51 protein-coding genes are annotated in these 56,689 nt (G+C 68.5%); 14 read left to right on the top strand and 37 right to left on the bottom strand.

What is annotated here, in order from left to right; translation table 11 throughout:
• Positions 1-69 precede the first annotated feature (69 nt).
• Positions 70-1,089 (top strand): GlxA family transcriptional regulator, encoded by a 1,020-nt coding sequence (locus DA1_RS18395; RefSeq protein WP_034390437.1) that lies wholly within the window; start codon positions 70-72, stop codon positions 1,087-1,089.
• 526 nt (positions 1,090-1,615) lie between these two features.
• Positions 1,616-1,885, top strand: a complete 270-nt coding sequence (locus tag DA1_RS18390; RefSeq protein WP_034398162.1) for a hypothetical protein — start codon at positions 1,616-1,618, stop codon at positions 1,883-1,885.
• A 405-nt stretch (positions 1,886-2,290) separates the two neighbouring features.
• On the opposite strand, the gene DA1_RS18385 is transcribed toward DA1_RS18390, so the two are convergent.
• From DA1_RS18385 to DA1_RS18310, 16 genes are all read right to left on the bottom strand, one after another.
• Positions 2,291-3,286 (bottom strand): tripartite tricarboxylate transporter substrate binding protein, encoded by a 996-nt coding sequence (locus DA1_RS18385; RefSeq protein WP_034390435.1) that lies wholly within the window; start codon positions 3,284-3,286, stop codon positions 2,291-2,293.
• Positions 3,287-3,440: 154 nt separating this feature from the next.
• Positions 3,441-4,370, bottom strand: a complete 930-nt coding sequence (locus tag DA1_RS18380) for a 2-hydroxyacid dehydrogenase (protein ID WP_034390432.1) — start codon at positions 4,368-4,370, stop codon at positions 3,441-3,443.
• An 8-nt stretch (positions 4,371-4,378) separates the two neighbouring features.
• Positions 4,379-5,149: a class II aldolase/adducin family protein gene (locus tag DA1_RS18375; protein WP_012203336.1), complete on the bottom strand. Its 771-nt coding sequence runs from the start codon at positions 5,147-5,149 to the stop codon at positions 4,379-4,381.
• A gap of 59 nt (positions 5,150-5,208) precedes the next feature.
• The gene (locus DA1_RS18370) at positions 5,209-6,753 is read right to left on the bottom strand and encodes a class I adenylate-forming enzyme family protein (protein WP_034390429.1); all 1,545 of its coding nucleotides are present in this window, start codon (positions 6,751-6,753) and stop codon (positions 5,209-5,211) included.
• A gap of 86 nt (positions 6,754-6,839) precedes the next feature.
• Positions 6,840-7,826 carry a tripartite tricarboxylate transporter substrate binding protein gene (locus tag DA1_RS18365; RefSeq protein ID WP_012203334.1) on the bottom strand — a complete coding sequence of 329 codons (987 nt, stop codon included), beginning with the start codon at positions 7,824-7,826 and terminating at the stop codon, positions 6,840-6,842.
• Positions 7,827-7,951: 125 nt separating this feature from the next.
• Positions 7,952-8,884, bottom strand: a complete 933-nt coding sequence (locus DA1_RS18360) for an electron transfer flavoprotein subunit alpha/FixB family protein (protein ID WP_034390428.1) — start codon at positions 8,882-8,884, stop codon at positions 7,952-7,954.
• A gap of 14 nt (positions 8,885-8,898) precedes the next feature.
• Positions 8,899-9,648, bottom strand: a complete 750-nt coding sequence (locus tag DA1_RS18355; protein WP_012203332.1) for an electron transfer flavoprotein subunit beta/FixA family protein — start codon at positions 9,646-9,648, stop codon at positions 8,899-8,901.
• 122 nt (positions 9,649-9,770) lie between these two features.
• Positions 9,771-10,745, bottom strand: a complete 975-nt coding sequence (locus tag DA1_RS18350; protein ID WP_013804143.1) for an NAD(P)H-dependent flavin oxidoreductase — start codon at positions 10,743-10,745, stop codon at positions 9,771-9,773.
• Positions 10,746-10,752: 7 nt separating this feature from the next.
• Entirely contained in the window at positions 10,753-11,766 is a 1,014-nt protein-coding gene (locus DA1_RS18345; RefSeq protein ID WP_034390425.1) for a Bug family tripartite tricarboxylate transporter substrate binding protein, read from the bottom strand.
• A 214-nt stretch (positions 11,767-11,980) separates the two neighbouring features.
• A complete protein-coding gene (locus DA1_RS18340) occupies positions 11,981-13,000 on the bottom strand; it encodes a Bug family tripartite tricarboxylate transporter substrate binding protein (protein WP_017407912.1) in 1,020 nt (339 codons plus the stop codon).
• Between the two features lie 118 nt (positions 13,001-13,118).
• Positions 13,119-14,375 (bottom strand): CaiB/BaiF CoA transferase family protein, encoded by a 1,257-nt coding sequence (locus tag DA1_RS18335; RefSeq protein ID WP_034390422.1) that lies wholly within the window; start codon positions 14,373-14,375, stop codon positions 13,119-13,121.
• Positions 14,376-14,417: 42 nt separating this feature from the next.
• Positions 14,418-15,218, bottom strand: a complete 801-nt coding sequence (locus tag DA1_RS18330) for an oxepin-CoA hydrolase, alternative type (RefSeq protein WP_034390419.1) — start codon at positions 15,216-15,218, stop codon at positions 14,418-14,420.
• A gap of 16 nt (positions 15,219-15,234) precedes the next feature.
• The gene (locus DA1_RS18325) at positions 15,235-16,371 is read right to left on the bottom strand and encodes an acyl-CoA dehydrogenase family protein (protein ID WP_034390416.1); all 1,137 of its coding nucleotides are present in this window, start codon (positions 16,369-16,371) and stop codon (positions 15,235-15,237) included.
• 22 nt (positions 16,372-16,393) lie between these two features.
• Positions 16,394-17,590, bottom strand: a complete 1,197-nt coding sequence (locus DA1_RS18320) for an acyl-CoA dehydrogenase family protein (RefSeq protein WP_016451776.1) — start codon at positions 17,588-17,590, stop codon at positions 16,394-16,396.
• 166 nt (positions 17,591-17,756) lie between these two features.
• The gene (locus DA1_RS18315) at positions 17,757-18,938 is read right to left on the bottom strand and encodes an acetyl-CoA C-acyltransferase (protein WP_013804150.1); all 1,182 of its coding nucleotides are present in this window, start codon (positions 18,936-18,938) and stop codon (positions 17,757-17,759) included.
• Positions 18,939-19,046: 108 nt separating this feature from the next.
• Positions 19,047-21,164 (bottom strand): 3-hydroxyacyl-CoA dehydrogenase NAD-binding domain-containing protein, encoded by a 2,118-nt coding sequence (locus tag DA1_RS18310; RefSeq protein ID WP_034390412.1) that lies wholly within the window; start codon positions 21,162-21,164, stop codon positions 19,047-19,049.
• Positions 21,165-21,439: 275 nt separating this feature from the next.
• Between DA1_RS18310 and DA1_RS18305 the strand changes: the two genes are divergently transcribed.
• Positions 21,440-22,357 (top strand): LysR family transcriptional regulator, encoded by a 918-nt coding sequence (locus tag DA1_RS18305; protein ID WP_012203322.1) that lies wholly within the window; start codon positions 21,440-21,442, stop codon positions 22,355-22,357.
• Position 22,358: 1 nt separating this feature from the next.
• Here DA1_RS18305 and DA1_RS18300 read toward each other — a convergent pair whose 3' ends face one another.
• The 9 genes from DA1_RS18300 to DA1_RS18260 form a co-directional block, all read right to left on the bottom strand.
• Positions 22,359-22,718 carry a YXWGXW repeat-containing protein gene (locus tag DA1_RS18300; RefSeq protein WP_034398157.1) on the bottom strand — a complete coding sequence of 120 codons (360 nt, stop codon included), beginning with the start codon at positions 22,716-22,718 and terminating at the stop codon, positions 22,359-22,361.
• 127 nt (positions 22,719-22,845) lie between these two features.
• Positions 22,846-23,724, bottom strand: a complete 879-nt coding sequence (htpX, locus tag DA1_RS18295) for a protease HtpX (RefSeq protein ID WP_013804154.1) — start codon at positions 23,722-23,724, stop codon at positions 22,846-22,848.
• 82 nt (positions 23,725-23,806) lie between these two features.
• Positions 23,807-24,616 (bottom strand): DUF3025 domain-containing protein, encoded by an 810-nt coding sequence (locus tag DA1_RS18290; protein ID WP_034390409.1) that lies wholly within the window; start codon positions 24,614-24,616, stop codon positions 23,807-23,809.
• Positions 24,613-25,518 (bottom strand): NYN domain-containing protein, encoded by a 906-nt coding sequence (locus tag DA1_RS18285; protein ID WP_034390406.1) that lies wholly within the window; start codon positions 25,516-25,518, stop codon positions 24,613-24,615. Before DA1_RS18285 ends, DA1_RS18290 begins: the two co-directional genes overlap by 4 nt.
• 33 nt (positions 25,519-25,551) lie before the next feature.
• Entirely contained in the window at positions 25,552-26,592 is a 1,041-nt protein-coding gene (pyrC, locus tag DA1_RS18280) for a dihydroorotase (protein WP_034390403.1), read from the bottom strand.
• Between the two features lie 72 nt (positions 26,593-26,664).
• Entirely contained in the window at positions 26,665-27,900 is a 1,236-nt protein-coding gene (locus tag DA1_RS18275) for an alpha-hydroxy acid oxidase (protein WP_034390400.1), read from the bottom strand.
• 2 nt (positions 27,901-27,902) lie between these two features.
• Positions 27,903-28,886 (bottom strand): Bug family tripartite tricarboxylate transporter substrate binding protein, encoded by a 984-nt coding sequence (locus DA1_RS18270; protein WP_034390397.1) that lies wholly within the window; start codon positions 28,884-28,886, stop codon positions 27,903-27,905.
• Between the two features lie 61 nt (positions 28,887-28,947).
• On the bottom strand, positions 28,948-29,643 hold the full coding sequence (locus DA1_RS18265; RefSeq protein ID WP_012203312.1) for an RraA family protein: 696 nt from the start codon (positions 29,641-29,643) through the stop codon (positions 28,948-28,950).
• A 23-nt stretch (positions 29,644-29,666) separates the two neighbouring features.
• Positions 29,667-30,668 carry a hydroxyacid dehydrogenase gene (locus DA1_RS18260; RefSeq protein WP_034390393.1) on the bottom strand — a complete coding sequence of 334 codons (1,002 nt, stop codon included), beginning with the start codon at positions 30,666-30,668 and terminating at the stop codon, positions 29,667-29,669.
• A 100-nt stretch (positions 30,669-30,768) separates the two neighbouring features.
• Between DA1_RS18260 and DA1_RS18255 the strand changes: the two genes are divergently transcribed.
• Entirely contained in the window at positions 30,769-31,698 is a 930-nt protein-coding gene (locus DA1_RS18255; protein WP_013804160.1) for a LysR family transcriptional regulator, read from the top strand.
• Positions 31,699-31,714: 16 nt separating this feature from the next.
• Here DA1_RS18255 and DA1_RS18250 read toward each other — a convergent pair whose 3' ends face one another.
• Positions 31,715-32,452 (bottom strand): Crp/Fnr family transcriptional regulator, encoded by a 738-nt coding sequence (locus DA1_RS18250; protein WP_034390390.1) that lies wholly within the window; start codon positions 32,450-32,452, stop codon positions 31,715-31,717.
• Between the two features lie 153 nt (positions 32,453-32,605).
• On the opposite strand from DA1_RS18250, the gene DA1_RS18245 reads away from it, so the two are divergent.
• Genes DA1_RS18245 through DA1_RS18215 form a run of 7 tightly spaced genes read left to right on the top strand, consistent with a single transcriptional unit; the run spans position 32,606 to position 41,866 of the window.
• Positions 32,606-33,670 (top strand): porin, encoded by a 1,065-nt coding sequence (locus DA1_RS18245; RefSeq protein ID WP_034390387.1) that lies wholly within the window; start codon positions 32,606-32,608, stop codon positions 33,668-33,670.
• A gap of 9 nt (positions 33,671-33,679) precedes the next feature.
• Entirely contained in the window at positions 33,680-35,806 is a 2,127-nt protein-coding gene (locus tag DA1_RS18240; RefSeq protein ID WP_034390384.1) for an acetate--CoA ligase family protein, read from the top strand.
• Positions 35,803-36,825 carry a Bug family tripartite tricarboxylate transporter substrate binding protein gene (locus DA1_RS18235; protein ID WP_034390381.1) on the top strand — a complete coding sequence of 341 codons (1,023 nt, stop codon included), beginning with the start codon at positions 35,803-35,805 and terminating at the stop codon, positions 36,823-36,825. The genes DA1_RS18240 and DA1_RS18235 overlap by 4 nt, the downstream gene beginning before the upstream one ends.
• 24 nt (positions 36,826-36,849) lie before the next feature.
• Positions 36,850-38,235, top strand: coding sequence for a DUF1254 domain-containing protein (locus DA1_RS18230; RefSeq protein WP_034390379.1), 1,386 nt, complete (start codon positions 36,850-36,852; stop codon positions 38,233-38,235).
• 8 nt (positions 38,236-38,243) lie between these two features.
• Positions 38,244-39,575, top strand: coding sequence for a DUF1254 domain-containing protein (locus tag DA1_RS18225; protein WP_034390374.1), 1,332 nt, complete (start codon positions 38,244-38,246; stop codon positions 39,573-39,575).
• Positions 39,572-40,825: an alkyl sulfatase dimerization domain-containing protein gene (locus DA1_RS18220; protein WP_034390371.1), complete on the top strand. Its 1,254-nt coding sequence runs from the start codon at positions 39,572-39,574 to the stop codon at positions 40,823-40,825. The genes DA1_RS18225 and DA1_RS18220 overlap by 4 nt, the downstream gene beginning before the upstream one ends.
• 51 nt (positions 40,826-40,876) lie before the next feature.
• On the top strand, positions 40,877-41,866 hold the full coding sequence (locus tag DA1_RS18215) for a Bug family tripartite tricarboxylate transporter substrate binding protein (protein ID WP_034390368.1): 990 nt from the start codon (positions 40,877-40,879) through the stop codon (positions 41,864-41,866).
• Positions 41,867-41,890: 24 nt separating this feature from the next.
• Here the strand turns inward: DA1_RS18215 and DA1_RS18210 are convergent, their stop codons facing one another.
• The 3 genes from DA1_RS18210 to DA1_RS18200 all read right to left on the bottom strand — a co-directional run bounded on the left by DA1_RS18210 (position 41,891) and on the right by DA1_RS18200 (position 45,211).
• Complete coding sequence (locus DA1_RS18210; RefSeq protein WP_034390366.1) at positions 41,891-42,919, bottom strand: Bug family tripartite tricarboxylate transporter substrate binding protein; 1,029 nt, start codon at positions 42,917-42,919, stop codon at positions 41,891-41,893.
• A gap of 76 nt (positions 42,920-42,995) precedes the next feature.
• On the bottom strand, positions 42,996-44,012 hold the full coding sequence (locus DA1_RS18205) for a Bug family tripartite tricarboxylate transporter substrate binding protein (RefSeq protein ID WP_013804170.1): 1,017 nt from the start codon (positions 44,010-44,012) through the stop codon (positions 42,996-42,998).
• Positions 44,013-44,026: 14 nt separating this feature from the next.
• Complete coding sequence (locus DA1_RS18200) at positions 44,027-45,211, bottom strand: M20 family metallopeptidase (RefSeq protein ID WP_034390363.1); 1,185 nt, start codon at positions 45,209-45,211, stop codon at positions 44,027-44,029.
• A 77-nt stretch (positions 45,212-45,288) separates the two neighbouring features.
• Here DA1_RS18200 and DA1_RS18195 point away from each other — a divergent pair, with 77 nt between their 5' ends.
• Complete coding sequence (locus DA1_RS18195; RefSeq protein WP_034390360.1) at positions 45,289-46,236, top strand: MurR/RpiR family transcriptional regulator; 948 nt, start codon at positions 45,289-45,291, stop codon at positions 46,234-46,236.
• Here the strand turns inward: DA1_RS18195 and DA1_RS18190 are convergent.
• The 8 genes from DA1_RS18190 to DA1_RS18155 form a co-directional block, all read right to left on the bottom strand.
• A complete protein-coding gene (locus DA1_RS18190; RefSeq protein ID WP_034398155.1) occupies positions 46,229-48,637 on the bottom strand; it encodes a TonB-dependent siderophore receptor in 2,409 nt (802 codons plus the stop codon). The two genes, DA1_RS18195 and DA1_RS18190, sit on opposite strands and share 8 nt — an antisense overlap.
• A 359-nt stretch (positions 48,638-48,996) precedes the next feature.
• A complete protein-coding gene (locus DA1_RS18185; protein ID WP_034390353.1) occupies positions 48,997-50,043 on the bottom strand; it encodes a FecR family protein in 1,047 nt (348 codons plus the stop codon).
• A complete protein-coding gene (locus tag DA1_RS18180) occupies positions 50,040-50,651 on the bottom strand; it encodes an RNA polymerase sigma factor (RefSeq protein WP_228676818.1) in 612 nt (203 codons plus the stop codon). The genes DA1_RS18185 and DA1_RS18180 overlap by 4 nt, the downstream gene beginning before the upstream one ends.
• Positions 50,652-50,840: 189 nt before the next feature.
• Positions 50,841-51,578: an amino acid ABC transporter ATP-binding protein gene (locus DA1_RS18175; protein ID WP_012203297.1), complete on the bottom strand. Its 738-nt coding sequence runs from the start codon at positions 51,576-51,578 to the stop codon at positions 50,841-50,843.
• A gap of 150 nt (positions 51,579-51,728) precedes the next feature.
• The gene (locus tag DA1_RS18170) at positions 51,729-52,400 is read right to left on the bottom strand and encodes an amino acid ABC transporter permease (protein ID WP_012203296.1); all 672 of its coding nucleotides are present in this window, start codon (positions 52,398-52,400) and stop codon (positions 51,729-51,731) included.
• A 1-nt stretch (position 52,401) separates the two neighbouring features.
• A complete protein-coding gene (locus DA1_RS18165) occupies positions 52,402-53,154 on the bottom strand; it encodes an amino acid ABC transporter permease (RefSeq protein ID WP_013804176.1) in 753 nt (250 codons plus the stop codon).
• A 112-nt stretch (positions 53,155-53,266) separates the two neighbouring features.
• Positions 53,267-54,166, bottom strand: a complete 900-nt coding sequence (locus tag DA1_RS18160) for a transporter substrate-binding domain-containing protein (RefSeq protein WP_013804177.1) — start codon at positions 54,164-54,166, stop codon at positions 53,267-53,269.
• A 443-nt stretch (positions 54,167-54,609) separates the two neighbouring features.
• The gene (locus DA1_RS18155) at positions 54,610-55,545 is read right to left on the bottom strand and encodes a LysR substrate-binding domain-containing protein (protein ID WP_170962088.1); all 936 of its coding nucleotides are present in this window, start codon (positions 55,543-55,545) and stop codon (positions 54,610-54,612) included.
• A gap of 206 nt (positions 55,546-55,751) precedes the next feature.
• On the opposite strand from DA1_RS18155, the gene DA1_RS18150 reads away from it, so the two are divergent.
• Both DA1_RS18150 and DA1_RS18145 read left to right on the top strand, forming a co-directional pair.
• A complete protein-coding gene (locus DA1_RS18150; protein WP_013804178.1) occupies positions 55,752-56,297 on the top strand; it encodes a TRAP transporter small permease in 546 nt (181 codons plus the stop codon).
• The coding region (locus DA1_RS18145) for a TRAP transporter large permease subunit (RefSeq protein WP_155737656.1) at positions 56,294-56,689 on the top strand (396 nt) is incomplete at its 3' end. The genes DA1_RS18150 and DA1_RS18145, both read left to right, overlap by 4 nt.

Below are 56,689 nucleotides of genomic sequence, written 5' to 3'. Positions count from 1 at the left end.
CAGCCATGCTAAAAGTGAAGCACGTATGACGGGCACGTCAAAATCGCCATTCGAGGAGCCAGAACCGCCATGCCACGGACCTTCATCATCGAGCTGCCCTGCCTGGAGCACAGCGCCATCGGCCATGCCGCGCACCTGGTGGAGATGCTGCGCAGCGCCAACCTGGTCGCCAGCCTGCGCCTGGGCCGGCGTGCGCCACGCTTTGGCTGGCGCTGGGTCGATGGCCAGGGCCGGCCCCTGCCTGCCATGCCGCATGCGACCGAAGGCGCGGCAGCCGAGGGGCCCGCGCAGGCCGTCTTCGTGAGCGCGCTGCATTGCCCCGACATACCCTCCATCCGCGACATCGTCGCCGCGCATCCGGCCCTGGTGCGCCGCATCACCACGGCCTTCGACCAGGGCCTGGCCGTCTGCACGCTGGGCAGCGCCGCCTGGTTTGCGGCAGCGGGCGGCCGCTGCCAGGGCCGGCTTGTGGCCCTGCCCTGGTATTTCATGGGCGGCTTCGGCCTGGACTTCCCGGGCATCGAACTGGCCGAGGGCCAGCCCTTCGTGGACGACAGGCCCTGGCTCAGCGCCTCCCACCCCGAGGCCCTGGCACCCATGGCCGTCGCGCTCACACGCCATGCCTTCGGCGACGACCTGGCCGCAGCGCTGGCCGCCGTGCTGCAGCCCGATGCCCAGCGTGAACGCGCCACCCGCGCCGCCCTGCAGGACCGCCGCATTCCCGCCACGCGCAACAGCGTGCTGGCCCATGCCATCGCCTGGCTGGAGGCGCGCGTGGAGCAGCCCTATGACCTGCAGGCCCTCGCGCACGCGGCATCCACCAGCCCGCGCACCCTGCTGCGCCACTTCCAGCAGGAACTGGGCCACAGCCCGCTGGACCACCTGCACCGCCTGCGATGCGCGCGAGCCCGGGTGCTGCTGGAGATCACGCTCGAGAGCGTGCCGTCCGTGGCGCTGGCCTGCGGGTATGGGGATGCCTCTGCGTTTCGGCGGGTGTTCTTGCGGTATGTAGGGATGGCGCCTGCTGCCTATCGGGAAAGGCATGCGCTGAGGGCGCCCAGGAGGCGGTGGAGGGTGGGGGCTGCTTGATTGTTTTTGCCCCTGCCGGGGGGTTCTTTTCGAGGCTGGGTCTCGGCCCGGCAGCCGACTGCCCTTTCTTGATTCGCCAAGAAAGGTCAGATCAAAGAAGGCGACCCGAATGTCCGCGACCCTCCGCTTCGCTGCGGGCAACCTGCGTCGTGGCGGTCGCTGCGCTCGGCCTGGGACTTTGGCCTCGCTTTCATTCAAAGCCTCTATCATTCCGAGTGGCCCCCAGTACAGGGGCTGGTGCGTAAGAACACCTTTTCTCAAAGCGGTGCGGCCTCCCCGTTAACGAGGCCTTGTCACGTCTGCATTGCCGGATCGTGGGTGTACGCCCACGTCCCTACGGTTATGGACGGGATGGGGCTACCCGCAAGGGCGTCCGCACGGCTTTGAGCGTGTTCTTAACATCCCGTCCACCTGTCTGCGCGTAAGAACGCGGATTGGTGGTTTCAAGTCTCTCAAAGGAGCACGGAACCATGCATACAGCGCCGATGATTCAGAGCGCCCTCACATTCACATGGAGGGCCATGCCATGAAGCAGGAAGTCCGACCCAGCAGCGCCAGAACCACGCAACTGACCATGGCCGTCGCCGAGATGAACGGCATGGTTCAATCAGGCTGCAACGAGGTCTCTGCACTATCCCAGCTCGCGCAGTCATGGCTGCAGACGCCAGAAGGCCTGCGCGATCCGGATGTGGTGATCAGCGCCTTGCGCACCATCCAGCACAGCGCCGAACGGCTGGCCACCTCTATGGACGACGAAATCCACGTCCTGCGCAACACCGCCAGGCCCGAACCCTGACGCCGCACCAAACTCCATGAAAACAGCCGAGCGCACCAGTGCGCATCGGCTGTTTGTATTTCTGGCTGTTGGCTGTCCTTCAGCCTCCCCCTTCTGCCCACGCCTGCGTTGGGCGGGATGCGGGGTGGCAAGCCTGCCGAAGGACAGGCTTGCTTCGTTGTCTAGCTCGCCGTGATGTTTGAGTGAAGCGCGCAGCGCGCAACGAGTTTCACGGCGCACCCCGCATCCCGCCCAACGCAGGTCGCCCGCAGCGAAGCGAAGGGTCGTGGGCAGTTCGGGGCGCGCTTCTTTGCCCCGCTTTCTTGTCGCGCGACAAGAAAGCGGGTCGGCCGCCGGGCCGAAACCCGGCCTCGAAAAACAACCACCCGGCAGGGTCAAAAAAACAGACCCGAGAACAAGAAAGACTCAGTCCACCGTCACCTTCGCCTCCCGAATCACCCTCCCCCACTTCTCCGTCTCGGCAGCAATGAACCGATCGCACTCCTCAGGCGTGGACCCCTCCGCAAACGTCCCCATCACCTGCTCCAGCCGCTGCGACACCTCGGCACTGCGGATGATGCGCGACACCTCGGCGGACATGCGCTGCACGATCTCGCGCGGCACGCCGGCCGGCGCGATCATGGCTGCCCAGGTGCTGCCCAGCAGGCCGTCGTAGCCCTGCTCCACGAAGGTGGGCACGGCGGGCAGCGCGGCCAGGCGCTTGTCGCTGGCCACGCCGATGAGGCGGATGCGGCCGGCCTTGGCGGGCTGGATGAGGTTGGGCGGCGGGTCCAGGAACAGCGGGATCTGGCCGCCCATGAGGTCGGCCAGCGCAGGCGCCGCGCCCTTGTAGGGAACGTGGACCATGTCCGTCTTGGTGAGCAGCTTCATCAGCTCGGTGGTCAGGTGGGCGCTGGAGCCGCTGCCCGAGGAGCCGAAGCCCACCTTGCCGGGATTGGCCTTGGCATAGGCGATCAGCTCGGGCGTGGTCTTGAAGGGCGCGTTCATGGCCACGGCAGCGACCAGGGGCGAGACGCCCATCAGCGAGACGCCGACCAGGTCCTTCTTCGGGTTGTAGGGCAGCTTGGGATAGAGCGTGGTGTTGGCCGCATAGGCCGCGATGACCACGCCGAAGGTGTGCCCGTCCGGCGCGGCCTTGGCGATCTGGTCCACGCCGATGATGCTGTTGGCGCCAGGTTTGTTCTCCACGATGACGGGCTGGCCCAGGGCCTTTTGCAGGCCGACCTGCAGCAAGCGCGCCATCTGGTCGGTGAAGCCGCCTGCCGTGTACGGAACGATGATGCGGATGGGCTTGGAAGGCCAGGGGCTCTGGGCCCAGGCCGAGGGGGCCAGCACGGTGGTGGCTGCTGCAGCGGCGGCAGCGGTCGATTGCAAAAAGCCGCGGCGGGAAGTCGAAGGCATGGTGTCTCTGGGTTCTTCTCAGTTGAAAAATGGCCCCCACGCTACCCTTGCTGCGCAAGGTCCGCTGCCCCCAAGGGGGCCGCTTTTCATCTTGGGGCGGCCCGGCGATGAAAAAACGCCACGCAACAGCGCAGCGTCGGATGGAAAAAAGGGCTCAGTACCCCCGCGCCACATCCACAAGGTTGAGCAGCGGCTCGCCCGCGCGCAGACGGCGCAGGTTCTCCAGGCACTGGCGCGCCACGGTGTCGGCCGAGGCCTGGGCCGCGATGTGCGGCGTGACGAAGGCCTTGGGATGGCCCCAGACCTTGTTGCCGGGCTGGGGCGGCTCGTCGCGCAGCACGTCCAGCGCGGCGCCGGCCAGGTGGCCTTCGTCAAGCAGGGCCAGCAGGTCGTCTTCCACCACCTGCTCGCCGCGCCCCACGTTGATGAAGTAGGCGCCGCGCGGCAGCAGGGACAGGGTGCGGCGGTCCAGCAGGTCGCGCGTCTCGGGCGTGAGCGGCAAGGCGCAGACCAGGATGTCGCTGGCGGACAGCAGCTGCTTCAGACCTTCGGCACCGCTGTGCGTGGCCAGGCCTGCAATGCTCTTGGCGCTGCGGCTCCAGCCTGCGACGGGGTAGCCGATGGCCTGCATGGCGCCGGCCACGAAGCGGCCGACCTCGCCCAGGCCCAGGATGCCCACGCGGCAGTCTGCGCTGGCGCGCACGGGGCGGCGCAGCCAGTCGCCGGCATGCTGCTGGCGCGCGAACAGGTCCAGCTCCCGCGTGTGGCGCAGCGCGGTGCCGACCACGTACTGGGCGATCTCCACATGCTGCTGCGGATCGACGGTGCGCGCCACGGGCAGGCCGGCCGGCAGGTCGGGCACGGCCAGCAGCTTGTCCACGCCCGCGCTGGGTGCGCACAGCAGCTTCAGGCCCGGATAGGCCGGCAGCACGCCCGGCTTGAGGCTCCAGGCGAGCATGGCCTCGACCGCGTCGGCCGGTGCCTCCTCGCGGTGGCCCCAGACCTGCACGCCGGGCGCCAGCGCGCGCAGCGAGTCGACGATGGGCGCGCCCATGCTCGGGTGGATGTTGACCAGAATTCCCATGGTTTCCTTCAGTCCTTGTAAGAAGGGTCTATGCGGTCCAGGCGGCGCAGCAGGCCGGGCCAGGCCAGGCCTGCGCCCTTGCCCTTGGTGACCTGGCGCGACTGGTTGACCGCATCGGCAATGATGTCCTGCGGGATGCGCGTGAGCTCGCCGCCACCCGACTGCGCCAGGATCTGGATGCGGCAGGCCGACTCCAGCGTGTACATGGCCAGCACGGCCTCGGCCACGTTGCGGCCGCAGGTCAGCAGGCCGTGGTTGCGCAGGATGAGGAAGTTGCTGGCGCCCAGGTCATCGACCAGGCGCGGCTTCTCGTCGTCGCGCAGGGCCACGCCTTCGTAGTCGTGGTAGGCCAGGCGCGCCAGCGGGAAGATGGACTGCTGCGAGATGGGCAGCAGCCCCTCCTTCTGCGCCGAGACGGCCACGCCATAGCGCGTGTGCGTGTGCAGCACGCACTGCACCTCGGGGCGGCCGTCGTGGATGGCGCTGTGGATGACGAAGCCGGCCGGGTTGACGTCGTACTCGGTCTCCATCAGCGGCCGGCCCTCGTGATCGACCTTGACCAGGCTGGACGCAGTGATCTCGTCGAACAGCATGCCGTAGGGGTTGATCAGGAACTGGTCGGGCTGGCCCGGCACGCGCGCCGAGATGTGGGTGAAGATCAGGTCGTCCCAGCCGAAGTGGGCGACCAGCCGGTAGGCGGCGGCCAGCTCGATGCGGGTCTGCCATTCCTCGGCCGTCACCTGGCGGCGGACCTCGGACATCGTGGTGTCGTTGCTCATGGGGTGTACCTCTTGGTGGACATCGTGGTGGACATCGTTTGGAGAAAGCATCCGCCGGTTCAGCGCCCCGTCGCGTACTGGTCGCGCAGCTCGCGCTTGAGCACCTTGCCGATGGCGCTGCGCGGCAGCTCGGCAATGAAGCGCAGGTCCGCCAGGCGCTGGGTCTTGCCGGCCCGCTGGTTGTACCAGCCCATGATGTCCTCGGGCAGGGCCGGCTGCCCCGCGCGCGACACCACGTAGGCCACGGGCGTCTCGCCCCATTGCTCGGACGGCACGCCGACCACGGCCACGTCGTCCACGGCCGGGTGGGCGCGCAGCTGGGTTTCCAGGTCGCTGGGGTAGATGTTGAAGCCGCCGCTGATGATCATGTCCTTGCGGCGGTCGAACAGGGTGAGGAATCCATCGGCATCGAAGCGGCCCACGTCGCCCGTGCGGATGAAGCGCTTGCCCGTGGGGTCGAACCATTCGGCCTCGCGCGTCTTGGCAGGCTGACCGTGGTAGCCGGTCATCATGCTGGCCGAATGGCCCACGACCTCGCCATCCTCGCCCGGGGCGACCTCGCGGCCGTCCTCGTCGATGAGGCGGATGTCATGGCCCTCGGCGGGCTTGCCCACGGTGTGCAGCTTGTCCTGGTGCAGATGGGCTTCGAGGATGCAGGTGCCGCCGCCTTCGGTCATGCCGTAGAACTCGGTCAGGCTGCCGGGCCAGCGCGCCACCACGTCGGCCTTGAGCTCGGCCCGGAACGGCGCGCTGGTGCAGAACTTGGCGCGGAAGCTGGACAGGTCATGCTCGCCGAACTGCGGCAGCGCCATGATGCGCTGGTACTGCACGGGCACCAGCATGGTGTGGGTGACGCGGTGCTGCTGGGCCAGCTGCAGGTAGCGGGCCGCGTCGAATTTGGGCATCAGTACCACGCAGCCGCCGCTGCCCAGCGTGGGGAAGAACACCACCAGCGTGGTGTTGGAGTACAGCGGCGTGGCCAGCAGCGTCGTGCCCTCGGGGCCGTAGCCGTAGACGCTGCCCCGGTTGATGTGGGCCCAGCGCATGCCGTGCGACTGCACGATCCCCTTCGGAACCCCCGTGGTGCCCGAGGAATAGATGATGTTGAACGGCGCGGCCGGCTCCACGCTCACGGGCGCGGGCTGCGCGCCTTCGGGCGCCAGCCAGTCGTCAAAGGCCCGGCCGGGCGCGGCGCCGTCCAGCGAGATGCATTGCAGGGTGCCGTCGGCAGGCACCAGGTCCTGGGCCGCCTTGTCAAGGAACAGGTGGCGCGCCTGGGCATCGCGCAGCATGGAGGCCAGGCTGTCGGCCGTGGAGGACGGCGCCAGCGGCGCAACCACCACGCCCGCGCGCAAGGCGCCCAGGAACAGCGCGGCATAGCGCACCGAGTTCAACGCGCAGATGGCAATCGCCTGGCCAGGCTGCACGCCGTCGCGCTGCAGCGCGGCGGCCACGCGGTCCATGAGGGCGTCAAGCTGCGCGTAGCTCAGCGTCTGCTGGTCGTCGCGCAGCGCGGCATGGGCCGGCTGCTGGCGCGCGTGGCTGCGGATCAGTTCGGCCAGCGTGGTGAAGGGCGCATCGGGCGAAGGCAGGGAGACAGTCATGAGGGACTCCGTTTCACGAATTCACGAATCTCAAGCGGACTGCGCCCGCCAGCCCCCTGGCCCTGCGGGCGCATTGGAGGACAGGCCTACTTGGCGGCCAGGCCCAGGCGGTCGATCAGGACCTTGTCCTTGGCATAGGCCTCGCGCACCCACTGCGCATAGTCGGCGCCGGAGCGGTACCAGGCGTCCTGGTTCAGCTGCTTGAGCACCTCGATGTGGCGCGGGTCATCCATGGCCTTCTTGAAGGCGTCGTGCAGCTTGCGCACCACGGCCGGGTCCATGCCCTTGGGGCCGGCCAGTCCGTAGGGCGAGGTGGAGACCACGCCATAGCCCAGTTCCTTGGCCGTGGGCACGTCGGGCCAGCGCTGGGTGCGCTTTTCGCCGAAGGTCATGAGCAGGCGCATCTGGCCGCCATCCACATAGGTGTCCCAGCCCGAGGCATCGCTTTGCGCGGCCACGTGCCCGCCCAGCAGGGCCTGCTGCAGGTCGGCGTTGCCCTTGAAGGGCACGTGGTTGAGCGTGACCTTGGCGTTCTCGGCCAGCTCCTCCATCAGCAGGTGGGGCGAGGAGCCTATGCCGGTGGAGCCGTACTCGATCTTGCCGGGGCTCTTGCGCGCGGCGGCAATGTATTCGTTGAAGCTCTTGTAGGGCGAGTCCGAGCGCACCGTGAAGCCGAAGGTGTAGCCCGAGACGCCGATGATGTAGGTGAAGTCCGTGACCGGGTTCCAGGCCGTCTTCTGCATGTGCGCCATGCGCAGCATGGACATGGGGAACTGGGTGATGGTGTAGCCATCGGGCTTGGCCGTGCGGGACATGTTGCCCGGGCCCAGCGTGCCGCCCGCGCCGGGCTTGTTCTCCACGATGATGGTCTGGCCCAGCTGCTTGCCCGCGATGTCGGCCAGGGTGCGCATGTGGCGGTCGGTGGAGCCGCCTGCGGGGAAGGGCACGATCAGCGTGATCGGGCGCGTGGGAAAGTCGCTGGCCTGGGCCCATGCCGGTGCGCTGGCGCCCGTGGTGGCCACAAAGACAACAGCCGCAAGCGCAAGGCTGCGGCGGCCAATGGAAATCTGCATATCTGTCTCCTGCATCTCTGAACCAGGTGGGGCCGGGGCACATGCCTTGTGTGCCGCTCTGGCCAGGGCCCGGATACTTCACCCGGGCCCGTTGGCACCGCCTCCCGGTGCGGTGCCTTGCGTTCTTACAGCGACTGCACCAGCTCGGGCACGGCCTGGAACAGGTCGGCCTCCAGGCCGTAGTCGGCCACCGAGAAGATCGGTGCCTCGGGGTCCTTGTTGATCGCCACGATCACCTTGGAGTCCTTCATGCCGGCCAAGTGCTGGATGGCGCCGGAAATACCGGCCGCAATGTACAGCTGGGGCGCGACGATCTTGCCGGTCTGGCCGACCTGCAGGTCGTTGGGCGCATAGCCTGCGTCCACCGCAGCGCGGCTGGCGCCGATGGCGGCGCCCAGCTTGTCGGCCAGAGGGGTCATGACTTCGTTGAACTTCTCGCTGCTGCCCAGCGCGCGACCGCCGGAGACGATGATCTTGGCAGCCGTCAGTTCCGGGCGGTCGTTCTTGGTGACCTCGCGGCCCACGAAGCTGCTCTTGCCGTTGTCGCCAGCGGCGGCCAGCTGCTCCACCTGGGCGCTGCCGCCCGTGGTGGCCGCTGCGTCAAAGCCCGTGCCGCGCACGGTGATGACCTTGATCTTGTCGCTGCTTTGCACCGTGGCAATGGCGTTGCCTGCGTAGATGGGGCGCTCGAAGGTATCGGCGCTGTCCACCTTGGTGATGTCGCTGATCTGGGCCACGTCCAGCTTGGCGGCCACGCGCGGCGCGGCGTTCTTGCCGCTGGCGGTGGCGGGGAACAGGATGTGGCTGTAGTTCGAAGCAATCGCCAGCACTTGCGCTGCAATGTTCTCGGCCAGGCCGTCCTTCAGGCTGGCGCCGTCGGCGTGGATGACCTTGGACACGCCAGCGATCTGGGCAGCGGCCTGCGCAGCGGCGCCGGCATTCTCGCCCGCCACCAGCACGTGCACGTCGCCGCCGCAGGCCAGGGCCGCAGTGACGGTGTTGAGCGTGGCGCTCTTGATGGAAGCGTTGTCGTGTTCTGCAATAACGAGGGATGTCATGTCTGCGAATTCCTTTAGATGACCTTGGCTTCGTTCTTGAGCTTGCTGACCAGGGTCGCCACATCGGGCACCTTGACACCAGCGCCGCGCTTGGCGGGCTCGGCCACCTTGAGCGTCTTCAGGCGCGGGGCCACATCCACGCCCAGCTCTTCAGGCTTGACGGTGTCCAACTGCTTTTTCTTGGCCTTCATGATGTTGGGCAGCGTGACGTAGCGCGGCTCGTTCAGGCGCAGGTCGGTGGTGATGACGGCCGGCAGGCTCAGGGCCAGGGTTTCCAGGCCGCCGTCCACTTCACGCGTGACATTCACCTTGTCGCCAGCGACTTCGACCTTGGAGGCGAAGGTGGCTTGCGGCAGGTCGGCCAGGGCCGCCAGCATCTGGCCGGTCTGGTTGGCATCGTCGTCGATGGCCTGCTTGCCCAGGATGATCAGGCCGGGCTGTTCCTTGTCCACCAGGGCCTTGAGCAGCTTGGCGACGGCCAGGGGCTGCAGCTCCTCTGTGGTCTCCACCAGGATGCCGCGGTCGGCACCGATGGCCATGGCCGTGCGCAGGGTTTCCTGGCACTGGGCCACGCCGCAGGAGACGGCGATGACTTCGGTGGCCACGCCCTTTTCCTTGAGGCGAACGGCTTCTTCGACGGCAATTTCGTCAAAGGGGTTCATGCTCATCTTGACGTTGGCGATGTCCACGCCCGTGCCGTCCGACTTCACGCGGACCTTCACGTTGTAGTCCACGACACGTTTGACGGGTACAAGGATTTTCATGAGAAAGCTCTTTCCTGGTTTTTGAAGTACGACTTACGCAAGAAGGAACAAGGCAAGCGGCTTGCCATGGGGCGCAGCACGTTGTCGCATCCTGTTTGCGTAAGCCCTGTGAAGATGGGCGGTCAGCGGGCCAGGCCGGCCAACCGCTCGTTGATCAGTGCATGGGCCTGGTCCATGATGCCGGAGATCAGCTGCTGGACCGTGGGCACGTCGTGGATCAGGCCGGCCACCATGCCACAGGACCAGACGCCTGCGTCCATGTCGCCGTCATGCATGATGCGCGGATAGACGCCGGCCACCTCGGGCGCGATGTCGGCAAAGGTGATGGCCGCGCCCAGCTCGCGCTCCTTTTGCAGCAGGCGCTCGGTGGCCGGGTTGGTCAGCACGCGCTCGGTGTTGCGCAGCGGACGCATGACCAGGCGCGTATCCAGCTCGCTGGCCGCGACGATGGCCTGCTTGACGTTGTCGTGCACGGGCGCTTCCTGGGTGGCGATGAAGCGCGTGCCCATGTTGATGCCCTCGGCGCCCAGAGCCAGCGCAGCCACAAGCGAGCGGCCGTCGGCCATGCCGCCCGAGGCGACGAAGGGAATCTTCAGTTCTTCGGCCGCGCGCGGCAGCAGGATGAAATTGGGGATGTCGTCCTCGCCCGGATGGCCGCCGCATTCGAAGCCGTCCACGCTGATGGCGTCGCAGCCGATGGCCTCGGCCTTGAGCGCATGGCGCACCGAGGTGCACTTGTGGATGACCTTGATGCCGGCTTCCTTGAGCGCGGGCAGCCATTTCTGCGGGTTGTTGCCCGCCGTCTCCACGACCTTGACGCCGCCTTCGATGATGGCCTTGACGTAGCCGGGGTAGTCGGGCGGGTTGACCGAGGGCAGGAAGGTCAGGTTGACGCCGAAGGGCTTGTCCGTCATCTCTCGGCAGCGCGCGATCTCGCGCGCCAGCAGTTCGGGCGTGCGCTGGGTCAGGCCCGTGATCAGCCCCAGGCCGCCCGCGTTGGAGACGGCGGCGGCCAGTTCGGCCAGGCCCACATGGTGCATGCCGCCCTGGATGATGGGGTGCTCGATGCCAAAGAGTTCGGTGATGCGTGTCTTCATGTCGATGTCACTCCACTGCAATGCCCTTGTCGCGGATCAGCTGGCCCCAGCGCGTGTAGTCCTGCTGGATGCGCTGGCCCAGCTGGGCGGGGTTCTGGTAGGCGGCGATGGCGCCTGCGTTGAGCAGCTTTTCCTGGATGTCCTTGTCGGCCAGGATCTGCTGCACTTCGCTGGCGATGCGGTCGACCACGGCCTTGGGCGTGCCCTTGGGCGCCAGCAGGCCGCCCCAGGAGACGGCGTCGTAGCCCTTGATGCCCTGCTCGGCAATGGTCTTGGTGTCGGGCAACATGGCCACGCGCTGGGGCGACCCCACGGCGATGGCGCGCAGCTTGCCGGCCTGGATGTGGGGCAGCGCGGCCACGAGGTCGGCATACATGATGGGCACCTGGCCGCCGATGGTGTCGGTGATGGCGGGCACGCCGCCCTTGTAGGGCACGTGCTGCATGTCGAAGCCGGCCATCTGCTTGAGCAGCTCCATGCTCAGGTGGCCGAAGCTGCCGGCGCCCGAGCTGGTGTAGTTGAGCGCGACTTTCTGCGCCTTGGCGTGGGCGATCAGGCTCTTGAGGTCGGTGACGTCGGGCAGCAGCGTGGGGTTGACCACGATGACGATGGGCAGGTCATAGACCGTGGCCACGGGCGTGAAGTCCTTGACGGTGTCGTAGCCGGCCTTCTTGTACAGGTGAGGCGCCAGCAGCGTGGGCGTGGCCAGCATCATCAGCGTGTAGCCGTCGGCCGGGCTCTTGGCGACCTGCACGGCCGCGATGGAGCCGGAGGCGCCAGGGCGGTTTTCCACCACCACGGTCTGCTTGAGACGCTCGCCCAGCTTCTGGCCCACGATGCGCGATGCCGTGTCGGTGGGGCCGCCCGCCGGGAAGGGCACGACCAGCCGCAGCATCTTGCTGGGCCAGCCGGTCTCGGCCAGGGCGCCGCCGGCCAGGCCGGCCAGCAGCGGGGCTGCGGCCAGGGCCAGAACGCTGCGCCGCGTGGGGCGTGCCGGGGATGCGGGATTGCGCGTGTACATGAAGTCTCCTCTCAAAGCTGTCTCAGCAGTCGTCGGTGGCGGCCCGCTACCGCGGGCCGGAAAAATCCAGTCATATCAGCTATCCATGGCGCTCGCGCCGCCTGCAGTCCATGAAACCGGCGCAGCCCAACCCCAGGGACACCGAGGAAGGGCCGCCCCGCACCGAGGGTGTCGTCCCCCTTTCAGGGGGAAGGCGCGAAGCGACTCAGGGGGTTCAATCAAGCTTCGCGCCGGCTTCCTCCACCAGCGCCTTCCAGATCGGCATGTCGCGCTGGTAGTTCTCGCGGAAGGCCTGCGGGCTGTTCATCAGCGGCATGAAGCCTGCGCCCACGGTGCGCTCCAGCACCTTGGGGTCCTTGGCGATTTCGCGCAGGTGGCCGTAGAGCTGGTCCACGATCTCCTTGGGCACGCCGGCCGGCGCGCCCATGGCCACCCAGCCGTAGATGGCATAGGCGTCGTCGGTGACGCCCTGTTCATGGATGGTGGGCAGCTTGGGCAGGATTTCCATGCGCTCCTTGCCCGTGACGCCGATGGCCTTGAGCTTGCCCGAGTCGATGAAGGGCTTGGTGTTGAGGGCGCTGGAAAAGCACATCTGCAGCTGGCCGCCGATCAGCTCCTGGATCATGGGCGCCTCGCCCTTGTAGGCGGCGTGGGTCATGTCGGCGTCCATGGTCTTGCTCATGTAGGCACCGGCCAGGTGGGCATACGAGCCCACGCCCCAGGAGCCGTACGAGAGCTTGCCCTTGTTGGCCTTCACGTAGGCCAGCAGCTCCTTCATGTTGTTGGCCGGCACCGAGGGATGGACCACCAGGGTGACGGGCGCCGCCGCGATCTGGGTGATCAGGGCGATGTCCTTTTGCGGGTTGTAGGGCAGCTTGGTATAGAGGAACTGGTTGATCAGCATGGAGGTGCTGAGCGAGACCAGCAGGGTGTGGCCATCGGCGGGCGCCTTGACCACGGCGTCCGTGCCCAGGATGCCGGCCGCGCCCGCGCGGTTGTCGATGACCACGGGCTGGCCCACGCGCCTGGCCAGGGCCTCGCCGATGGTGCGCGCAATGATGTCGGTGGCGCCGCCCGCGTTGAAGGGCACGACCACGCGGATGGGCTTGGTGGGCCACGCTGCCGGCTTGCCGGCCTGTGCGAGGGCGCTGGTGGCGCCCGTGGCCAGCAGGCTGGTGCCGCCGATGGCGGCCAGCCCTTGAAGAATGTCGCGGCGTGTGACTTGGTTGCTCATGGTTTTGTCTCCTGGGTATTGCTGTCTATGGGTGCCGTCTTGGTGCGGCATGCAAACCTGGCGGGTCGGGGGCCGGGCATCAATGGCCCCCGTGGAATCAGTCGCGTGATCGGTCCTCTTATCCCTGTTGCGCGGGGGTCTCGGGCAGGGTCAGCACGCCCTTGGACTGCAGCTGCTGCAGCTGCTCGTCGCTCATGCTCAGCAGCCGGTGCAGCACCTCGCGCGTGCCCTCGCCCAGCGTGGGCGGTGCATGGCGGATGGGCAGGCGCTGGCCGTCCAGGCGGTAGGGCGGCGCGAACACGGGCGTGGTGCCGACCACGGGGTGGGGCATGTCCTGCAGCAGGCCGCCACGGCGCGTACGCTCGCTGGTCAGGGCCTCGTGCAGGCCGGCCACGCGGCCGCAGGGGATGCCGGCGGCCGTCAGGCGCTCCAGCAGCAGATCGCGCGGGAAGGAGCGGATCAGTTCCTTGAGCATGGGGCCCAGCTCCAGGCGGTTCTTGGCGCGGTTGACGTTGGTGGAGAAACGCTCGTCCTCGACGATGTCGGGGCGCATCACCACCTGGCGGCAGAACTTGTCGAACTGGGCGTTGTTGCCCACGGCGATGATCAGCGGGCCGTCGGCCGCCTCATACATGCCGTAGGGAACGATGGAGGGGTGGGCATTGCCGTAGCGCTCGGGGTCATGGCCGAGCTGCATGGCATCCAGGCCGTAGTAGCCGGTGATCATGATGCCGCTGTCGTACAGCGCCATCTCGATGAGGCGGCCCTTGCCCGTGCGCTCGCGGCGGAACAGCGCGGCCAGGATGGCCTGGGCCGCGTACATGCCGGTCATGAGATCGACCACGGCCACGCCGAACTTGAGCGGCGGCGTGCCGGCCTCGCCGTTGAGCGCCATGAGGCCGGCCTCGCCCTGGATGACCAGGTCGTAGCCGGGGCGCTTGGCCTCGGGGCCGCTGCTGTCATAGCCGGCCACGGCGCAGTAGATGATGCCGGGCTTGATGGCCTTGAGCTGCTCGTAGCCCAGGCCCAGCTTCTCGGCGCCGCCGGTCTTGAAGTTGTGGATGACCACGTCGAACTGGGGCAGCAGGTCGTGGACGATCTTCACGCCCTCGGGGGTCTGCAGGTCCAGCGTGATGGACCGCTTGTTGCGGTTCATGCTGTTGTAGTAGGTGGTCTCGGTCTTGCCGATGCGCAGGCCCCAGTCGCGCGTGTCGTCGCCGCGGCCCGGGTGCTCGACCTTGACCACTTCGGCGCCGAAGTCGGCCAGCACCATGCCGCACAGCGGCCCCGCGAACACGCGCGAGAGGTCGAGCACGCGCACACCCTCCAGCGGGAAGTCGATGTCCTGGTTCTGATCGTTGTGGCTGTCGGCCATGTGCGTTGTCTCCTTGGAAAGTCTTTTAGGTCTTGAGCGGTTTCAGCCGCGCAGCTTGGTGAAGTCGGCAGCGCGCTTTTCGAGGAAGGCGCCAATGCCTTCGCGCGATTCCTCGCTCTCCTGCGAGCGCACCATGTACTGCGCCTCCAGCTCCAGCTGCTCTTCCAGCGTGTTGCGCGGCGCCTGGCGGCACAGGTCCTTGATCAGGGCCATGGCCTGGTCGGGGCCGGTGGCCACCTGGGCGGCCAGCGCCACGGCGTCGGCCTGGGCCTGGCCCGGTTCGGACAGGCGGTTGACGGGGCCCAGGGCATGCAGGCGCTCGCCGCTGATGCGCTCGCCGGTCAGGCACAGCTCGGTCAGCACCTGGCGCGAGACGAACTCGGCCAGGAAGGCGGTGGCGCCGCCATCGGGCGTGAGGCCGACCTTGACGTAGGCGACCGAGAACACGGCGTTCTTCGCCGCCACCAGCATGTCGCAGGCCAGGGCCAGCGACAGGCCCGCGCCGGCCGCCGCGCCTTCGACCGCGGCGATCACGGGCTTCGGAAAGTCGCGCACGCTGCGGATCAGGTCATGCAGGCCTTCAAGCTTGGCGCGTCGCTCCTGCACCGGCAGCTCGCGGCGCTTGGCCAGCTGGCGCAGGTCGCCGCCCGCGCAGAAGTGGCCGCCCTCGCCCGTGAGCACCACGGCGCCCACGGTGGGGTCGGTCGCCGCGCTCTTGAGCGCCGCCGAGACGGCCGCGTAGAACTCGGGCGACAGCGCATTGCGCGCGGCCACGTTGTTGTTGGACAGCACCAGCACGGCGCCTTCGCGGCGGATCAGCAGGACTTGGTTCGCTTCGGTCATGGCGGCTTTCCTTGGCTCAGTGTTGCGAGCCGAGTGCGATGTAACGCGACAGATGGTGGTCCTCGTCGCCGAACTGGTGGTCGATCATGACCAGGCGCTTGGCGTAGTGGGCCAGGGGCAGCTCCCAGGTCATGCCGATGCCGCCATGCATCTGGATGCTTTCCTCGGCCACCAGGGTGCCGATGCGGCCGATGCTGTACTTGGCGGCCGACAGGGCTTTCTCTCGCGCCACGCGGTCTTCGTCCGCAATGGCGGCGGCCGCGTTGATCACGGCCGAGCGCGCCTGCTCCACTTCCAGCAGCAGGTCGGCCATGCGGTGCTGCAGGGCCTGGAAGCTGCCGATGGGCACGCCGAACTGCTTGCGCGTGCGCAGGTACTCCAGCGTCTGGTCCTTGGCCACGTCCATGGCGCCCACGGCCTCGGCGGTCAGCGCCAGCACGGCGTAGCCGCTGACACGTTCCAGCAGGGACAGGCCCCGGCCTTCTTCGCCCAGCAGGGCGTCTGCGCCGACCTGCACCTTGTCCAGCACCAGCTCGGCCGCGCGGCCGCCCTCGATGCGGTTGTAGCCGCGCTTTTGGATGCCTGCGGCATTGCCGGGGACCAGGAACAGGCTGATGCCGGCCTCGTCGTACTGGCTGCCCGAGGTGCGGGCCGAGACCAGCAGCAGATCGGCCTTCTCGCCGAAGGCGACCACGCCCTTGGCGCCGTTCAGCACCCAGCCGTCGCCGCTGCGCACGGCCGTGGTGGCGACGTTGTTGAGCTCGTAGTGGCTGCCGGGCTCGTCATGGGCCAGGGCCGCGATGGACGTGCCGCCGATGATGGCTGCCAGCTGTTCCTTTTGCGCATCGCTGCCGGCCGCGATCAGAGCCTGGCCCACGACCAGGGCGCCCAGCAGCGGCTCGGCCACCAGGCCGCGGCCCAGGCATTCGAAGACCACGCTGATGTCGAAGCCCTGGCCGCCGAAGCCGCCAGCGTCCTCGGGGAACAGCGCGCCGATGGCGCCGATGTCCGCGAACTGCCCGTACAGCAGCGGGCTGTGGCCTTCCTCGCCATAGGCGACGTGGTTGCGCGCCTCGATGGCGTACTGCTCGGAGACGAAGCGGTTGAGGCTGTCCGCCAGCATGCGGCGGTCTTCGGTGTGTTCGAAGTTCATGTTCCGTTTTCCTTGCTGCCGATCACAGGCCCAAGATCATCTTGGAGATGATGTTCTTCTGGATTTCGTTGGAGCCGCCGAAGATCGACAGCTTGCGGTAGTTGAAGTACGCGGCGGCGGCCGTGGCGGCAGCCGCGTCGCCGATGGCGGGCTGGTCGTAGCCGGCCTGCAGGGCCTCTTCGATGAAGGGCGCGGCGTAGGGTCCCATGGCGCGGCGCACCAGGGACAGGATTTCCTGGCGGATCTCGGTGCCGCGGATCTTGAGCATGGAGCTTTCGGCGCCCGGCACGCCGCCGCCGGCCACGGCGGCGATCACGCGCAGGTTGGTGGTCTTCATGTTCTCCAGGTCGATCTCGACCTTGGCCAGGCGGGCCGCAAACAGCGGGTCCTGGGTCAGCGGCTTGCCATTGCGCAGCATGCGGCCGGCGACGGCCTTGAGCTTTTCCAGGCCGGCCACCGAGAAGCCCACGCCCGCGATGTTGGTGCGCTCGTAAGTCAGCAGGTACTTGGCGTAGGTCCAGCCCTTGTTCTCTTCGCCGACCAGGTTCTCCACGGGCACCTTGACGTCGGTGAAGAAGACTTCGTTGACCTCGTGCTCGCCGTCCAGCGTGATGATGGGGCGCACTTCCACGCCGGGCGAGTTCATGTCCACCAGCAGGAAGCTGATGCCCTGCTGCGCCTTGGCCTCGCGATTGGTGCGCACCAGGCAGAAGATCATGTTGGCGTGCTGGCCCAGCGTGGTCCAGGTCTTCTGGCCGTTGACGATGTAGTGATCTCCATCGCGCACGGCAGACGTCTTGACCGAGGCCAGGTCCGAGCCCGAACCCGGCTCCGAATAGCCCTGGCACCACCAGTCGGCGCCATTGAGGATGCGCGGCAGCCAGTGGGCCTTCTGCGCCTCGTTGCCGTACTTGATCAGGACGGGGCCCAGCATGCTCAGCCCGAAGGGCACGATGCGCGGCGTGCCCGCCAGTGCGCATTCATGCTCGAAGATGAATTTCTGCACCGCGCTCCAGCCCGGGCCGCCGTGCTGCTCGGGCCAGTGGTTGGCCAGCCAGCCGCGCTCGTTGAGGATGGCGTGCCAGCGCTCCATGTCCTGCTTGGTCAGTTGCAGGCCGTTCTTGACCTTGTGCGACAGGTCCTCGGGCAGCTTGTCCTTGAGGAAGCCGCGAACCTCGTCGCGGAAGGCCAGTTCTTCAGTCGTAAATTGCAAATCCATTGCTATTCCCCAGTAATCCGTGGCGTTGTAAGCCGTTTGCAGCCCTGAAATTGGCGTGCCCTAAGCGAGGGACGCCGAGCAAGGGCCGCCCCGCAGCAAGGGCGTCGTTCCCCTCCCGCGAAGCGAGAGAGGGGGAAGCGGCGCCAGCCGCTCAGGGGGTGCTTATTCAATAAATTTCGAACAGGCCTGCGGCGCCCATGCCACCTGCGATGCACATGGTGACCACGCCCCACTTGGCCTTGCGGCGCTGGCCTTCCAGCAGGATGTGGCCGGCCAGGCGCGCACCCGTCATGCCGAAGGGGTGGCCGATGGAGATGGCGCCGCCGTTGACGTTCAGGCGCTCGTTGGGAATGCCCAGCTTGCGCTGGCAGTACAGGGCCTGGGAGGCGAAGGCCTCGTTGAGTTCCCACAGGTCGATGTCCTCGACCTTGAGGCCGTGGCGCGCCAGCAGCTTGGGGACCGCGAAGACGGGGCCGATGCCCATTTCGTCAGGCTCGCAGCCGGCCACGGCAAAGCCGCGGAAGGCGCCCAGCGGGGACAGGCCCAGGCGCTCGGCCTGCCTGGCTTCCATCAGCACGCAGGCCGACGATCCATCGGACAGCTGCGAGGCATTGCCGGCCGTGATGAACTGGTCCGGGCCCTTGACGGGTTCCAGCTTGGCCAGGCCTTCCAACGTGGTGGAGGCGCGGTTGCAGTTGTCCTTGGTGGCGACCACGTCGCGGTAGGTGATCTCGCCCGTGTCCTTGTTCTTCTCGGCCATGCGCGTGGCGCAGGCAATGATTTCGTCCTTGAACAGGTCGGCGGCCTGGGCGGCGGCCGTGCGCTGCTGGCTTTGCAGCGAGAAGGCGTCCTGGTCCTCGCGGCTGATGCCGTAGCGGCGCGCCACGATGTCGGCCGTATCGATCATGGCCATGTACAGCGCGGGCTTGTGCTCGACCAGCCAGGGGTCCATGTCGGTGGGCAGGTTGTTGCCGGGGCGGATGCCCGAGATGGTCTCGATGCCGCCGGCCAGCATGGCGTCCACGCCCTCGGCCACGATGCGGCCCGCCGCGATGGCGATGGACTGCAGGCCCGAGGCGCAAAAGCGCGTGATGGTCGTGCCCGCGATGGACAGGGGCAGCTCGGCGCGCAGCACGGTCTGGCGACCCAGGTTGCGGCCCTGGAAGCCGTCGGGGTTGCCGCAGCCCAGGATCAGGTCCTCGATCATGGCCGGGTCGATGCCCGAGCGCTCGACCGCGGCCTTGACCGAGAAGGCCGCCAGCTGGGCGGCGGGCGTGACGTTGAACTCGCCGCGGTGCGACTTGGTCAGGGGCGTGCGGGCAGTGGAAACGATGACGGCTTCGCGCATGGTCGGTCCTTGCTTGTCTCTGGAAAATTGTTGTGGTTGTGCACGGCCCTGCCCGCTCTGCGTTGGACGGAGCGGGTCAAGGGCATGGCGGGGAAACGCGGGGGCGGCTTACGCTGCCTTGTTCAGGCTTTCGAAATCGCGGCCTTCTGCCACGAGCTTTTCGAGCAGGGGAGCGGGCTTCCAGAACAGCGCGTCTTCCTTGGCGAATTCGCGAATGTCAGCCAGCACCTTGTCCAAACCTTGCATGTCGGCCCACTTCATGGGGCCGCCACGAAAGCGCGGGAAGCCGTAGCCGGACAGGAATGTCACGTCCACATCCAGCGGGCGCAGGGCAATGCCCTCCTCCACCACCTTGGCGCCTTCGTTGACCATGGCGGCCATGTAGCGGCGCATGATTTCCTCAGGGGTGAACTTGCGCGGCGTCACGCCCTTCTTGGCGCGCTCGGCATCGACGATGGCCAGCACTTCGGGGTCGGGCTGGCCGACGCGCGCGCCCTGCGGGTAGAGGTAGAAGCCACGGCCCGTCTTCTGGCCGAACCAGCCGCGCTCGCAGACGCGGTCGGCCACTTCGACGTAGCGGGCCTTGGGATCGCGCGTGGCCGCGCGCCGCTTGCGCGTGGCCCAGCCGATGTCGCCGCCGGCCAGGTCGGTGACCTGGAACGGGCCCATCGGGTAGCCGAAGCCGCGCACGGCCTCGTCGATCTCGTAGGGGCTGGCGCCGTCTTCCATGATGTAGTCGGCAGCCTGCTTGTAGACGGCCAGGATGCGGTTGCCGATGAAGCCGTCGCAGACGCCGGCACGCACAGGCACCTTCTTCATGCGCTTGGCCAGCTCGAAAGCCGTGGTCACCACGTCGGGCGCCACCTTGGCGGGCACCACGATCTCCAGCAGCTTCATGATGTTGGCGGGGCTGAAGAAGTGCAGGCCGATCACGTCCTGCGGGCGCGCGGTGGCGGCGGCAATGGCGTCGATGTCCAGGTAGGAGGTGTTGGTGGCCAGCACGGCGCCGGGCTTGCAGACGCGGTCCAGTTCCTTGAACACGGCCTTCTTGACTTCGAGGTCCTCGAACACGGCCTCGATCACCAGGTCCACATCCTTGATGTCGTCATAGGAGGTGCTAGGCGTGTAGCGCGCCATGACGGCGGCCTTGGCCTCCTCGGTCATGCGGCCCTTGGCGATCAGGCCGTTGTAGACCTTCTCCACATTGGCTTGGCCGCGCGCGATGGAGTCGGCGTCGCGCTCGATCATGGTCACCACAAGGCCCGCGTCCAGCGCGGACACCGTGATGCCGGCGCCCATGGTGCCGCCGCCGATGACGGCGATCTTGGCAAAGTGGCGCGGCGCAGCGGCCTTGGCTTCGGGAATCTTGGCGGTTTCGCGCTCGGCGAAGAAGGCGTGGATCAGGCCGGCGCGCTGCGGGCTGTTCAGACATTCCACGAACAGGGCACGCTCCTTGGCGATGCCTTCGTCGAAGGGCAGCTCCACGGCGGCGCGCACGCATTCCACGATCTTCAGCGGCGAGAACAGGCCGCGGCTCTTCTTGGCGGTCTCGGCGGCCAGCGCGTCGAGTTCGGCCAGGGCGGCGGCCTTGTCGGCAATCTCGATGTCACGCGTGCGGCGCGGCGCGGTATTGGATGCCAGCAGCTCGTTGGCGTAGACCAGACCTGCGGCCGTGGCGTCGGTGCCGTCCACCAGCTTGTCCACCAGGCCGGCGGCCAGCGCGGCCTTGGCCGACAGGTGCTTGCCGCTGAGCATGAGGTCGGCGGCCGCCTTCACGCCCATCAGGCGCGGTGCGCGCTGCGTGCCGCCAGCGCCGGGCAGCAGGCCCAGGTTGACTTCGGGCAGGCCGAGCTTGGCAGCCGGCAAAGCCAGGCGGTAGTGGGCCGACATGGCCACTTCCAGGCCGCCGCCCAGGGCCGGGCCATGGATGGCGGCGACCACGATCTTGTCGGAGGCTTCGAGACGATTGAGCACCTCGGGCAGCGAGGGCGGCATGGCGGGCTTGCCGAATTCGCGGATGTCGGCACCGGCGATGAAGGCCTTGCCCTCACCCACGATGAGCACGGCCTTCACGGCGGCATCCGATTCGGCCTGCTCCACGGCAGCCAGCAGGCCGGCGCGCACGGCCTGGCCCAGGGCATTCACGGGGGGATTGTTGATGCTGACCACCAGCACGGCACCATCAAGGCGGGTCTGGACCACGGAAGCCTGGGCTTGTTCGCTCATCTGTATGTCTCCGAACTTGGGTTTTCCACTCAAAACATCCATTCTTGCTACGACAATGGTTCTTTACAATCCCATGAATGATTGACAGACTGTAAAAACGTATTTGACAGTGTTGAACACCCCCTGAGGCGCTTGCGCGCCTTCCCCCTCTCTGCTTGCTTCGCAAGGGAGGGGGACGACAGCCTCGGTGCGGGGCGGCCCTTCCTCGCTGCCCCTGGCTTTGGAGCGCGCCAGTTTCATAGGCTGTGGGCGAAGCAAAGTATCTGGACATACCTATGGATCTGAACTCCCTGACCCTGCTGGTGGAAATCATCGATAGCGGCAATCTGAGCCAGGCGGCGCGCAAGCTGAAGATGACGCGGGCCAATGTGAGCTATCACCTGACGCAGCTGGAAAAATCGGTGGGGGTACAGCTGGTGCGGCGCACCACGCGGCGCGTGGAGCCGACCGAGGTGGGGATGCGGATGTACGAGCATGGCCGCGCGATCCAGAACGAGATGATGTCGGCGCGCGAGACGATCACGTCGCTGGGCCAGGGGATGGCGGGGCGCGTGGGGCTGAGCGTGCCCAGCGGCTATGGGCAGATCGTGATGAGCGACTGGCTGATCGAGTTCAAGCGGCTGTATCCGGGCATCGTGCTGGATGTGCTGTTCGAGAACCGGGCCGACCATTTGCGCGACGAGGTGGACATCGCCATCCGCGTGATCCAGGAGCCGCCGCTGTCGGTGATTGCGCGCAGCCTGGGCAATGTGCACTACGTGGCCTGCGCCTCACGCGAGTATGCGCAGCAGCACGGCCTGCCCACCACGCTGTACGAGCTGCGCAACAGCCCACTGATCACGGCCGGAGTGATGGGCCGCCAGCTGCGCCTGTCGGCCTACCAGGGCACGGACCGCCAGGAGGTGCTGTTGGCGCCGACCATGATCTCCGAGCACTTCCCGTTCCTGCGCCAGGGCATTCTGGCGGGCCTGGGCGTGGGCCTGGTGCCCGACTACGTGGTGCAGGACAAGGTGGCCAGCGGCGAGGTGGTACTGACCCTGCAGGAGTACCGACTGAGCATCTTTGGCACCCACATGTACCTGCTGTACCTGCCTGACCGTCATCAGACGCGGGCCGTGCGCACCTGCATCGACTTCCTGCTGGCCAAGGCCGGCCAGGGTGGCAGCGGCAGCGGCGACGCTGCCGCCACCTGAATCAGCGGCGGTACCAGCCGCCCGGGCGCTGGTACCAGCCACGCGGGCCATGGTCCCAGCCGTGTGGACGCCAGCCATAGCCGGGATGCGGCGGCGCTGCCCAGTAGCCGGGGCGCCATGCATAGCGGCCACCGCCCCAGCCCCAGGAGCCACCGATCCAGACATGGACCGGCGAGGGAGCGACCGGAATGACCTCGGTCTGCAGCGGCGGCGGCGCCATGGGCGCGTAGACCACCTCGCCCGAAGGACCTACGGGATAGGCTGGCGCCACCACGCAGCCGGTCAATGCCACGGTGGCGGCAGCCAGGACCAGGGCCGGAACCAGGCGACGGCCCGGCGTTTGAATCGATACAGACTTCACGATGCACTCCTGGCCGCGCTTAGTGCGGCCATGCAGATACAACGAAAAAGCCCCTGCCGGTTGTTGACAGGGGCTTGTGAAGCCTGGGTAAAGATCCGCCGCCAAAGGTAGCGGCGGGATCGGTCACTCAGAGGTTCTGCGCGTTCTGCAGCGCGGCAATGCGCTCTTCGATCGGCGGGTGGGTCGAGAACAGCTTGCCGATGCCGCCGGCAATGCCCATGGCGGCCACGCTCTTGGGCAGCTCGCCGGGGTGCATGCCGCCCAGGCGGGCCAGGGCATTCATCATGGGCTGCTTGCGGCCCATGAGCTGGGCGGCACCCGCGTCGGCGCGGAATTCGCGCTGGCGCGAGAACCAGGCCACGATGATGGCGGCCAGGAAGCCCAGAACGATGTCCAGCACGATGGTGGTCACGTAGTAGCCGATGCCGGGGCCCGAGCTGCTTTCGTCGTTCTTGCGCAGGAAGCTGTCCACGGCATAGCCGATGACGCGCGACAGGAAGACCACGAAGGTGTTCATCACGCCCTGGATCAGGGTCATGGTCACCATGTCGCCATTGGCGATGTGGGCGACCTCGTGGCCGATCACGGCCTCCACCTCTTCGCGCGTCATGCCTTCCAGCAGGCCCGTGGACACGGCCACCAGGGCCGAGTTCTTGAAGGCGCCGGTGGCGAAGGCATTGGGCTCGCCCTCGTAGATGCCGACTTCGGGCATGCCGATGCCGGCACGGTCGGCGAAGCCGCGCACGGTGTTGACGATCCAGGCCTCATCGGCGTTGCGCGGCTCGTTGATCACGTGCACGCCCGAGCTCCACTTGGCCAGGGGCTTGGAGATCAGCAGCGAGATGATGGCGCCGCCAAAGCCCATGATGAAGGCGAAGCCCAGCAGGGCCCCGAGGTTCAGGCCATTGGAAGTCAGGAAGCGGTTGACGCCCAGCAGGCTGGCGACGATGCCCAGCACCACCACGACGGCGACGTTGGTCAAAAGAAAAAGTGCGATGCGTTTCATCAGTGGGTTCTCCACAAAGTGGGGAAAGGGGAAAGGATCTGGGCCCTGCAGCGTTGAAAAGTGAGGGCCCCACCGGCTGTTTTCAAGCCGGGTCCTGCGCCGTTGCCATTCCTTGTTGTGATGCTTGTGCGGAACGGGGCGCCCGGAACACGAGAGAGTCATCATAGAAGGAAAAGTTCTCGTTCTCGCGCCACCAGCCGGGCACGCCCAGCACGGGCAAGGGTGCAAAAGGCTTGCACGCCAGGGTGTCGGCCTCCAGCCAGATGCTGCCGGCCAGCCAGGCGTCGATGTCCGCCGTGGCGGGGCCTGCCGTGGCGCCTGCACCATCCGTGTGCACGCACAGCACATGGGCCGTGATGGGCTTGCGCGGCTGCACCAGCTTTTCCAGCAGCGCATGGCCTATGGGCAGCAGCCTTGCCTGCCGCCACAGTGCGCGCTGCTCCACGAAGAGCTGGTGCCAGCGCCGGTGGCGCAGCGCCTCGCACAGCGCGGCCGGCGCCAGCAGCAGGGTGCCGTTCTCGTCCAGCACGGTGACGGCATCGCGCAGCGGCCCGCGCTGCGCGCCCACGCCCGCCTGGGCAATGGCGCGGGCCTGCAGGGCATTGCAGCGCTGCTTGAGCGCGGGCCAGCGCAGCCAGATCAGGCCGTTGAAGAAGTCATGCAGGTTGTCGCGCGTGGGGATGCAGCGCGTCTCGAAGATGAATTGCTCGTAGGCCTTGCCTTCGGGCAGATCGTGCTGGGGCACAAAGCGCCAGGGCAGCGCCTGCGCATCGGCCAGCGACTGCAGGGCCTGCCAGACCGGCCGACCCTGCTCCACCCGCTGGCAGGCCGCCCTGCCCTGCGTTTGCAGCCCCTGCAGCCAGGGCGCATTCCAGTCGATGGGAAACGTCAATTGCCGGACGGCCTGGACTGCGCCTTGGCCATGCGCTTGTCGCGCACGGCCACGCGCGAGGTGCCCTCGTCGCGCATCTCGAACGCCTGCGTGGCCGCCAGCAGCTTGGTGAGCGTGGCGTAGCCGTAGTTGCGCGCATCGAACGATGCCTTGTTGCCGATCTGCGCGCCCACGGCGCCCACATGGGCCCAGCCGCTTTCGTCCTGCGTGGCGTTGACGGCGCTGCGCAGCATGCTCAGCAGGCGCGTGTCCTGGCGCAGTTCCTGCGAAGGAACACGCAGGCAGGGGCGCTGCGGCTCGGGAGCGGACAAAGAGGAAGGTGCCTGCTCGGCCTGGGCGCGCTCCTTGCCCGTACCAGTGGAGGGCTGGACAGAGGCCGCCACCGCAGCTGCAGCCACTGGCGGCACCGCCGCCTGGCCCGCCTCATGCGTGGCGTCCTGGCCATTGCCGTTGGCGGGCACCGCCTCGCCCAGCGCCTCCAGATACAGAAAGCGCGAGCAGGCATTGACGAAGGGCTGGGGCGTCTGCGCCATGCCGAAGCCGTAGACGGCCGCGCCCTTGGAGCGCAGGTGCATCACCAGCGGCGTGAAGTCGGCGTCGGAAGAGACGATGCCGAAGGCGTCGGGCCGCTCGGTGTAGAGCAGCTCCATGGCGTCCACGGTCATCGCCATGTCGGTGGCGTTCTTGTGCTTGGAGTAGTCGAACTGCTGCATGGGCCGCAGTGCGAAATCGAGCAGCTTGCGCTGCCAGCCGCTGAGCGAATGCTTGGTCCAGTTGCCGTAGGCGCGGCGGATGTCGATGACGCCGAAGGTCGACAGCTCGGTCAGGATCTCGTCGATCATCTCGGCCGGCGCGTTGTCGGCGTCGATCAGCAGGGCGATGCGCGGTTGCGGCTCAGGCATGGCAATCCTCTGGCGGGTGGCAGTCCCGCCAGCTTAAACCAGCTTCCAGGGCAGGGCTTCGCCGGAGCGCAGGGGCTTCAGTTGCGCCTCGCCGAAGGCGAAGCTGTCCGGCGGCGTCCAGCTTTCGCGCACCAGGGTGATCTTGCCGGTGTTGCGCGGCAGGCTGTAGAAGTCCGGGCCGTTGAAGCTGGCGAAGGCTTCGAGCTTGTCCAGCGCGCCGGCATTGTCGAAGGCCTCGGCATACATCTCGATGGCGGCATGGGCGCTGTAGCAGCCCGCGCAGCCCGTGGCGTGTTCCTTGAGATGGGCCGCGTGCGGCGCGCTGTCGGTGCCCAGGAAGAACTTGGGCAGGCCACTGGTGGCCGCCTCCACCAAGGCCAGGCGGTGCGTCTCGCGCTTGAGCACGGGCAGGCAGTAGTAGTGGGGACGGATGCCGCCCGTGAAGATGGCGTTGCGGTTGAACAGCAGATGCTGGGGTGTGATGGTGGCGCCCACGAAGCGGTCGGCCTCGGTCACGTACTGGGCGGCTTCGCGCGTGGTGATGTGCTCGAAGACGATCTTGAGTTCGGGGAAGTCGCGGCGCAGCGGGATCAGGTGCTGGTCGATGAAGGCGGCCTCGCGGTCGAACAGGTCGATGTCGCTGCTGGTGACTTCGCCGTGCACCAGCAGCAGCAGGCCTTCGCGCTGCATGGCTTCCAGCGTGGGGTAGATCTTGCGCAGGTCGGTGACGCCGTGGTCGCTGTTGGTGGTGGCGCCTGCCGGGTAGAGCTTGCAGGCCACGACGCCGGCCGCCTTGGCGCGCACGATTTCCTCGGGCGGCAGGTTGTCGGTGAGGTACAGCGTCATCAGCGGCTCGAAGGCCATGCCCTCGGACACGGCCGAGAGGATGCGCTGCTTGTACTCCAGCGCCTGCTCGGCGGTGGTCACCGGCGGCTTGAGGTTGGGCATGATGATGGCGCGCGCAAACTGCGCGGCCGTATGCGGCACCACGCTGCGCATGGCTTCGCCATCGCGCACGTGCAGGTGCCAGTCATCGGGACGGGTGATCGTGAGGGTGTTGGTGGAGGCGGTCATTCCGCCATTTTCCCATCGCCGCGAAACCGCGGGCCAATTGCGGGGCACGCCACCCTCGGGACTGGCGCGTGGCTAACGCGGTCGCAGGTGCTGCGGCCCCAGCTCCTGCAGGTTTTGCACGCCGATCAGGGCCATGTTGCGCCGCATCTCGGCCGCCAGGATGGCGATGGCGTGCAGCACGCCGGCCTCGCCTCCCACGGCGCCCGCATAGTTGAAGGGCCGGCCCACGAAGACGAAGTGCGCGCCCAGGGCCAGCGCCACCAGCACGTCGTTGCCCCTGCGAAAGCCGCTGTCGATCATCACCGGGTAGTCCGGGCCCAGCGCCTCCACCACCAGGGGCAGCATGTGCAGGGGCGCGACCGCGCCATCGAGCTGGCGGCCGCCGTGGTTGGAAAGGATGATGGCGTCGGCCCCGGCATCGCGCGCGGCCAGCGCGTCCTGCGGGCTGAGGATGCCCTTGACCACGAGGCGGCCCTTCCAGCGCCGGCGTATCAGGGCCAGGTGTTCCCAGCTCAGGTGGTCGCGCGCGCCGAAGTCGCGCGTGACGGTGGACGAGAGAATGGGCGCGCCGCGCGTGGCCTGCGAGTTCTCGAAGTGCAGCATGCCATGCCGCACCAGGGTGCGCAGCGCCGTGCCCAGCAGCCAGCGCGGATGGGTGATGCCCTCCCACGCCAGGCGCAGGCCGGGCCGCAGCGGCGTCGAGAAGCCCGCGCGGATGTTGTTCTCGCGGTTGCCCGACACGGGCGTGTCCACGGTGACGACCAGGGTGGCGAAGCCTGCGGCCTCCACGCGCCCCAGCAACTGCACGATGCGTTCGGTCTCGCCGGGCACATAGGCCTGGAACCAGGCCTGGGGATTGGCCTGGACCACCTCCTCCATGCGGATCAGCGAGGTGCCGCTCAGGATGGCCGGGATGCGGGCGGCCGCCGCCGCGCGCGTCTGCACCAGGTCGCCCCGGTAGGCCGACAGCGCGCTGATGCCCATGGGCGCGATGCCGAAGGGCGCAGCCCAGGTCTGGCCCAGCAGCGGTGTGGCCAGCGTGCGCCGCGAAGTGTCGGTGAGCACGCGCGTCACCCAGCGGTGGGCATCGAAGGCCTCGCGGTTGGCGCGCAGGGATTTGTCGGTCTCGCAGCCGCCGCTGACGTAGGCGAAGATCGGCGCAGGCAGGTGGTGGCGCGCCGCCCGCTCGAAATCATCGAGCGACAGGATGCGCCTGAGCCTGTGCGGCGTGGAGGAGTCCTGGCCCGCACCTGCGGGTGCGGAGGAACTGGGGGTGTCGAGCCGGTCGACCTCGATTGGGGCTGCCATGGTCAGTTGATCTGGAACTTGCCCTCGCGGATCAGCTTGCCCCATTTGGCGTGCTCGCTGCGAATCCACTCGCCGAACTGCGCGCCATTGGCGGGCGTGGCCATGCTGCCTTCCTGGGCCAGCTTCTCTTTGACCTCCTTGGTGGCCAGCAGCTTCATGGTCGCGTCGGCAATGCGCTCGGCGATGGGGGCGGGCAGGTTGGCCGGCCCCACCAGGCCCAGCCAGGTGGAGGCCTCGAAGCCCGGATAGCCCTGCTCGGCCACCGTGGGCACATCGGGCAGGGACGGCACGCGCTGGGCGGAGGTGACGGCCAGCGCACGGATCTTGCCCGTGGCCAGCTGCGACATCACCGACACCGTGTTGCCGAAGTACAGGTCCACCTGCCCGCCCATCAGGTCGGTGAGCGCGGTATTGGCGCCCTTGTAGGGCACCTGCAGCACCTCGATGCCCGCGCGGCGGGCCAGCATTTCCCCGGCCAGGTGGCCTACCGTGCCATTGCCGGCCTGGGCGATGCCGTAGGTGCCGGGCCTGGCCTTGGCCGCCTTGATGAAGTCCTGCAGGTTCTTGAAGGGCGAGTCGCGCCGCACGGTCAGCACCACGGGCTGCAGGGCCACGCTGGCGATGGGCGTGAAGTCCTTGAGCGCATCGAAGGGTATATTGGCGTAGAGGCTGGGATTGATGGCCAGGTTGGCGGCCTGCCCCATGCCGATGGTGTAGCCGTCCGGCGCGGCCTTGGCCACGGCATCCAGGCCGATGTTGCCGCCCGCGCCGGGCTTGTTGTCTATGACCATGGTCCAGCCCATGGCGAGGTTGAGCCGGTCGGCCACCAGGCGCGAGGTGGCATCCGTGCCGCCGCCGGGCGGAAACGGTACGACCAGGCGCACGGGCCGCTGCGGCCATTCGCCCTGGGCCAGCGCCAGTGCAGGGAAGGCCGTGGCCAGGGCGGCGGCAGCGCCGCCCAGAAGATGCCGTCTGCGCATTGTCATTGTTTGTCTCCTTGGGATCGTTATGGCGGGAAAAAGTCGGGCGCGGCCTGCGCGCTAGACGCTAGACCGGCAGGCCCTTGGCGCGCAGCACGGCGTCGAAGCGCTCGGGGTCGGCCGTGCCGCTGCGGTTGGTCTCGCGGATGACGGCCTCGCGGGCCAGGTGGGCCTGGCTGCGGCGCAGCACCTCGGCGGCCTCGGCCGCGGGCACGGCGATCACGCCGTCGGCATCGCCCACGATCAGGTCGCCGGGCAGCACGGCCAGGCCGGCGCAGGCCACGGGCACATTGATCTCGCCCGGGCCGTCCTTGCTGGGCCCGCGGTGCGTGTGGCCGCGCGCAAAGATGGGCATGCCGTCCTGCGCCCATTCGCACAGGTCGCGGATGGCGCCGTCGATGACCAGGCCGCCCAGGCCGCGCGCCAGGCAGGTGGTGCGCATCAGGCCGCCAACCAGGGCCTGCGAGACATCGCCGCCGCCGTCGATGACCAGCACATCGCCGGGCTGCACCATCATCAGCGCCTTGTGGATCATGAGGTTGTCGCCGGGCCGCACGCGCACGGTGACGGCGGGGCCGCAGAGAACGGCCTCCAGCCGCGCGTGGTACTGGCGCAGGCCGATGGCGCCGACATTGCGGCTCATGGCGTCGCCGATGGCGGCCACGGGAATGGCCTTGAAGGCCTGGACGACGCCGGCCTCGGGGCCTGCGGCGCGCGGATGGATGCGGTAGCCCGCAGGCCATTGGCTGGATGGGGTGGTCATGGCAAATCTCCGGGAAAAACAGCTCAGCGCAGAACCTCGGGGTTCACGCAGTGGGAAGGGTCGGCCGGGCTGCCCTGCAGCCAGCCCAGCACATTGGCGGCGGCCATGTCGGCCATGGCCGCCAGCGCGGCGGGCGTGGAGCCGCCCACATGGGGCGTCAGCACCACGTTGTCCAGCGCGGCCAGGGCGTGGCCCGCAGGCAGAGGCTCCTCGGCCATGGTGTCCAGGCCGGCGGCGGCCAGGTGGCCGCTGCGCAGGGCGTCGATCAGCGCCGCCTCGTCCACCACCTCGCCCCGCGCGGTGTTGACCAGCAGGGCGCCGCGCGGCAGCTGGGCGATGCGGCCGGCATCCAGCAGATGGCGCGTGCGGGCATTCAGGGGCACGTGCAGGCTGAGCACATCGGACAGGGGCAGCAGCTCGTCCACCGAGCCCAGCATGCGCACGCCGGCCACGGTGCCGGGCCCTGGGGCGCAGGCCGGATCGAACGCAGGATCGAAGGCCACCACCTGCATGCCCAGCGCCAGCGCCACGCGCGCCACGCGCTGGCCCACCTGGCCAAAGCCCAGCAGGCCCAGGGTGCGGCCGCTCAGCTCCAGGCCGTCCTGGGCGCGGGACCAGCGGCCGGCGCGCAGCTCGGCATCCATCCAGGCGATGCGGCGGGCGGCCGCGAACATCAGGCCCAGCGTCATCTCGGCCACGGACTGGGCATTGGCGCCCGGCGTCACATAGACCGGAATGCCCCGCTGGCTGGCCGCGGCCACATCGATATTGCTCACGCCCACGCCGTGCTTGGAGATGACCTTGAGCGTGGGACAGGCCGCGATGGCAGCGGCCGACAGCGTGGCCGTGCGCGAGATCACGGCATCGACGCTCTCGCGTGCCAGCACGGCGGCAACCTCGGCCTCGCCGCCGCCGTCTTGCAGGTACAGCACGCGGCAGTGCGCCGCCTGCAGTCGCTGCAGCCCGGCGGGCGCCAGGCGTGGCGCGGTCACGAAAACGGTGGGCGGGTGGGTAGTGGCGGTCATGGAAACGGGCAATTCGCTTTGTCGATGCACCGCATTCTTGTGAGCGCCATCCATTCCGTCCATTCGATAATGTTCATTCAAACATCACTTTTATTCATCGATGGACCTGCACCTGCGCGACCTGCGCTTCTTCGAGATCGTGGCCGACCTCGGGCACCTGGGCCGGGCCGCAGAACAGCTGGGGCGCACCCAGCCCGCGCTGAGCAAATGCATACAGCGCCTGGAACTGACCGTGGGCGGCGCGCTGTTCGAGCGTGCCGGGCGCGGCATACGCCTCACGCCGCTGGGCGATGTGCTGCTGGCGCGCGCACGCATGCTACGCAATGCCAGCCAGGAGGCGCTGCGCGAGGTGCGCGACTTCAACGAAGGCCATGCCGGCCATGTGCGCATCGGCAGCGGGCCGGTGGCCGCCGACCACCTGCTGCCCGAGCTGTGCAGCAAAGCCCTGGCCGACGGGCGGCGCATCACCATCAGCATCGTGATCGGCCCCAGCTGGGAACTGCGCGACCGCCTGCGCGAGGGCCAACTGGACCTGCTGATCGGCCTCACGGCCGAGGGCGATCCGGAGCTGGTCTCCCACCCGATTGCCGAGGATGTGGTGGTGGTCGCGGCGCGCCAGGACCATCCCGTCTTCGAGCGCCAGCGCATCACCATGGCCGCGCTGCTGCGCCATCCCTGGGCCCTGCCCAGCGCCAACATTCCCAGCCGGCAATGGCTGGACCAGGCCTTCACCTCGCGCGGCATGCCGGCGCCCACGGTGCAGGTGGAGGCGGGCTCCATCCCGCTGCTGCCGCGCATGGTGGCCAAGACCGATCTGCTGACCTTCGTCTCGCGCCACACGCTGCGGCTGGAGCGCAGCCGCACGCTCAGGGAAGTGCGCCTGCCGGCCACCACGCTGCGCCGCCACCTGGGCGTGACCTGCCGGCGCGACGGCTATCTGTCGCCCGCAGCCCGGCACATGCTGGAGCTGCTGCGCGCCGACGGCCAGGCCCTGTTCGGCGAGGATGCCTCGCCTCTGGACGAGGACTGATTCCCGCGGACCGGGGCTAGGGCCCCGGCCGCGCGCCCGCATCGGACAGGCGCAGCAGGCCCGCCAGGTCGACGATGGTCAGCCGGCCATAGGCGGCCTGCAGCAGGCCCCGCTGCTCCAGCAGGCGCAGCTCCTTGTTGATGGTCTGGCGCGAGACCGACAGCATGGCGGCCAGGTCGCTCTGCGAGATGCGCAGCACCACGCCCTGCCCGTCGGGCGCGGGCTGGCCATGCGTGGGGGCCAGCCGCGCCAGCAGTTCGGCCACGCGGTTGTCGATGTTGCTGAAGGCGTGGCGCTGCTGGACGACGATCAGCTCGTGCATGCGTGCCAGCACCAGCAGGCAGATGTCCTTCCACAGCGGCGGATGGGCATCGAGCAGGGCCAGGAAGGACTCGCCGGGAATCTCCACCAGCACCGTGGGCTGGTGCGCGTGGTAGTCGTAGACGAATTGCGTGTGCTCCAGCAGCCGCGCCAGGCCGACGATGTCGCCCGCGCTGTGCATGGACAGCACGAAGCGCGAGCCCGTGGCGTCCACGCCGCCCACTTCCACGCAGCCCGAAGCCACCACCAGCACCTCGCGCCGCTTGGGGTCGGCGGCGCGCACCTGCTGGTGGCGCTCGTAGCGGCCCAGGCGGGACAGCGCCGTCAGCTCATCCAGCACCTCGGGCGGCCAGTTGCGCAGCATGCGGCACAGGCCCAGGGCGCGGCGGATCAGCGCCGAAGGGTCGGCCACGGGAGCAGGCTTGGAGCGCATGGTTCTCTCACGATGTCGAAGGCCCCGGGTTAGTCCGGTGCCCATGTACCGCCATTTGTCAATGGCTTGACAGAGTGCATCCCCTGTCGCTCGGGATAGTAGCAAGCAAGCCACCGGGCAAAGCATCCGGGGCGCTACCAAGGAGACAAGTTCGTGAAGCACAAGCATTGGCTGGCCGCCGGCGGCATGGCGGCCCTGGGCACGTCCGCGTGGGCGCAGGGCAGCGTGGAGATGTTCGGCATCGTCGACGTCCACATCAACAGCGCAAGGTCGGGCGCCACGCGCCTGAGCCGGCTGGAGGACGGGGGCAGCGCGGCATCGCGCATCGGCTTTCGCGGCAGCGAGGACCTGGGCGGCGGCCTGCGCGCCCAGTTCATGCTGGAGGCCGGCGTGGCGCCGGACACGGGCCTGGGCACCATTCCCGGCCCGGGCCTGGCCTTCACGCGGCAGGCCTGGGTAGGACTGAACAGCGGCTGGGGCGCCGTGGAGATGGGCCGCATGTATACGCCCATGTTCGGCGCGCTGTTCCGCGCCGATCCGCTGGGCATGAACGCGCTGTTTTCCTCGCTGAACCTGGTGTCGGCCACCGATGCCCAGGCCAGCCTGCGGCCGTTTGCGGCGCGGGCCAACAACCTGGTGCGCTACCGCACGCCGGCAGGCCAGCCCTGGCTGGCGGACCTGGCCTATTCCTTCGGCGAAGTGGCTTCGCCGAACAGCAACAACGGCCGCCTCTACGGCGCCACGCTGGGCTGGAACCAGAAGCCCTGGTTCCTGGCCTACAGCTTCCAGAAGTCCGTGGAAGGCAGCGCCGCCGCACCTGTGGCCGCACCCGCCACCAGCCACTACCAGGCGTTGTCGGCCAGCTGGGAAGCCCTGGACGGCCTGCGCCTGACGGGCAACTACGTCATCAACCGCGTGGACCGTGCCGGCACACCCAAGGCGAAGCTGGCCCAGCTGGGCGCCGATTGGAGCTTGGATGCGCGCTCCAAGCTGCTGGTCTCGGTGGCGCGGCGCGAGGTGGGCGGTACGGACCGCGCCCAGAACACCTGGACGCTGGGCTACGACTACGCGCTGAGCAAGCGCACCGTGCTCTACGCGCGCTGGCTGCAGCTGGGCAACGCGGCCAATGCCTCGGCCGCCATTGCCAACGTGCCGGTGGCCGCCAACAGCGGCGACGGCGTGCGGTCCCTGGCGCTGGGTGTGCGCCACAACTTCTGAGGGACACACATGACCGACAGCCATTGCTTCGACACTTCCCGGCTCGACGCGCTGTTTGCGCCGCGCTCCATCGCCGTGGTCGGCGCCTCGGACCAGGCCAGCAAGATCGGCGGCATTCCGCTGGACTACCTGCTGCGCTTCGGCTACGGCGGCGCGCTGTATGCGGTGAACCCGCGCGCCAGCCGCGTGCAGGGCCTGCCCGCGCACGAGCGGCTGGCCGCCATCGGCGCGCCGGTGGACCTGGCCATCGTCGCCGTGCCGCAGTCGCAGGTGGCCGGCGTGCTGGAGGATGCGGCCGCCGCGCGCGTGCAGTCCATGGTGCTGTTTTCCTCGGGCTATGCCGAGACCGGCTCCGACGGCACGGCCGCCCAGCAGGCGCTGGCGCGGCGCGCGCAGGAGGCGGGCATACGCCTCATCGGCCCGAACTGCCTGGGCTTCATGCGCCCCGGCCACCAGGTCTACGCCACGTTCTCGCCCGCGCCGGGCGGCGGGCTGGTGCGGCCCGGGCGCATCGGCATGGTCAGCCAGTCGGGCGCCTTCGGTGCCTATGCCTACAGCCTGGCGCGCGAGCGTGGGCTGGGCCTGTCGCTGTGGGCCACCACGGGCAACGAGGCCGATGTGCAGCTGGCCGATGGCCTGGCCTGGCTGGCCCAGGACCCCGAGACCGACGTGATCATGGCCTACATGGAAGGCTGCCGCGACGGCCCCCGGCTGCGCGCGGCCCTGGCCCTGGCGCAGGAGCGCGGCAAGCCCGTGGTCATGTGCAAGGTGGGCACCAGCGCCCTGGGCGCGGCCGCTGCCGCATCGCACACGGCCTCGCTGGCGGGCAACGATGCCGTCTATGACGCGGTGTTCCGCCGCTACGGCGTGCTGCGCGCGCATTCCATCACCGACTTCTTCGCGCTGGCGGCCAGTGCCTCCATCGCGCGGGCCCCCAAGGGGCGGTCCATCGGACTGTTCACGGTCTCGGGCGGCGTGGGCGCCATGATGGCCGACGATGCCAGCGCAGCCGGCCTGGATGTGGCACCGCTGTCCGATGCGGCCCAGCGCCAGCTGCGCGAATGGGTGCCGTTTGCCGCGCCGCGCAACCCCGTGGACATCACGGGCCAGGTCACCAACGACATGACGCTGCTGGAGCGCAGCGCCCGCCTGATGCTGGCCGACCGGCAGTTCGACAGCTGGCTGGGCTTCTTCGCGGCAGGCGGCCTGTCCGACGCCTTCTGGCCCGTGCTGCAAAGCCTGGTGCAGACGCTGCGCACCCACAATCCCGACATCCTGCTGGCCGTCAGCACGCTGTGCCCGCCCGAGCGCCGCGATGCGCTGGAGGCGCTGGGCTGCCTGGTGTTTGCCGACCCGGGCGCGGCCATACGCTGCATTGGCGCGCTGGCCCGCCTGCATGAAACACCGCAGGCTTTGCCCGCGATGGCCGATGCAGGCAGCGCGCTGCACCTGCCGGCGGGCACGCTGTCGGAGCAGCGCAGCATGACCCTGCTGGCCGAGGCCGGCGTGCCCGTGGTGCCGCACCGGCTGGTGCGCACGGCGGCCGAGGCAGCGCAAGCCGTGCAGGCAGCGCAGGAGATGGGCGGACGTATTGCCCTCAAGGTCTGCAGCGATGCCATCGCCCACAAGTCCGACGTGGGCGGCGTGGCACTGAACCTGGCGGATGCGGCCGGCGCCCAGGCCGCCTTCGACCGCATCCTGGCCAATGCGCGCCAGGCCCGGCCCGATGCGCACATCGACGGCGCGCTGGCCGCCCCCATGGTGCAGGGCGGCGTGGAGTGCATCGCCGGCGTGCACCGCGACCCGGTGTTCGGCCCGGTGCTGATGTTCGGGCTGGGCGGCATCCATGCCGAGATCCTGCGCGATGTCTCGCTGCGCCTGCTGCCCATCACGCGCGACGACGCGCTGGCCATGGTGCGCGAGCTGCGGGCCTTTGCCGTGCTGGACGGCGCGCGCGGCCGCCCCCGCGTGGATCTGGACAGCATTGCCGACACGCTGTGCGCCCTGGCCGGCTTTGCGCAGCGCGCAGGCGCCACGCTGGAAAGCGCCGAGATCAACCCCCTGATCGCCCGCCCGCGCGAGGACGGCGGCTGCGTGGCCGTCGATGCGCTGGTCATCGGCAGGGAGGCTGCATGAAAGCCAATGCCCATTCCATCTCCCACCCGGAGGCCACCATGAACACACCCCTGCTGCGCACCGCCGCACTGACCTGCCTTGCCCTGGCCTGCAGCGCCGCGCTGGCCCAGGACGGCTATCCCGCCCGGCCCGTGCGCATCGTCGTGCAATACCAGGCAGGCGGCTCCACCGACACCGTGGCGCGCATCCTGGCCGAGGGCCTGGCCAAGCGCCTGGGCCAGCCCGTGGTGGTGGACAACCGCAGCGGCGCGGGCGGCATCATCGGCACCGAGCATGTGGCCAAGAGCGCGCCCGACGGCCACACCCTGCTGCTGACCGTGCCCGGGCCCATCACGGCCAACCTGGTGCTCTACAAGAAGCTGCCCTACGACCCGCGCACCGAGCTGCGCATGGTCTCGGACGTGGTCTCGCCCTCCATGGTGATGGCGGTCAACCCGGCCGTGCCGGCCAAGGACTTCAAGGGACTGGTCGAGGCCGTGCGCCAGTCGCCGGGCAAGTACGCCATGGGTTCCTGGGGCGCGGGCACGCAGCCGCACCAGGTCCAGGTCTTCATGGACAAGGCCTACGGCCTGCAGTCGCTGCACGTGGCCTACAAGGGCGAGGGGCCCATGTCCATCGACCTGATCAGCGGCGTGATCCAGATGACGCTGGGCTCGGCCGCCACGCTCAAGCCCTTCATCGACGCCGGCAAGCTGCGCGCCCTGGCCGTGGCCGGACCGCGCCGCAGCAAGGCCCTGCCCGATGTGCCCACCTTTGCCGAGCAGGGCTACCGCGAGCCCGTGTATGCCATCACGGGATCGATCTCGCTGATGGCGCCCGTGCGCACGCCCGACGCCATCGTCGAACGCCTGGGCCGCGAGGTCGCCGCGGTGATGCGCGAGCCCCAGGTGCGCCAGCGTGTCGAGGCGCTGGGCCTGGAGGCCCAGGGCAACAGCCCGGCCGAGGCCAGCGCCGCCTACGCCGCCTTTTTGCCCGTGGCGCTGGACCTGGCGCGCTCCACGGGCGTGACCCTCGACTGACCCCCTCCTGCCCTGAAGAAAACAATGGACATGAACCCGACCCCTCCCTCCCTGCCCGAAGTCCGCCGCGCCCTGGCGCGCTCCATCGGCCTGGCCGCCTTTGTCTACGGCTATCCGCTGATAGAGACCTACCGCACCTGCCGCCTGCAGACCGATGCCGGCGCCGCGCGCGCCACCGGCCTGGGCCTGGACATGCGCGGCGACTTCGACACGCTGCACCACAGCCAGCGCCCCTCCACCCATGAGGACCGCGACGTGGTCACGCCCGCCAACGACCTGCTGTACTCGCTGGCCTGGATCCACCTGGCCGACGGCCCGCGCCTGCTGACCGTGCCCTCCAGCGCCGCGCATCCGGGCCGCTACTTCGTGCTGGCCCTGTACGACGCCTATACCGAGAATTTCGAGAACCTGGGACCGCGCAACTGCGCGCCCGAAGGCGAGACCGTGGTCCTGGTCGGGCCGGGCGGCCAGGTGCCGGAACACCTGGCCGGCCACCGCCTGGTGCACTGCCCCAGCAACCTGGTCTGGCTGATCGGCCGCACCGTGGTGGGCGATGCGCCCGACTGGCCTGCAGCCCGCGCACTGCAGGCCGACATCCGGCTGGAGCCCGCGCCAGGCACGCCGAAAGGAGGCCGCCCGGCCGCCGTCACGAACTGGGTCGGCCCGCCCGTGGACGCCATGGCGGCCGCCTTCGAGAACCAGGAGCCTGCGGCCGAGGTTGCGCCGCGATTTTTTGCCAACCTCTGCCATGCGCTGGCCGAGGCGCCTGGCCGCAAGGAGGACCAGGGGCTGCTGGCCTGGTTCGGCCAGGCCGGCCTGGTGGCCAGCGCCCACATGGCGTGGGAGCAGCTGGAGGAGCCCGTGCGCGAAGGCCTGACCGAGGGCTTTGCCGACGGCGTGCGCACCGTGGCCGCCATGGGGCGCAACCGCCGTCCCCGGCCCTGGACCATGACGCCGTCCACCGGCCGCTACGGCAGCGAGTACCTGGGCCGCGCACGCACCGCCTACCTGGGCCTGGGCGCGCTGGCCACCAGCGAGGCCATCTACGCCGCCGCCCACCACGACGCAGGCCTGCAGCCGCTGGACGGCAGCCAGCGCTATGTGCTGCGCTTCAATGCCGCCGACATGCCGCCGGCCGACGCCTTCTGGTCGGTCACCCTGTATGACGCCGACCGCTTTCTCTACGGCAACGAGATCGGCCGCCACTCCATAGGGGACCGCACGCCGGGATTGCTGCGCGAGGCCGACGGCAGCCTGCAGATCGACCTGGGCCATGCCCGGCCGGCACAGGGCGCCGCCAACTGGCTGCCCACGCCGCACGGGCGCTTCTACCTCATCCTGCGCATGTACCACCCGCAGGCAGACGCGCACCAATGGCCTGTTCCGCCCCTGCAGCCCGTGGCCGCATGAGACACGCCATGGACCTGAGCACCCTGGCCGAGGAGGCCGTCATCCACACCTGCCCGCTGTACGAGATGCGCCGCATGCGCGCGGCCACCTCGCCCCGGCGCAATGCGGCGGGCGAGGCCGCGCCCGCACCGCTGCGCTGGTGCAACCAGTTCGTGCATGCACGCCAGCTGCTGCGCGCCGGCACCAGCCGCGTGGTCACGCCCAACAACGACACGCTCTACACCAACGCCTGGCTGGACCTGGGCGCCGGGCCGCTGGTGATCGACGTGCCCGACACGGCGGGCCGCTACTACGTCCTGGGCCTGCTGGACTTCTTCACCAACCCCTTCGCCCACCTGGGCCAGCGCCTGACGGGCACGGCTGCGCGCTCCTTCCTTGTCACGCCGCCCGGCTGGCAGGGGGCGCTGCCGCCACCGTTCGATGCGCCCGGCGCACACATTGCCGCGCCCACGCCCTGGCTGTGGGTGATAGGCCGCATCCTGGTCGATGGCGAGCATGACCTGCCCGCCGTGCACGCGCTGCAGGACGGCTTTGCGGTGCGCCCGCTGGCCGACTGGCAGGCGGGCACGCCCTCGCAGGCCCGCGCCTTCGACCCGGACTGCGATCCCCAGGCCCCGCCAAATGCCGAGCACTATGCAGCCCAGGTGAATGCCGCCTTGCGCGACAACCCGCCGCCGGCAGGGCATGCCGCACGGGTCGCGCGCTTTGCTGCCGTCGGCCTGGGCGCCGGGCTGGGCGCACCCGATGCGCAACAGCAAGCCGCACTGCAGCGCGCCCTGGACAGCGTGCTGCCCCGGCTGCGCGCGGCCAGCACGGGCCGGCGCCTGGACTCGGGCTGGGAACTCCCCGCCCTGGTCGAAGGCAGTTTTGGCGACGACTTCCAGGCCCGCGCCGAAATTGCGCTCAAGTACATCGGCATGCTGGAAAGCCGCGAGGCCATCTACCCGCTGGCCTGGCATGACGCCCAGGGCCGGCCCCTGCATGGCAGCCGCCGCTACCGGCTGCGCTTTGCCCCAGGCGCGCTGCCGCCCGTGCAGGCCTTCTGGTCCCTGACCCTCTACGGCGCCCACGACTGCATGCTGGTGGACAACCCCATCGACCGCTATGCCATCGGCGACCGCACGCCGGGCCTGCGCCCCGACGCTGATGGCGATGGCGATGGCGGGTTGACTATCCACATCAGCCATGCGCCGCCGGCCAGCGAAGACCACCGCGCCAACTGGCTGCCCGCGCCGCGCGAAGGCTTTTACCTGTGCCTGCGCGCCTACATGCCACGGCCCGAACTGCTGGACGGCCGCTACGCCCTGCCCCCCATCGAACCAGACCCGGAGACCCCATGAACGCCAGAGACGACGACAAGCCCTTTTTGCTGGTTGGCACCGGCAGCGAAACCGTGGCGCCGGGCCTGCACATATTGCGCGGCCAGGGCCAGTCCTTTGTGGCCGAGACCGACGCGGGCCTGGTGGTGATCGACGCCGGCCCCGGCGGCAAGGTCAGCCAGGACATGATCGCCAGCCTGCGCCAGCTCAGCGACGCGCCCGTGCATGCGCTGTGCTACAGCCACGGCCACATCGGCTACAACGCGGGCGTGCCCGCCTGGCTGGAGCATGCGGCCGCGCGCGGAGAACCTGTGCCGCGCCTGATCGCGCACCGCAACCTGCCGCGCCGCCAGGCACGCTACCGCGAGACCCGGGCGCTGCAGCACCGCATGGCCGAGATCCAGTTCAACCGCAGCGCGGGCTTTTTCGAGCACCGGCTGGACATGCACGAGCCCACCGAAACCTTCGACACGCGGCTGGAGATAGGCAGCGGGGACAGCCGCATCGAGCTGTTCTGGGCGCCGTCCGAGACCGACGACGCCATCGCGCTGTGGAGCCCCGGCCAGCGCGTGCTGTACGGCGGCGCGGCGCTGCTGGACTCCATCCCCAACATCGGCACGCCGTTTCGCACGCTGCGCGACACCGTGCGCTGGGCCGACACGCTGCAGGCCATGGCCGCGCTGCGCCCGCTCAAGGCCGTGCGCGAGTTCGGTCCCGTGATCGAGGGCGAGCAGGCCGTGCAGCAGGTGCTGCTGCACACCGCACAGGCGCTGCGCTGGCTGCGCGCCGAAGTCGTGCACCTGATGAACGAGGGCCTGAACGAGCAGCAGGTGCTCGCGGCCATGGACTATCCGCAGGAGCTGTTCGGCGTGGAGTGGATGAAGCCCACCTATGGCGACCCCAGCTACATCGTGCGCGACATCTACCGTTCGGAAAACGGCTGGTGGGACCGCAACCCGACCACGCTGCACCCGGCCCCGCCCGAGGCCGCAGGCGCCGCCATTGCCGATGCCATCACCGACAAGCCCGGCTTGGTGGCCAGCGCCCAGGCGCTGGCCGACGCGGGCCAGTGGCAGCTGGCCCTGCATGTGATCGACGTGCTGGCCACGGCGACCGGAGACGCGCCCGAGATCGGCCAGGCCCGCAGCCTGAAGGCCGCCTGGCTGCGCGAGCGTGCGCGCGAGGTGGACAGCTATGTCTCGCGCAACCTCTACCGGGTGGGGGCCGACATGATCGAGCAAGGCACGCAGGCGCGCCTGGGGCTGCGCTGACGGGGCCGCGCACAGGCAAGGCGACTCAAGGCGACACAAGGAGACAAGTGCATGAAGACGATGAAGAAGCACGGCATGGCCCTGGCACTGCTGCTGGCCATGGCCTGCACAGGCCACGCCCAGCCGGCACAGGATGCCGGCAACTACCCCGCCCGCCCCGTCACGCTGATCGTGCCCACGGCCGCCGCCGGCGGCACGGACACCATCGCGCGGGTGTTTGCCGAAGGCCTGACCCGGCTGCTCAAGCAACCCTTCGTGGTGGACAACCGGCCCGGCGCCAACGGCCTGGTCGGCGTGGAGCAGGCCGCGCGCAGTGCGCCGGACGGCTACCGGCTGCTGTTCACCTACACGGCGTCCATGGCCGTGAACCCCAGCCTCTACCGCAAGGTGCCCTATGACCCGGTGAAGGACTTCACGCCCATTGCGCAGATAGGGCGCGCCGGCAATCTGCTGCTGGTCTCGCGCGATCTGCCCGTGCACACGCTCAAGGAGTTCGTGGCCTATGCAAGCGCACGGCCAGGCCAGCTCAGCTACTGCTCCTGGGGCCAGGGCTCGGGCGGGCACCTGACCATGGAATTCCTGCTCAAGCAGGCCGGCCTGCAGATGCAGCATGTGCCCTACAAGGGCAGCAGCCCCTGCGTGCAGGGCCTGCTGGGCGGGCAGGTGCAGGCGGCGTTTGCAGACACCTCGTCAACGGTGGAGCTGGTGCGTGCGGGCCGCGTGCGCGCCATCGCCCACAGCGGTGACAAGCGCATTCCCAGCCAGCCGGACCTGCCCAGCCTGACCGAGGCGGGCTACCCGTTCCACAACTATTCCTGGTACGGCGTCTTCGCGCCGGCCAGGACGCCGCAGCCCATCGTGGACAAGCTCAACGCCGCCATCAATCAGTTGCTGCAGGACCCGGCCACGGCCAAAAAGCTGGGCGAGCTCAACCTGACCGATCTGCCCCGGACCACGCCCGCGCAATTCGCCGACACGCTGCGCCAGGACCTGGCGGACTGGGGGCGGCTGGTGCGCGAGGTGGGCGTGCAGCTGGACTGAGGGCAGGCCCTTGGCGGGCCAGGCTCACTCGGCCACGATGCCCGTCCTGCGCACCACCTCGCCAAAGCGCTTCAGGCGCTCGGACATCATGGCCTCGAAGGCGGCAGGGCTCATTTCCTCGGGCGGCGTCACGCCACGGTCCTGCAGGCTGGCCACCATGGCCGGCGCCGTGGCGGCCTGGCGCACGGCCTTGAAGAGGGCCTGCACCACGGGCGCGGGCGTGCCGGCCGGCGCGGCCAGGCCGGTCCAGGAGCTCATGTTCAGCTGCGGGTAGCCGACCTCGGCCAGCGTGGGCACATCGGGAATTTGTGCCACGCGCTGCTCGGAGGCCACGGCCAGGGCGCGCACCTTGCCTGCCTGGATGTGGGGCAGCATGGAGATGAGGTTGTCGAAGAACACCTGCACCTCGCCCGCCAGCACCGAGGTGACCAGCAGCGTGCCGCCCCGGTAGGGAACATGGGTGATGTCCAGGCCCGCATCGGCCTTGAACATCTCCATGTTGAGCTGGCCCATGCTGCCCGTGCCACCGCTGCCGTAGTTGAGCTGGCCAGGATGCTTTTTGGCATAGGCGATGAACTCCGCAAAGCTGCGGATGGGCAGGCTCGCGGGCACGACCAGCACATTGGGCAGGCGGCCCAGGATGGCGATGTTCTCGAAATCCTTGATGGGGTCGTAGCCCACCTTGGGCTGGGTCAGCGGATTGGCCAGATGGCTGCTCTGCGAGGACACGACCAGGGTGTAGCCATCGGGCCTGGCGCGCGCCACGGCAAGCGCAGCCACCGAGCCGCCCGCGCCGGGCCGGTTCTCCACCACGATGGGCACGCCCAGGATGCGCGCCATGGGCTCGGCATACTGGCGCGCCATGGCGTCCACCGAGCCACCGGCCGGAAACGGCACGATGAAGCTGATCTGGCGCGTGGGGTAGCCGGCGGCCTTGCCTTCGGCGGCCAGCGCCGCAAGCGGCGCCAGCACACCCAGGCCCAGCCCCGCGCCGAGCACGCGGCGGCGGGAAGGGTGGCTGGCAGCCTGGCGGGCGATAGGGGTCATGCTCATGTCTCCTCCTTATGGAAATACGTCGGCTGCGCCCGGCCATCCGGGGCGCCCTGGGGGCACCCTGGGCGTGCCCTGCTTACTCGGCCACGATATGGGCCTTGCGCACCACCTCGCCGAAGAGCTTCAGGCGCTCGGCCATCATCTTCTCGAAGGCGGCGGGGCTCATCTCCTCGGGGGCGACCACGCCGCGCTCCTTGAGGCTGGCCACCATGGCCGGCGCCGTGGCCGCCTGGCGGATGGCCTTGTACAGCGTCTGGACGATGGCGTCGGGCGTGCCCGCAGGCGCCGCGATGCCGGTCCAGGAACTCATGTTGAGCTGGGGATAGCCGACCTCGGCCATGGTGGGCACGTCGGGCAGCATGGGCAGGCGCTGCTCCGAGGCCACGACCAGGGCGCGCACCTTGCCCGACTGCACGTGGGGCAGCATGAAGACCAGGTTGTCGAGGATGAACTGCACCTCGTTGCCGATAGCGGCCGTGACCAGCGGCGAGCCGCCACGGTAGGGGATGTGCGTGGCAAAGATGCCCGTGGCGGCCTTGAGCATTTCCACATTGAGCTGGCCCATGCTGCCGATGCCGGCGCTGCCGTAGTTGACCTGGCCGGGGCGCTTCTTCACGTACTCGATGAACTCCTGGAAGTTCTTCACGGGCAGGCTGGAATGCACCATCAGCGCATTGGGCTGGCGGCCCAGGATGGCAATGTTCTCGAAGTCCTTGATGGGGTCGTAGCCCACCTTGGGCTGGGTCAGCGGATTGGCCAGGTGGCTGCTCTGCGAGGACACGACCAGGGTGTAGCCGTCCGGCTTGGCGCGCGACACGTACTGCGTGGCCACCGAGCCGCCCGCGCCGGGCCGGTTCTCCACCACGATGGGCACGCCCAGGATGCGCGACAGAGGCTCTGCGTACTGGCGGCCCATGATGTCCACCGAACCGCCGGGCGGAAACGGCACGACCAGCGTGATCGGGCGCGAGGGGTACTTGTCATCGGCGCGTGCGGCCAGCGGCGCCAGCGCGGACAGGCCCGCCAGGCCAAGGCCTGCGCCCAGCAGCTTGCGGCGGGTGTTCAGGGAGGGGTTCACGGACAGGTTTTTCATGGGTATCAGCGCAATCAGGGGTGATCAAAGATGGCGAGGGCCACGGCCTGCGCACGCGGCACGAAGGTGGCCAGCTCGCAGTACTCGCGCTCGGTATGGGGATGGCCGCCCACGGGGCCGGTGGCGCACAGCGTGGGCACGCCCACCGACGCGGTCAGGCCGCTGTCGGCCGCACCGCCCGTGAACTCGCCCTGCACGTCGAAGCCCAGCGACTGCGCGCCGCGCCGGTACAGCTGCAGCAGCGCGTCAGGCGTGGGCGCCATGGGCAGGGTGCGGCGCACGGCGGTGACGCGGCCCTGGGTGCGGGGCACGGATTCTTCCTCCACGATGGCGCGGATGCGCTCCATCAGCGCATCGGGATCGGTCTGGGCCGTGTAGCGCACATCGAGCTCGGCCTTGGCGTGGGGCGCCACCATGTTCGGCACGATGCCGCCCTGCAGCACGCCCACATTGGTGGTCGTGCCCGTGGCAGGATCGGTCAGCGCATGCAGGGCCAGCAGCTTGCGCGCCATGGCCTCCAGCGCGCTGGCGCCGGCCGCGTGGTTGATGCCCGCATGGGCGGCCACGCCCTGCACCTCGAACTCCACGGCCATCGATCCCTTGCGGCTGGTCACCAGGTTGCCGCTGACGCGGCCGGGCTCGGCATTGAAGACGGCGCGCGCGCCGCGCACCGTGTCCATGATGGTCTGGCGCGTGGCGGGCGAGCCGATTTCCTCATCGCACGAGAAGAACAGCTTGAGCGGCGCCTTCAGGCCGCCACAGCGCGCAAAGGCCTCGGCCACGAAGACGTTGAGCACCAGGCCCGACTTCATGTCGGCCACGCCGGGACCGTAGGCCCTGCCCTCTTCCACGCGGAAGGGGCGGCGCGCCACGGTGCCCGCCGGGAAGACGGTGTCCATATGGCCCATCAGATAGATGGGCGCGCCTTCGGCCGGGCCGTCCCCGTCGGGACCGACGACATCGGCATGCAGCAGCACGCCGTAGCCTGGCACGTCCTCGAAACGCACGGCCACGCCGGCCGCCTCCAGCCGCTCGCGCAGCGCCTGGGCCACGGCCAGGATGCCGGCTTCATCGCGGCTGCCGCTGTCGATATCGACAATCCTGTGCAACAGGTCTTGCATGGCCTGCTGCTGGCCGCCCAGCCAGTCCAGCAGTCTCGCGCGCTGCTGCACGCGGCTTTGTTCGAGGGTATCGTGCATGGTGGAATCTCCAGAGTGCATGCAGTGTTGCACGCGACCCCCTATTTTGCAACACACGTTGCATATACAAGAAAAATATGAAATCACCATTGCAAAAAGCCACACTGCTGCTGCCGCAGCGCCTGGCGCAGCAGGGCGCGGAGCTGACGGCCAGCGAGCTGACGCTGGCCCAGACCCTGGGCAGCAACTACCCGCATGCGCTGCTGGAGTCGGCCACGGCGCTGGCCGCGCACACGGGCACCAGCGCCTCGACCGTGGTGCGCCTGTTCGCCAAGCTCGGCTATGCCAGTTATGCCGAGGCCCAGCGCGAGGCGCGCGGCGAGGTGACGGCGCTGCTGCAGACGGCCGCCCAGCGCGCGCCCGTGCTGCTGGGCGCGCAGCGCAGCCTGAGCGAGTGCGTGGACGATGCGCTGCTGCACGACCAGCACAACATCCAGGCCACGCGCGAGGGGCTGGACATGGCGGCCTTCGAGGCCATGGCCCGCAAGCTGGCCCAGGGCGAGGGCCGCGTGTTCGTGCTGGCCCAGCTCAACAGCTCGCCGGTATCCGCCTGGCTGGCCCTGCACCTGAACATGTGCCGCCCCGGCGTGCAGGAGCTGGATGCCGGAGCCATCGCGCCGGCCGACCAGCTGCTGTGGATCGGCCCCTCGGACACGCTGCTGGCCTTCAGCGTCAGCCAGTATTCGCGCGGCACCTTCGAGATAGCGCAGCGCTTTGCCGACGCCGGCGCCCAGGTGCTGGCCATCACCGACAGCCCCGCCGCGCCGCTGGCCACCGTGGCCCACCACTGGCTGCAGGTGCGCACGGCCAATGCCTCGCCCTTTCACTCCTACACGGCGGCCTTCTACCTGTGCAACGCCCTGGTCTCGGCCGTGGCCCAGCTGCGCCACAAGGATGTGTCCGAGGCCCTGGCCCGGCGCGACGCGCTGTGGAAGGAGTTCAACCACCAGTTGATCAGGACGGCCGAGCCGCGCGGGCCGGCTCGCGCCGCGCGCAAGCCACCCGCGCGCAGGTCTTCTACATAGACCAGTAGTACTTGAAGCTCAGCGTGGCCTCGCGATCCACGCCGCGGAAGATGCCTGCGAAGTACTTGCGGTTGAACAGGTTGTTGATGTTCAGCGCGATGCGGTACTGCGGCGTCTCGTAGGCCAGCGCCAGGTCGGCCAGCGTGGCGGAGTCGTTGATGTTCAGCGTGCCGTCCGCTGCCACGTTGTAGGGAGAGCGACCCTTGTAGCGCAGGCCGCCGGCCACCATCAGGCCCGGCACCGCGCGCGGTCGGTAGTCCAGCCACAGGCTGGCCATGTGGCGTGTGGTCTGTATGGTCTGGCGGCCGATTTCGGCGGGCCGGTTGCTCTGCGTGGTGCGCGGGTCCAGGTAGGTGTAGCTGGCCAGCGCGTTCAGCTCGCGCGTGAGCGCGAAGCGGCCTTCCAGCTCCAGCCCCGTGGAGCGCACCTCGCCCGTCTGGATGCTGAAGCGCGGGTGGTCAGGGTCCAGCGTGGTGACGTTGGTCTGGCGCAGGTCGAAGACCGAGGCCGTGATCAGCGAGGTGCTTCCCGGAGGCTGGTACTTCACGCCCGCCTCGTACTGCTTGCCGCGCCGGGGCTCGAACGGATTGCCGTCGTACTGCAGGCCCGTGACCGGATCGAAGGAGGTCGCGTAGCTCGCATAGGGCGCCCAGCCGCTGTCGAACAGGTAGAGCAGGCCAGCGCTGCCGGTGGTGGCGCTGTCGCTCATGCGCGGCTGGGTGCTGCTGTTCTGCGTGGTGCGCGCCTGGTCATGGCGCAGGCTGAGATTGGCCACCCAGCGGTCCCACTTGAACTGGTTGAGCGTGTAGATGCCGGTCTGGCGCAGGTCCGTGCGGCTGTCCTCCAGCTCTGGATAGGCGATGGACTGGCCATAGGCGGGGTCGAGCATGTCCAGGTCGGGCACATCCCAGCCAAAGCCCAGGCCGCCGCGCTCCCTGTACTTCACATGGTCCATGCCGAAGGCCATCCGGTGCTGCAGCCCGCCCCAGCGCAGGTCCTTCTGCAGGCGGGTGTCCAGCGCCAGCGTGCGGCCCTTGGTGCGCTGGGCCAGGCTGGCGCGCGAGACGCTTCGGCCGTCGGCCAGCACGTCCATGGCGTAGATGTGGCGGTAGTCGATGTCGATGGTGGAGTAGCGCAGGTTCTGCGTGAGCTGCCAGCCGCTGTCGGTCTGGTGCGAGAACTCGTAGCCCAGCGATCGCGTGTCGCGGTCGAAGCGGTCGAAGGACGGGTCGCCGGCCGTCAGGTGCGCGGGCAGGTCCTTGATCTGCGGGTAGGTGAACAGGCTGGGCCACCAGGACTTGGGCGTGCCGCGCTCGCGCGAGTAGCTGCCCAGCACGGTCAGGTGGGTGCGGCCGGAGAGGTTCCAGCGCAGCGAGGGCGCAATGGAGATGCGGTCATCGCGCGAGCCCACGGTGCGTCCGTCGCTGTCACGCGCCTTGAGGTTGAGCCGGTACAGCAAGTCGCCCGAAGCATCCAGCGCGCCGCCCAGATCGGCCGTGGCCTGGGCGCGCTGGTAGCGGCCATAGGACAGGCCCACGCTGTTCACATGGTCGGCCTCGGGTTTCTTGGAGACCACGTTGATCACGCCGCCCGGCCGCCCTTGGCCAAAGAGCACGGAGGCCGGGCCCTTGATGACCTCGATGCTGTCCAGCTCGTCGATCTCGTCGTTCCACGAACCATAGGTGCCGGCCGAAAACTGCCGCAGGCCGTCCTTGTAGTAGGAGCTGCCATCGCTGAAACCCCGGATGATGGCGCCCGTCATGCGCAGGTCCGCGCCCGTGACTTCGGTGGACACGCCGGCCGTGTACGACAGGGCCTGCTCGATGCTCTTGGGCGCCTGGTTCTGCAGCTGCTCCTGGGTGACGATGGAGATGGAGCGCGGCGTCTCGATCAGCGGCGTGTCCAGCTTGGTGCTGGCGCTCCTGCCGCTGCCCACGTAGCTGCCCGGCGCGGCCATGCGCTGCGATGTCACGTTGACCGTGGACAGCGTGGTGCCCGCCGACGGCTGAGGCTGCGGCGCAGGCGCCTTGCGCAGCGTGAACGTGCCCTGCTCGGTGCTGTGCGCGGTCACACCGGTGCCAGCCAACAGCCGGTCCATGGCCTCCTGCGGCGTGAAGCTGCCTTGGAGGGCCGGCGCCTGGCGGCCGCCCAGCACGGCTTCGTCGTACAGCACCTGGAACTGGGTCTGGCGGCCAAAGGCGCGCAGCGCGTTGATCAGCGGCTGCGCCGGCTGGTCAAAGGCCAGGCGCTGTCCGGATGACGGCATCGGTGAAGAGGCGGCCGGCTGCTGAAGCTGTTGCGCACGGGCGGACGGCGCGGCCCCCATGCCGGCCACGGCACCGGCCACCAGCCACGCCAGCAGGCGCGGCCTGGCCTGCGGGCCGGCGCCCTGCTCCTTTATGTTCCTGTGTCGGGCATGCGTGCCCCTGCCTGCGAATTCCCTGCCTGCTGCTTCTTGCGCTCTCATTGCCACTCCGTTGCTGTGCCGTTGCACGGGCACGCGACGGGCAGGCTGCAGGCAGCCGTCGCGGGCGATCAGGAACCGCGCCGGACAAGCCATGCCAGCCCACCCGCGCATGCGCGTCAGGTGTTGCGGCCGTTGGCTGGGGCGTGAGGGACGAGCGCCCTCGGTGGTCCTTGGCTGGCAGCCGTGCGGGCCTGGAAAATCCACGCCCCTGCCCTATAGAAGCCAGGACGGGTGCAAAGCTGGAACCTGGGGTTGGTCGTCAATTTGAAACAAAATGTTTTTCAATCTTCGATTCATCCCCGCACGATCAGCCAACCTCCGCCGCTGCGCGGCTGCACGCGTACCGCAATCAAGGCCGGCAGCGCGCGCACAAAGCGCTCGGGCGCGGCCGTGGCCAGCAGGCCCGAGACACGCAGGCGGCCCAGCGACTCGTCGCCCAGCTCCACGGGCGCACCCAGATAGCGCGACAGCTCCTGCGCCACCTCCGCCAGCGGCGTGCCGCTGAAGCGCACCTGGCCCGTGCGCCAGTCGCCCACGCTGTCCGCATCGGCCACCACGGTGCTGTGCCGGCCGGCGCTGTCCACAGCCACGCCCGCGCCTGCCGCCAGCAGCAGGACATCGCCCCCGGCCCGGTCACGCTCGGGCCGCAGCTGCACTTTGCCCTCCAGCACCTTCACCACCAGCCGCGGCGGCCCGGCGCGCACATTGAACGCGGTGCCCACCACCCGGACGCGGCTGGCGCCGGAGTCCACGGTGAAGGGCCTGTCCGGGCCGGGCGTGACCTCGAAGAAGGCCTCGCCCCGATCCAGCACCACCTCGCGGCGGCGCGGGTAGTAGCGCACCTGAAGTTCGCTGTCCACGTTGAGGGCCACGCGCGAGCCATCGGGCAGCTCGATGCTCTGCGTCTGCCCGGGCGCCGTGCGGGCCTGCAGCGTATAGCCCGGCGTGTGATCCCAGCGGTACCAGCCCCCCCAAGCCAGCAGCGAGACCACCGCCAGCACGGACAGGGCTGCTGCAGGGCGGCCGGGCCAGCGGGCATGAACGCGCTGGCGCGGCGGCGCGGCCGCTGGTGCAGCGCAGACGGCAGGCGCGGCGGGCGGCACCGCTGCGCCAAACTCATCGGGAAACAGTTCCCTGAGCTGTGGCGCGCCATGCCAGTGGCGCGACATGCCTTCGAAGATGCTGCGGTGCAGCGGGTTGGCGCCCAGCCACGCATCCAGCGCGCGCTCATCGGCGCCCGTCCAGTCCGGCTGCTGGCGGCGCACGAACCAGTCGGCCGCCCTGTCATGCAGCCCCACCAACTCCTGCGGCGAAACGCCCGGGGGAAGTTCGTTGCTCATCGTGTGTTCTCTGCGGCGCCCGGCCGCTGCTCGTCTGCGCGCAGCAGGGCACGCATTTGCTCGGCGCTGGCGTAGCGTACGCGGATCTCGCAATAGGACAGTGCCCGGCTCAGGTGGCGCGAGACCATGCGCACGGTGATGTCCATGCGCTCGGCCGTCTGCTCCAGCGTCAGTTCCTGCACGCGGTGAAGCACGAAGGCCTGGCGCTGACGCTCGGGCAGCTCGTTCAGGGCATCGCGCAGCCGGGCCAGGCGCTGGCGGCGCTCATCGTCCAGCGCATGATCGGCTCTGTCGCGGGCCGGCAGGGACTCGACCTCGTCGCGGCAATCCTCCACGGACACCAGCCGCACACCGGCCTGCTGCGGCGCCGTGCGGTGCGCGAAGGCCGCCACGCTGCGCACGACCTGATGCAGATAGGGCCGCTCTTCGTCCACGGGCAGGCACTTGTCGGCCGACAGCATGCGCACGAAGACCTCCTGGGAGGCATCCTCGATATCGGCCGGGCTCTTGAAGTACCGCGCCAGCATGCGCTGCAGCGGCTTGCGCCAGCGGGTGTAGAGACTGCGGGAATGGCCACCGGGCTCTCCCGGGGCGTCGTCGCGCTTCATGGCAGGCATGGCACGGCGGACGTGGAAGTTGTCCGGCGGCGGGGTAATGGGGGCGGAATCTGGAGCACGGTGCAAACAGCTGAGCCGGCGATTGTATCGAGAACTATTCTCATCATCAGCTCGCCTTGGCCACAAAAAAAGGGCGCCGAAGCGCCCCTTGATTACCGTGCCCGCAAGGGCCGCACCGGTTCAGTGCTGCAGGATCTTGTTGAGGAATTCCTTGGTCCGGGGCTGGCGCGCTTCCGGGTTGCCGAAGAATTCGTCCTTGGAGCAGTCCTCCAGGATCTTGCCGCCCACGTCCATGAAGATCACACGGCTGGCCACCTTGCGTGCGAAGCCCATTTCGTGGGTCACGCACATCATGGTCATGCCTTCGTTGGCCAGGCCGATCATCACGTCCAGCACTTCGCCGACCATTTCGGGGTCCAGCGCGGAGGTGGGTTCGTCGAACAGCATCACGATGGGGTCCATGGACAGCGCGCGCGCAATGGCCACGCGCTGCTGCTGGCCACCCGACAGCTGGCCCGGGAACTTGTCCTTGTGCGCCGTCAGGCCCACGCGGTCCAGCATCTTGAGGCCACGCTTCTTGGCATCGTCCGGGCTGCGACCCAGCACCTTGATCTGGGCGATGGTCAGGTTCTCGGTCACCGACAGGTGCGGGAACAGCTCGAAGTGCTGGAACACCATGCCCACGCGGCTGCGCAGCTGGGGCAGGTTGGTCTTGGGATCGTGCACGGCCACGCCGTCCACGAAGATCTCGCCCTTCTGGAAGGGCTCCAGCGCGTTGATGGTCTTGATCAGCGTGGACTTGCCCGAGCCCGAAGGGCCGCAGACCACCACGACCTCACCCTTCTGGATGTTGGTGGAGCAGTCGGTCAGCACCTGGAAGCTGCCGTACCACTTGGAAACGTTCTTGAGTTCAATCATTGGTTCACTCCGACTCGTGTCAGTTGTCCATCGCCGCGCCGACAAGGGGCGCGGTCATGGGGGCGGGACGGCCAGCAAGGGCCGCCCCGCAGCCAAGGCCGTCGTCCCCCTTCAAGGGGGAAGGCGCGAAGCGACTCAGGGGGTGGTGTGTCATCGAATGATGGCAATCTTTTTGTGCAGGCGCTTGACTGCCCACGAGAGCGAGTAGCACAGCACGAAGTAGGTCACGCCAGCGGCCAGATAGGATTCGATGGGACGGCCATAGTTCTTGCCCGCCACTTCGAAGCCCTTGAGCATGTCGTAGGCACCGATGGCATAAACCAGCGAGGTGTCCTGGAACAGGATGATGGTCTGCGTGAGCAGCACCGGCAGCATGTTGCGGAAGGCCTGGGGCAGGACCACGAGGCGCATGTTCTGGCCGTAGGTCATGCCCATGGCCTGGCCCGCGGAGACCTGGCCGCGCGGGATGGACTGGATGCCCGCGCGCATGATCTCGCTGAAGTAGGCCGCCTCGAAGGCGATGAAGGTGATGATGGCCGAGACCTCGGCGCCGATGGGCCGACCGATGATCAGCGGCATCAGCAGGAAGAACCACAGGATCACCATCACCAGCGGCACGGAGCGCATGCCGTTGACGTAGAGCGTGGCGGGCACATCAAGCCACTTCTTGCCGGACAGGCGCATCAGCGCCAGCACGGTGCCGAAGAGCACGCCGCCGATGGTGGCGATGACGGTCAGCGTCAGGCTGAAGTACAGGCCCTTCAGCACGAAGTTGCTGAACAGGTCCCAGGTGAAGAACGACCAGTCGATTTGCAGGTTCATGTCAGTGTCCTCCGCCGCTGGCAGCGATCAGGCCCGGGACGCGCGAACGCTTCTCGATGAAGGCCATGATGCGGTTGATGGCAAAGGCGGAAACCACATACAGGCCGGTGACGGCCAGATAGATCTCGATGCCGCGCGAAGTCTCTTCCTGCGCTTGCATGGCGAACATGGTCAGCTCGGCCACGGACACGGCGAAGGCCACGGACGAGTTCTTGAACACGTTCATGGTCTCGCTGGTCAGCGGCGGGATGATGATGCGGAACGCCATGGGCAGCAGCACGTAGCGGTAGTACTGGAACGTGGTGAAACCCATCGCCATGCCCGCATAGCGCTGGCCGCGCGGCAGCGCCTGGATGCCCGAACGCACCTGCTCGGCGATACGCGCCGAGGTGAAGAAACCCAGCGCCAGCACCACGAGCACGAAGCCCGGCAGCGACTTCAGCGCAGGAACAAAGGACGGAACCACGTGGTACCACATGAAGATGTGGACCAGCAGCGGAATATTGCGAAACAGCTCCACCCAGGCATTGCCCAGCCGCACGATCCACGGCCGGCCCTCCAAAGTGCGCAGCGTGCCGATCAGCGATCCGACGACCAGTGCGATCAACAGCGACAGCAGCGACACGGAAATGGTCCAGCCCCAGGCCGACAGCATCCAGTCGAGGTAGGTGATATCGCCGTTCTTGCCGAAGCAGCTTTGACCGACCTCTTGGGTAATGGTGTCCTGGCAGAACACCTGCCAATCCCAACTCATAGGAGCACCCCTTCATTCAAAACACGAAATGCGTGCCGGCAGAAAAACCGGCGACGCAACAAAAAACGCCCCTTCCAACCGCATGGCAGAAGGGGCGGCATTCAGCTGGTGCTTACTTGACTTCGTACGACTCCATGGGCTTGTCGTTGGGGTGAGCCCATGCGTCCTTGGTGGCGTCGGACAGTGGCAGGCCGACCTTCACGTTGACCGGGGGAATCGGCTGCATGAACCACTTGTCATAGAGCTTGGCCAGCGAGCCGTCGGCGATCTGGCGCTTGATGGAGTCGTCCACGGCCTTCTTGAAGGCAGGGTCGTCCTTGCGCAGCATGCAGGCGATGGGTTCGACCGACAGGGTTTCGCCGACGATCTTGTAGTCGGCAGGTGCCTTGGACTTGGAGATGTTGGCGGCCAGGATGGAGCCGTCCATGATGAAGGCGTCGGCACGGCCGGTTTCCAGCATCAGGAAGCTGTCGGCGTGGTCCTTGCCCATGACTTCCTTGAAGGTCAGGCCGTCGGCGCGCTTGTTCTTGCGCAGGGTCTGCACCGAGGTGGTGCCCGTCGTCGTGACGATGGTCTTGCCGTTCAGGTCCTTGATGCCGGTGATGCCGGAGTTGCCCTTGACGGCGATGCGCACTTCTTCCACGTAGGTGGTCACGGCGAAGGCCACATCCTTTTGGCGGGCCTGGCTGTTGGTGGTGGAGCCGCACTCGATGTCCACGGTGCCATTGGTCACCAGGGGGATGCGGTTCTGCGAGGTGACGGGCTGGTACTTGATGTCCAGCTTGGCCAGGCCCAGTTCCTTCTGGATGTCGGCCAGCACGCGCTCGCCCATCTCGGTGTGGAAGCCCACGTACTTGCCATTGCCCAGCGTGTAGCCCAGGCCGGAGGATTCACGCACGCCCAGCGTCACGGCGCCGGAGGACTTGATCTTGGCCAGGGTGTCACCAGCCTGCGCGAATGCGCTGCCTGCAGCCAGGGCGGTCACGGCGATGGCCAACAAATGCTTCTTCATACGGGTCTCCTGAGATGAGAACGAAAACGGTCTTGATGAGAACGGTCGAGTCGCCTTGTGGGCTGGCTCGAACTATCAACGATGTGACACATATTGTGCAATCACGCACGGTGCTGGAGCACCGAGACGTGCTAGGGCTTTCCAGCACGTCAGCCGGATTCAGGTAAGCAACTGCCGTGCCATGGCACGCGTTTTTTGCCCGATCCAGCGCACCGGCGGTCCTGCACACGGCGTGGTTGCTGTGCGCGCACTCTAATGCCAGGGCCGGTGGCACAGCCAATGCCGTTTGCAAAAGCCCTTATGCATGCTATGCATAATAGGTGTTTACCCTAGGCATAACCCGTGCACCAAGTCGGGCTCTTGCCGGGCAACCGCATGCACCAACGTGCAGCAAAAAGGGGCTGCGAGAGCCCCTTTTTTCCTGATGCGTGCCGTTTGGCGTGTCAGCCGATGGTCTCGCCCTGCTCCAGCAGGAAGTTCCACAGCGCGCCGGCCACGCCCTGGGGCGCGTCCTTGCTGGCGGGTTTTTCACGGTAGGCGCGCACTTCCATGTCCATGCGAAAACCGTTGTCGCCCGCAGGCGCGGCGCTGACCAGGCGCCCGGCCTCCAGCTCGTTGCGCACGGCGCTGAACGGCAAGAACGCGACGCCATGGCCTTCCAGCGCCATGGCCTTGAGGCCTTCGGCCATGTCGGTCTCGTAGACGCGTTCCAGGTGCACGGCCTCGGCCGCTTCCTTGAGGATGAGCTCCGTCACCCGGCCCAGGTAGGCGCCGGGCGCATAGCCCAGATAAGGCAGCGGCTGGCCCTGGCGGCCCGGCAGCTGGTGCAGCGGCAGGCCGTCGGCGTCGGGCTTGGCGTAGGGGGCGAGCACCTCATGGCCCAGGCTGACCATCTCGTAGCGCGCCGGGTCAAGCTGGAAGGGCTGGGACGGATGGAAGTAGGCGATCAGCAGGTCGCAGCCGCCTTCGACCAGGCGCATCACGGCGTCATGCACGTTGAGCGCGAACAGCCGGCTGCGGAACGGCCCGAACTTGGCCTGCACGCTGGAGACCCAGTTCGGGAAGAAGGTGAAGGCCAGCGTGTGCGGCACCGCAAAACCCACCATGCCTTTGCCCGCGCTGACGTGGGCACGCAGCATGGTGCGCGTGCTCTGCAGCGACTGCAGCATCTCCAGCGCCTGGTCATACATGGTCTTGCCGGCCGGCGTGAGCCGGGTCGGGTAGGAGCTGCGGTCCACAAGGTCGGTGCCGGCCCAGGCCTCCAGTGCCTGGATGCGGCGCGAGAACGCAGGTTGCGTCACATGCCGCAGTTGGGCGGAGCGGCTGAAACTGCGTGTTTCAGCCAGGCTGACGAAATCTTCTAGCCATTTGGTTTCCATGCCCGCCATTATCCGCCGGGCCGTGACGGGTGCCTGACGGGGCAGGGATGGCCCCTCTGGCACACCGCATGGATGCGCACATAATGGCGCTGCGCCGCATTTACCCAATGTGACATTTTTTCCTCACGGCCCCCGGCACACGACGCCGAGGAAGCTCAGTGACTGCATCTGCCCCGCCATGTGTAATTTTCTGACTCCCCGCGTCCATGTCATCCCCTCCCACCGAAAACGGCGCCGCTGAGACGCCTTCGCAGCCGGACGAGCCGCGTTCGCTGCGCATCGAGGACTGGCTCACCGTGGTGATCATGGCCCTGCTGGCCCTGATCACCTTCGCCAATGTGCTGGTGCGCTACTTCACCTCCTCCTCCTTCGCCTGGACCGAGGAAATCTCGGTCTTCCTGATGATCCTGCTGGCCATGGTCGCGGGCTCGGCGGCCGTGGCGCGCAACGCCCATATCCGCATCGAGTACTTCGCCGAAGGCGGCAGCGCCCTGCGCAGGAAGCGCCTGGCGCGCTTCGGCACGCTGATGGTGGCCCTGCTGTTCGCCGTGATCGCCGCACTGAGCGTGCGCGTGGTCTGGGACGACTACCGGTTCGAGGAAACCTCGCCCGGCATCGGCGTGCCGCAGTGGTGGTATTCGATGTGGCTGCCGATTTGCTCGGCCCTGATCACAGTGCGCGCGCTGCAGCTGTTCCAGCGCCAGGGCCGCCCTGGCGCCTTCGATGACAGCACCGGGGAGAAGGCGCAATGATCGCAACCCTGCTCTTCATCGCCTTCCTGGGCCTGATGTTCCTGGGCGTGCCGATCGGCGCGGCCCTGGGCCTGGCGGGCGCCGCCGCCATCGCGCTGGCCAGCCCCGACACGCAGTGGTACGGCCTGCTGGCCGTGCCGCAGAACTTCTATGCGGGCCTGGGCAAGTACCCGCTGCTGGCGATTCCGATGTTCGTGCTCGTGGGCTCGATCTTCGACCGCTCTGGCGTGGCGCTGCGCCTGGTGAACTTCGCCGTGGCCATCGTGGGCCGCGGCCCCGGCATGCTGCCCCTGGTGGCGATTGCCGTGGCCATGTTCCTGGGCGGCATCTCGGGCTCGGGCCCGGCCAATGCCGCCGCCGTGGGCGGCGTGATGATCGCGGCCATGAGCCGC

The sequence above is a fragment of the Delftia acidovorans NBRC 14950 genome (assembly GCF_001598795.1).
Lineage (GTDB): Bacteria > Pseudomonadota > Gammaproteobacteria > Burkholderiales > Burkholderiaceae_C > Comamonas > Comamonas acidovorans.
This window is presented reverse-complemented; position numbering and strand designations above follow the sequence as displayed.

Coding starts and splice junctions, on each gene's coding strand:
- DA1_RS18250 (WP_034390390.1), bottom strand. CDS start 32,452: ATGCGCTCCAAGCCTGCTCCCGTGGCCGACCCTTCGGCGCTGATCCGC.
- DA1_RS18210 (WP_034390366.1), bottom strand. CDS start 42,919: ATGAGCATGACCCCTATCGCCCGCCAGGCTGCCAGCCACCCTTCCCGC.
- DA1_RS18155 (WP_170962088.1), bottom strand. CDS start 55,545: ATGGAAACCAAATGGCTAGAAGATTTCGTCAGCCTGGCTGAAACACGC.
- DA1_RS18340 (WP_017407912.1), bottom strand. CDS start 13,000: ATGAGCAACCAAGTCACACGCCGCGACATTCTTCAAGGGCTGGCCGCC.
- DA1_RS18180 (WP_228676818.1), bottom strand. CDS start 50,651: ATGAAGCGCGACGACGCCCCGGGAGAGCCCGGTGGCCATTCCCGCAGT.
- DA1_RS18355 (WP_012203332.1), bottom strand. CDS start 9,648: ATGAAAATCCTTGTACCCGTCAAACGTGTCGTGGACTACAACGTGAAG.
- DA1_RS18260 (WP_034390393.1), bottom strand. CDS start 30,668: ATGACCGCCACTACCCACCCGCCCACCGTTTTCGTGACCGCGCCACGC.
- DA1_RS18235 (WP_034390381.1), top strand. CDS start 35,803: ATGAAAGCCAATGCCCATTCCATCTCCCACCCGGAGGCCACCATGAAC.
- DA1_RS18350 (WP_013804143.1), bottom strand. CDS start 10,745: ATGAAGACACGCATCACCGAACTCTTTGGCATCGAGCACCCCATCATC.
- DA1_RS18275 (WP_034390400.1), bottom strand. CDS start 27,900: ATGGCAGCCCCAATCGAGGTCGACCGGCTCGACACCCCCAGTTCCTCC.
- DA1_RS18375 (WP_012203336.1), bottom strand. CDS start 5,149: ATGAGCAACGACACCACGATGTCCGAGGTCCGCCGCCAGGTGACGGCC.
- pyrC (WP_034390403.1), bottom strand. CDS start 26,592: ATGACCGCCTCCACCAACACCCTCACGATCACCCGTCCCGATGACTGG.
- DA1_RS18205 (WP_013804170.1), bottom strand. CDS start 44,012: ATGAAAAACCTGTCCGTGAACCCCTCCCTGAACACCCGCCGCAAGCTG.
- DA1_RS18365 (WP_012203334.1), bottom strand. CDS start 7,826: ATGCAGATTTCCATTGGCCGCCGCAGCCTTGCGCTTGCGGCTGTTGTC.
- DA1_RS18360 (WP_034390428.1), bottom strand. CDS start 8,884: ATGACATCCCTCGTTATTGCAGAACACGACAACGCTTCCATCAAGAGC.
- DA1_RS18215 (WP_034390368.1), top strand. CDS start 40,877: ATGAAGACGATGAAGAAGCACGGCATGGCCCTGGCACTGCTGCTGGCC.
- DA1_RS18200 (WP_034390363.1), bottom strand. CDS start 45,211: ATGCACGATACCCTCGAACAAAGCCGCGTGCAGCAGCGCGCGAGACTG.
- DA1_RS18225 (WP_034390374.1), top strand. CDS start 38,244: ATGGACCTGAGCACCCTGGCCGAGGAGGCCGTCATCCACACCTGCCCG.
- DA1_RS18165 (WP_013804176.1), bottom strand. CDS start 53,154: ATGAGTTGGGATTGGCAGGTGTTCTGCCAGGACACCATTACCCAAGAG.
- DA1_RS18170 (WP_012203296.1), bottom strand. CDS start 52,400: ATGAACCTGCAAATCGACTGGTCGTTCTTCACCTGGGACCTGTTCAGC.
- DA1_RS18320 (WP_016451776.1), bottom strand. CDS start 17,590: ATGGATTTGCAATTTACGACTGAAGAACTGGCCTTCCGCGACGAGGTT.
- DA1_RS18330 (WP_034390419.1), bottom strand. CDS start 15,218: ATGACCGAAGCGAACCAAGTCCTGCTGATCCGCCGCGAAGGCGCCGTG.
- DA1_RS18335 (WP_034390422.1), bottom strand. CDS start 14,375: ATGGCCGACAGCCACAACGATCAGAACCAGGACATCGACTTCCCGCTG.
- DA1_RS18185 (WP_034390353.1), bottom strand. CDS start 50,043: ATGAGCAACGAACTTCCCCCGGGCGTTTCGCCGCAGGAGTTGGTGGGG.
- DA1_RS18270 (WP_034390397.1), bottom strand. CDS start 28,886: ATGACAATGCGCAGACGGCATCTTCTGGGCGGCGCTGCCGCCGCCCTG.
- DA1_RS18380 (WP_034390432.1), bottom strand. CDS start 4,370: ATGGGAATTCTGGTCAACATCCACCCGAGCATGGGCGCGCCCATCGTC.
- DA1_RS18390 (WP_034398162.1), top strand. CDS start 1,616: ATGAAGCAGGAAGTCCGACCCAGCAGCGCCAGAACCACGCAACTGACC.
- DA1_RS18305 (WP_012203322.1), top strand. CDS start 21,440: ATGGATCTGAACTCCCTGACCCTGCTGGTGGAAATCATCGATAGCGGC.
- DA1_RS18370 (WP_034390429.1), bottom strand. CDS start 6,753: ATGACTGTCTCCCTGCCTTCGCCCGATGCGCCCTTCACCACGCTGGCC.
- DA1_RS18160 (WP_013804177.1), bottom strand. CDS start 54,166: ATGAAGAAGCATTTGTTGGCCATCGCCGTGACCGCCCTGGCTGCAGGC.
- DA1_RS18230 (WP_034390379.1), top strand. CDS start 36,850: ATGGACATGAACCCGACCCCTCCCTCCCTGCCCGAAGTCCGCCGCGCC.
- DA1_RS18150 (WP_013804178.1), top strand. CDS start 55,752: ATGTCATCCCCTCCCACCGAAAACGGCGCCGCTGAGACGCCTTCGCAG.
- DA1_RS18325 (WP_034390416.1), bottom strand. CDS start 16,371: ATGAACTTCGAACACACCGAAGACCGCCGCATGCTGGCGGACAGCCTC.
- DA1_RS18395 (WP_034390437.1), top strand. CDS start 70: ATGCCACGGACCTTCATCATCGAGCTGCCCTGCCTGGAGCACAGCGCC.
- DA1_RS18285 (WP_034390406.1), bottom strand. CDS start 25,518: ATGCCTGAGCCGCAACCGCGCATCGCCCTGCTGATCGACGCCGACAAC.
- DA1_RS18345 (WP_034390425.1), bottom strand. CDS start 11,766: ATGTACACGCGCAATCCCGCATCCCCGGCACGCCCCACGCGGCGCAGC.
- DA1_RS18265 (WP_012203312.1), bottom strand. CDS start 29,643: ATGACCACCCCATCCAGCCAATGGCCTGCGGGCTACCGCATCCATCCG.
- DA1_RS18195 (WP_034390360.1), top strand. CDS start 45,289: ATGAAATCACCATTGCAAAAAGCCACACTGCTGCTGCCGCAGCGCCTG.
- DA1_RS18310 (WP_034390412.1), bottom strand. CDS start 21,164: ATGAGCGAACAAGCCCAGGCTTCCGTGGTCCAGACCCGCCTTGATGGT.
- DA1_RS18315 (WP_013804150.1), bottom strand. CDS start 18,938: ATGCGCGAAGCCGTCATCGTTTCCACTGCCCGCACGCCCCTGACCAAG.
- htpX (WP_013804154.1), bottom strand. CDS start 23,724: ATGAAACGCATCGCACTTTTTCTTTTGACCAACGTCGCCGTCGTGGTG.
- DA1_RS18385 (WP_034390435.1), bottom strand. CDS start 3,286: ATGCCTTCGACTTCCCGCCGCGGCTTTTTGCAATCGACCGCTGCCGCC.
- DA1_RS18220 (WP_034390371.1), top strand. CDS start 39,572: ATGAACGCCAGAGACGACGACAAGCCCTTTTTGCTGGTTGGCACCGGC.
- DA1_RS18175 (WP_012203297.1), bottom strand. CDS start 51,578: ATGATTGAACTCAAGAACGTTTCCAAGTGGTACGGCAGCTTCCAGGTG.
- DA1_RS18240 (WP_034390384.1), top strand. CDS start 33,680: ATGACCGACAGCCATTGCTTCGACACTTCCCGGCTCGACGCGCTGTTT.
- DA1_RS18255 (WP_013804160.1), top strand. CDS start 30,769: ATGGACCTGCACCTGCGCGACCTGCGCTTCTTCGAGATCGTGGCCGAC.